At 39.3% G+C, this 57,671-nt stretch carries 50 protein-coding genes, 1 pseudogene and 1 riboswitch (1 of these 52 only partly in view); of the genes and pseudogenes, 33 read left to right on the top strand and 18 right to left on the bottom strand.

Features of this window, described 5'->3' with window-relative positions:
* The 3 genes from modC to OOA_RS10055 all read left to right on the top strand — a co-directional run.
* Window positions 1–330, top strand: partial view of a molybdenum ABC transporter ATP-binding protein ModC gene (modC, locus tag OOA_RS10065; protein ID WP_008912047.1) — the 3' portion only. The gene continues 738 nt to the left of window position 1, outside the view; 330 of the gene's 1,068 nt are visible here — the last part of the coding sequence; its start codon lies beyond the left edge, outside the window; it ends in the stop codon at window positions 328–330.
* Between the two features lie 1,198 nt (window positions 331–1,528).
* On the top strand, window positions 1,529–2,353 hold the full coding sequence (locus OOA_RS10060) for a hypothetical protein (protein ID WP_008912046.1): 825 nt from the start codon (window positions 1,529–1,531) through the stop codon (window positions 2,351–2,353).
* 140 nt (window positions 2,354–2,493) lie between these two features.
* Window positions 2,494–3,213 (top strand): Lnb N-terminal periplasmic domain-containing protein, encoded by a 720-nt coding sequence (locus OOA_RS10055; RefSeq protein ID WP_008912045.1) that lies wholly within the window; start codon window positions 2,494–2,496, stop codon window positions 3,211–3,213.
* A 147-nt stretch (window positions 3,214–3,360) separates the two neighbouring features.
* Here OOA_RS10055 and OOA_RS10050 read toward each other — a convergent pair whose 3' ends face one another.
* On the bottom strand, window positions 3,361–4,179 hold the full coding sequence (locus OOA_RS10050; RefSeq protein ID WP_008912044.1) for a pyridoxal phosphatase: 819 nt from the start codon (window positions 4,177–4,179) through the stop codon (window positions 3,361–3,363).
* A gap of 543 nt (window positions 4,180–4,722) precedes the next feature.
* Here OOA_RS10050 and pgl point away from each other — a divergent pair.
* Window positions 4,723–5,709: a 6-phosphogluconolactonase gene (pgl, locus tag OOA_RS10045; RefSeq protein WP_008912043.1), complete on the top strand. Its 987-nt coding sequence runs from the start codon at window positions 4,723–4,725 to the stop codon at window positions 5,707–5,709.
* Window positions 5,710–5,779: 70 nt separating this feature from the next.
* On the opposite strand, the gene bioA is transcribed toward pgl, so the two are convergent.
* Window positions 5,780–7,051, bottom strand: coding sequence for an adenosylmethionine--8-amino-7-oxononanoate transaminase (gene bioA / locus OOA_RS10040; protein WP_008912042.1), 1,272 nt, complete (start codon window positions 7,049–7,051; stop codon window positions 5,780–5,782).
* A gap of 92 nt (window positions 7,052–7,143) precedes the next feature.
* Between bioA and bioB the strand changes: the two genes are divergently transcribed.
* The 6 genes from bioB (at window position 7,144) to OOA_RS10005 (ending at window position 14,051) form a co-directional block, all read left to right on the top strand.
* The gene (gene bioB, locus OOA_RS10035; RefSeq protein ID WP_008912041.1) at window positions 7,144–8,181 is read left to right on the top strand and encodes a biotin synthase BioB; all 1,038 of its coding nucleotides are present in this window, start codon (window positions 7,144–7,146) and stop codon (window positions 8,179–8,181) included.
* A complete protein-coding gene (bioF, locus tag OOA_RS10030) occupies window positions 8,181–9,335 on the top strand; it encodes an 8-amino-7-oxononanoate synthase (RefSeq protein WP_008912040.1) in 1,155 nt (384 codons plus the stop codon). The genes bioB and bioF overlap by 1 nt, the downstream gene beginning before the upstream one ends.
* Entirely contained in the window at window positions 9,316–10,101 is a 786-nt protein-coding gene (gene bioC / locus OOA_RS10025) for a malonyl-ACP O-methyltransferase BioC (RefSeq protein ID WP_008912039.1), read from the top strand. Before bioF ends, bioC begins: the two co-directional genes overlap by 20 nt.
* On the top strand, window positions 10,094–10,768 hold the full coding sequence (gene bioD, locus OOA_RS10020) for a dethiobiotin synthase (protein WP_008912038.1): 675 nt from the start codon (window positions 10,094–10,096) through the stop codon (window positions 10,766–10,768). The genes bioC and bioD overlap by 8 nt, the downstream gene beginning before the upstream one ends.
* 711 nt (window positions 10,769–11,479) lie before the next feature.
* Window positions 11,480–13,498 (top strand): excinuclease ABC subunit UvrB, encoded by a 2,019-nt coding sequence (gene uvrB, locus OOA_RS10010; protein ID WP_008912037.1) that lies wholly within the window; start codon window positions 11,480–11,482, stop codon window positions 13,496–13,498.
* 112 nt (window positions 13,499–13,610) lie between these two features.
* Window positions 13,611–14,051: an NUDIX hydrolase gene (locus tag OOA_RS10005; protein ID WP_008912036.1), complete on the top strand. Its 441-nt coding sequence runs from the start codon at window positions 13,611–13,613 to the stop codon at window positions 14,049–14,051.
* A 134-nt stretch (window positions 14,052–14,185) separates the two neighbouring features.
* Here the strand turns inward: OOA_RS10005 and yvcK are convergent, their stop codons facing one another.
* Window positions 14,186–15,094 carry a uridine diphosphate-N-acetylglucosamine-binding protein YvcK gene (gene yvcK / locus OOA_RS10000; RefSeq protein ID WP_008912035.1) on the bottom strand — a complete coding sequence of 303 codons (909 nt, stop codon included), beginning with the start codon at window positions 15,092–15,094 and terminating at the stop codon, window positions 14,186–14,188.
* 335 nt (window positions 15,095–15,429) lie between these two features.
* On the opposite strand from yvcK, the gene OOA_RS09995 reads away from it, so the two are divergent.
* The 6 genes from OOA_RS09995 (at window position 15,430) to OOA_RS09970 (ending at window position 19,749) form a co-directional block, all read left to right on the top strand.
* The gene (locus OOA_RS09995) at window positions 15,430–16,158 is read left to right on the top strand and encodes a hypothetical protein (RefSeq protein WP_008912034.1); all 729 of its coding nucleotides are present in this window, start codon (window positions 15,430–15,432) and stop codon (window positions 16,156–16,158) included.
* Window positions 16,159–16,481: 323 nt separating this feature from the next.
* Window positions 16,482–16,621, top strand: a riboswitch (molybdenum cofactor riboswitch).
* Window positions 16,611–17,591 carry a GTP 3',8-cyclase MoaA gene (gene moaA, locus OOA_RS09990; RefSeq protein WP_008912033.1) on the top strand — a complete coding sequence of 327 codons (981 nt, stop codon included), beginning with the start codon at window positions 16,611–16,613 and terminating at the stop codon, window positions 17,589–17,591. Its footprint overlaps the riboswitch before it by 11 nt.
* A gap of 27 nt (window positions 17,592–17,618) precedes the next feature.
* Window positions 17,619–18,098: a cyclic pyranopterin monophosphate synthase MoaC gene (moaC, locus tag OOA_RS09985; protein WP_008912032.1), complete on the top strand. Its 480-nt coding sequence runs from the start codon at window positions 17,619–17,621 to the stop codon at window positions 18,096–18,098.
* Window positions 18,095–18,340: a molybdopterin synthase sulfur carrier subunit gene (gene moaD / locus OOA_RS09980; protein ID WP_008912031.1), complete on the top strand. Its 246-nt coding sequence runs from the start codon at window positions 18,095–18,097 to the stop codon at window positions 18,338–18,340. Before moaC ends, moaD begins: the two co-directional genes overlap by 4 nt.
* A gap of 2 nt (window positions 18,341–18,342) precedes the next feature.
* On the top strand, window positions 18,343–18,795 hold the full coding sequence (moaE, locus tag OOA_RS09975) for a molybdopterin synthase catalytic subunit MoaE (RefSeq protein WP_008912030.1): 453 nt from the start codon (window positions 18,343–18,345) through the stop codon (window positions 18,793–18,795).
* A 246-nt stretch (window positions 18,796–19,041) separates the two neighbouring features.
* Window positions 19,042–19,749: a Bax inhibitor-1/YccA family protein gene (locus OOA_RS09970; RefSeq protein WP_008912029.1), complete on the top strand. Its 708-nt coding sequence runs from the start codon at window positions 19,042–19,044 to the stop codon at window positions 19,747–19,749.
* A gap of 131 nt (window positions 19,750–19,880) precedes the next feature.
* Here OOA_RS09970 and OOA_RS09965 read toward each other — a convergent pair whose 3' ends face one another.
* From OOA_RS09965 to OOA_RS09945, 5 genes are all read right to left on the bottom strand, one after another.
* Window positions 19,881–20,987, bottom strand: a complete 1,107-nt coding sequence (locus tag OOA_RS09965) for an ABC transporter permease (protein WP_008912028.1) — start codon at window positions 20,985–20,987, stop codon at window positions 19,881–19,883.
* 12 nt (window positions 20,988–20,999) lie between these two features.
* Window positions 21,000–22,139, bottom strand: coding sequence for an ABC transporter permease (locus OOA_RS09960; RefSeq protein ID WP_008912027.1), 1,140 nt, complete (start codon window positions 22,137–22,139; stop codon window positions 21,000–21,002).
* The gene (locus tag OOA_RS09955; RefSeq protein ID WP_008912026.1) at window positions 22,136–23,878 is read right to left on the bottom strand and encodes an ATP-binding cassette domain-containing protein; all 1,743 of its coding nucleotides are present in this window, start codon (window positions 23,876–23,878) and stop codon (window positions 22,136–22,138) included. Before OOA_RS09955 ends, OOA_RS09960 begins: the two co-directional genes overlap by 4 nt.
* 9 nt (window positions 23,879–23,887) lie before the next feature.
* A complete protein-coding gene (gene hlyD, locus OOA_RS09950; RefSeq protein WP_008912025.1) occupies window positions 23,888–24,883 on the bottom strand; it encodes a secretion protein HlyD in 996 nt (331 codons plus the stop codon).
* An 81-nt stretch (window positions 24,884–24,964) separates the two neighbouring features.
* The gene (locus OOA_RS09945) at window positions 24,965–25,651 is read right to left on the bottom strand and encodes a CerR family C-terminal domain-containing protein (protein ID WP_008912024.1); all 687 of its coding nucleotides are present in this window, start codon (window positions 25,649–25,651) and stop codon (window positions 24,965–24,967) included.
* A 312-nt stretch (window positions 25,652–25,963) separates the two neighbouring features.
* Here OOA_RS09945 and rhlE point away from each other — a divergent pair, with 312 nt between their 5' ends.
* The 3 genes from rhlE to OOA_RS09930 all read left to right on the top strand — a co-directional run bounded on the left by rhlE (window position 25,964) and on the right by OOA_RS09930 (window position 28,712).
* Window positions 25,964–27,319 carry an ATP-dependent RNA helicase RhlE gene (rhlE, locus tag OOA_RS09940; protein ID WP_008912023.1) on the top strand — a complete coding sequence of 452 codons (1,356 nt, stop codon included), beginning with the start codon at window positions 25,964–25,966 and terminating at the stop codon, window positions 27,317–27,319.
* Window positions 27,319–28,269, top strand: coding sequence for a tRNA dihydrouridine(16) synthase DusC (dusC, locus tag OOA_RS09935; RefSeq protein ID WP_008912022.1), 951 nt, complete (start codon window positions 27,319–27,321; stop codon window positions 28,267–28,269). The genes rhlE and dusC overlap by 1 nt, the downstream gene beginning before the upstream one ends.
* A gap of 194 nt (window positions 28,270–28,463) precedes the next feature.
* Entirely contained in the window at window positions 28,464–28,712 is a 249-nt protein-coding gene (locus tag OOA_RS09930) for a GlsB/YeaQ/YmgE family stress response membrane protein (protein ID WP_008912021.1), read from the top strand.
* Between the two features lie 113 nt (window positions 28,713–28,825).
* Here OOA_RS09930 and sseA read toward each other — a convergent pair whose 3' ends face one another.
* A complete protein-coding gene (gene sseA / locus OOA_RS09925; protein ID WP_008912020.1) occupies window positions 28,826–29,665 on the bottom strand; it encodes a 3-mercaptopyruvate sulfurtransferase in 840 nt (279 codons plus the stop codon).
* Between the two features lie 26 nt (window positions 29,666–29,691).
* Window positions 29,692–29,853 (bottom strand): hypothetical protein, encoded by a 162-nt coding sequence (locus tag OOA_RS20720; RefSeq protein WP_008912019.1) that lies wholly within the window; start codon window positions 29,851–29,853, stop codon window positions 29,692–29,694.
* A gap of 243 nt (window positions 29,854–30,096) precedes the next feature.
* On the opposite strand from OOA_RS20720, the gene dinG reads away from it, so the two are divergent.
* A complete protein-coding gene (dinG, locus tag OOA_RS09920) occupies window positions 30,097–32,226 on the top strand; it encodes an ATP-dependent DNA helicase DinG (RefSeq protein ID WP_008912018.1) in 2,130 nt (709 codons plus the stop codon).
* Window positions 32,227–32,317: 91 nt separating this feature from the next.
* Window positions 32,318–32,647 (top strand): DHCW motif cupin fold protein, encoded by a 330-nt coding sequence (locus OOA_RS09915; RefSeq protein WP_008912017.1) that lies wholly within the window; start codon window positions 32,318–32,320, stop codon window positions 32,645–32,647.
* Window positions 32,648–32,792: 145 nt separating this feature from the next.
* On the opposite strand, the gene dps is transcribed toward OOA_RS09915, so the two are convergent.
* Window positions 32,793–33,296, bottom strand: coding sequence for a DNA starvation/stationary phase protection protein Dps (gene dps / locus OOA_RS09910; protein WP_008912016.1), 504 nt, complete (start codon window positions 33,294–33,296; stop codon window positions 32,793–32,795).
* A 418-nt stretch (window positions 33,297–33,714) separates the two neighbouring features.
* Window positions 33,715–34,602, bottom strand: a complete 888-nt coding sequence (gene rhtA, locus OOA_RS09905) for a threonine/homoserine exporter RhtA (RefSeq protein ID WP_008912015.1) — start codon at window positions 34,600–34,602, stop codon at window positions 33,715–33,717.
* 367 nt (window positions 34,603–34,969) lie between these two features.
* Here rhtA and OOA_RS09900 point away from each other — a divergent pair, with 367 nt between their 5' ends.
* The 4 genes and pseudogenes from OOA_RS09900 to OOA_RS09885 all read left to right on the top strand — a co-directional run bounded on the left by OOA_RS09900 (window position 34,970) and on the right by OOA_RS09885 (window position 38,870).
* Complete coding sequence (locus OOA_RS09900) at window positions 34,970–35,545, top strand: LOG family protein (protein ID WP_040690931.1); 576 nt, start codon at window positions 34,970–34,972, stop codon at window positions 35,543–35,545.
* Window positions 35,546–35,691: 146 nt separating this feature from the next.
* A complete protein-coding gene (locus OOA_RS20625) occupies window positions 35,692–35,880 on the top strand; it encodes a hypothetical protein (protein WP_008912013.1) in 189 nt (62 codons plus the stop codon).
* 80 nt (window positions 35,881–35,960) lie between these two features.
* Window positions 35,961–37,091, top strand: a pseudogene (locus tag OOA_RS09890) (RNA-guided endonuclease InsQ/TnpB family protein).
* A 180-nt stretch (window positions 37,092–37,271) separates the two neighbouring features.
* A complete protein-coding gene (locus OOA_RS09885) occupies window positions 37,272–38,870 on the top strand; it encodes an ABC-F family ATPase (RefSeq protein WP_008912012.1) in 1,599 nt (532 codons plus the stop codon).
* Between the two features lie 193 nt (window positions 38,871–39,063).
* On the opposite strand, the gene OOA_RS09880 is transcribed toward OOA_RS09885, so the two are convergent.
* The 3 genes from OOA_RS09880 to moeA all read right to left on the bottom strand — a co-directional run bounded on the left by OOA_RS09880 (window position 39,064) and on the right by moeA (window position 41,577).
* The gene (locus tag OOA_RS09880) at window positions 39,064–39,399 is read right to left on the bottom strand and encodes a zinc ribbon domain-containing protein YjdM (protein WP_008912011.1); all 336 of its coding nucleotides are present in this window, start codon (window positions 39,397–39,399) and stop codon (window positions 39,064–39,066) included.
* A 178-nt stretch (window positions 39,400–39,577) separates the two neighbouring features.
* Window positions 39,578–40,336: a molybdopterin-synthase adenylyltransferase MoeB gene (moeB, locus tag OOA_RS09875; protein ID WP_008912010.1), complete on the bottom strand. Its 759-nt coding sequence runs from the start codon at window positions 40,334–40,336 to the stop codon at window positions 39,578–39,580.
* Window positions 40,336–41,577, bottom strand: a complete 1,242-nt coding sequence (moeA, locus tag OOA_RS09870; RefSeq protein WP_040690928.1) for a molybdopterin molybdotransferase MoeA — start codon at window positions 41,575–41,577, stop codon at window positions 40,336–40,338. The genes moeB and moeA overlap by 1 nt, the downstream gene beginning before the upstream one ends.
* A gap of 243 nt (window positions 41,578–41,820) precedes the next feature.
* Here moeA and OOA_RS09865 point away from each other — a divergent pair, with 243 nt between their 5' ends.
* The 3 genes from OOA_RS09865 (at window position 41,821) to yeiB (ending at window position 45,035) form a co-directional block, all read left to right on the top strand.
* On the top strand, window positions 41,821–42,990 hold the full coding sequence (locus OOA_RS09865; protein ID WP_008912008.1) for a YbfB/YjiJ family MFS transporter: 1,170 nt from the start codon (window positions 41,821–41,823) through the stop codon (window positions 42,988–42,990).
* Window positions 42,991–43,202: 212 nt separating this feature from the next.
* Entirely contained in the window at window positions 43,203–43,862 is a 660-nt protein-coding gene (folE, locus tag OOA_RS09860) for a GTP cyclohydrolase I FolE (protein WP_008912007.1), read from the top strand.
* Window positions 43,863–43,868: 6 nt separating this feature from the next.
* Entirely contained in the window at window positions 43,869–45,035 is a 1,167-nt protein-coding gene (gene yeiB, locus OOA_RS09855) for a DUF418 domain-containing protein YeiB (protein WP_008912006.1), read from the top strand.
* A 35-nt stretch (window positions 45,036–45,070) separates the two neighbouring features.
* Here yeiB and sanA read toward each other — a convergent pair whose 3' ends face one another.
* Entirely contained in the window at window positions 45,071–45,778 is a 708-nt protein-coding gene (gene sanA, locus OOA_RS09850) for an outer membrane permeability protein SanA (RefSeq protein WP_008912005.1), read from the bottom strand.
* Between the two features lie 892 nt (window positions 45,779–46,670).
* On the opposite strand from sanA, the gene OOA_RS09845 reads away from it, so the two are divergent.
* From OOA_RS09845 to OOA_RS09825, 5 genes are all read left to right on the top strand, one after another.
* The gene (locus OOA_RS09845; RefSeq protein WP_051040838.1) at window positions 46,671–49,916 is read left to right on the top strand and encodes an autotransporter domain-containing protein; all 3,246 of its coding nucleotides are present in this window, start codon (window positions 46,671–46,673) and stop codon (window positions 49,914–49,916) included.
* Between the two features lie 374 nt (window positions 49,917–50,290).
* Entirely contained in the window at window positions 50,291–50,983 is a 693-nt protein-coding gene (locus OOA_RS09840) for a carbohydrate-binding family 9-like protein (protein WP_008912003.1), read from the top strand.
* Window positions 50,984–51,171: 188 nt separating this feature from the next.
* Entirely contained in the window at window positions 51,172–52,089 is a 918-nt protein-coding gene (murQ, locus tag OOA_RS09835) for an N-acetylmuramic acid 6-phosphate etherase (RefSeq protein WP_008912002.1), read from the top strand.
* An 82-nt stretch (window positions 52,090–52,171) separates the two neighbouring features.
* Window positions 52,172–53,536, top strand: coding sequence for a PTS transporter subunit EIIC (locus OOA_RS09830; protein ID WP_008912001.1), 1,365 nt, complete (start codon window positions 52,172–52,174; stop codon window positions 53,534–53,536).
* Between the two features lie 15 nt (window positions 53,537–53,551).
* Window positions 53,552–54,400 carry a MurR/RpiR family transcriptional regulator gene (locus OOA_RS09825; protein WP_008912000.1) on the top strand — a complete coding sequence of 283 codons (849 nt, stop codon included), beginning with the start codon at window positions 53,552–53,554 and terminating at the stop codon, window positions 54,398–54,400.
* 125 nt (window positions 54,401–54,525) lie between these two features.
* Here OOA_RS09825 and OOA_RS09820 read toward each other — a convergent pair whose 3' ends face one another.
* Both OOA_RS09820 and OOA_RS09815 read right to left on the bottom strand, forming a co-directional pair.
* On the bottom strand, window positions 54,526–55,401 hold the full coding sequence (locus OOA_RS09820) for a rhomboid family intramembrane serine protease (protein WP_008911999.1): 876 nt from the start codon (window positions 55,399–55,401) through the stop codon (window positions 54,526–54,528).
* A gap of 338 nt (window positions 55,402–55,739) precedes the next feature.
* Window positions 55,740–57,437, bottom strand: coding sequence for an NAD-dependent malic enzyme (locus OOA_RS09815; RefSeq protein ID WP_008911998.1), 1,698 nt, complete (start codon window positions 57,435–57,437; stop codon window positions 55,740–55,742).
* Window positions 57,438–57,671 lie beyond the last annotated feature (234 nt).

The raw sequence follows: 57,671 nt of genomic DNA, 5'->3' as shown, positions 1-57,671 counted from the left end.
GAAATGACAGCTGTTATCGTCGGTGGGCAAAAACTGTGGATCCCACACGTTGATGCTGAAAAAGATAGTGAGCTACGTCTGCGTATTGATGCTTCCGATGTTTCTTTGGTGTTGGAAAAACCACAAACTAGTAGTATTCGCAATATTCTCTCTGCTGAAGTGGTCGAATGGGTGGAAGATGGTGAACAAGTTGATGTGAAGCTCGATTTAGGTGATCAACACTACTTGTGGGCTCGTATTACACGTTGGGCGCGTGATGAATTAGCTATTCGTAAAGGTCGAAAAGTCTATGCGCAGGTTAAGAGTGTTTCGTTGAGTCGGCAGCTGTAGTTATCCTTTTATCATTCATACATCACGCTGTGGTGTTGCTGGCAGCGTTATGTATGCCACCTAGCCACAACGCAAATTATTTGGGATAGCTTTTGTATTAACAATAGAAAATTCGAGAATAATTTATCTGTGTGACATGTCACGAAATATAGCTAATAATTTGTTATTTATAAAGTTTTTAAGAGTTAATTGTAAGCTGAATTATTTTACATAGTTGTTGTGTTAGTGATAGAAAATCCAAGAATAATTTATCAATGTGACATGTCACGAAATTCATCTAACAAATTGATATTTAGTAGTTTTTTAAGAATTAGTTGTAAGTTGAATTATTTTGCACAGATGCTATATTCGTTGAATCTATAATACAATAACTCAATGATTTTATTATTTATAATATATCATCTATAATAAATTTATCCGATATTATCTTTTACAATAACTATCGGGAAATGAATTTTATTATTCATTTAAATAATAATGACAGATTAATACGCTTAATATAAGATTGAAAAATAGTTTAATTCACTGTTTGAAAATTAATTAAAAAATAATCTTGAGAATAGATTTGTCCACATCTGATTTATTTATTGAATAAACTTATCTTATTGTCTATTCTTTGTGAAAGAATTCACATTCAAAATTGCCTCTTTAAAATAACACTTTGATTATTAATACGTTAGCTATTTATAAATTTATACTATGCTAAAAAATTCAAAAAGTAGAACTAGTTTGTTAGCCATGACTTAATGAAAAAATAATTATGTAATAAATGTTATTGGTTATATTTAAAATAATTTATGGGTAATCGTTAATAATCAGAAGTAAAAACAATCAAAAAAAGAATATTTATTGTAATTAACTTTTCTTGGTTGGCGGATTAATTTCGTCGATCCTATCTAATTTAGATTACATTAAGTGCATTTATTTAGGATATAGTGCTTATGATTTATATAATGATTATGCTTTATGGAAGAGAGAGAGCAAGAAATTTTTTTGGGCTGTTTTATGCACTTCATTACTGGGTTTTCTTATAGGAGCCTACTATTTCCTGTTGCCATTTTTTACCAATCCTAACCAACATACTCTTATTTTATGCATTCCCATTTTATTAGAATCAATTCGATCTTTTGTTTGCGCTTTCTATAGCCAAGGCGCAACGCGGCGTTTACGAATCAGTAGGGGGTTAGTACTGCTCTTAATGATTTATATTATCATATTTGCAGAAATTCACCCATGGAATGCGATTTTATCTGGTTTTATCACCGGTTTATATTTGATGTTTAGCTCTGTTTGGAAAATGTCAAATAGCTTTATATTGAGATTTAAAAATTGGGGAAAAATATTTATTATTTCTGCAGTTGAATTTTGCATAGGAATTTGGAATTTTATTCCTTGGTCTTTTGACTATTCATCGCGCCAAATATATTGGGATGTAGGCACGCTTATTGTTATCTATTCCTTTAATTTGTCAGTGGTTTATTATTTTGTAATCAATAGTGAAACAAAAGAAGAAAAAGAAGAGAGACTTAAAGAAAATAAAATAGATAAAGAAGAAATTCGCCATGTAGGTACTGTACATGTATGGACAACGACTGGGAAGCTCCCATTATTTTATAATATCGTAGAGCGTTATATCATATCCAGAAACGCATCTGGAGTTATTAGTACTGGGCATGTCTCTTTTGAATTAGATGATATTTACATTAGTCACTATCCTGAAAATGATATCGACAGAGATGCCACTCAATTTATGAGTATTTTGAAATCTACAAATGAAAATGATGCATCCGGTATTTTTCAACCAAACTATGAGTATGAAGTGGGGATATCATCACCTTCAGTATTTAAAATTAGTATTGAAGGGGTTAGTAAAGAGAAACTCGATGCTTTTTGGTCTGAGTATCGAAAAAACACCACTTATAATTTAACGAATAGGAACTGTTCTACTGTTGTTTCGCTTGCTATCACAAAAAGCACTGAAGGGTATTTTTACGAGAAAAAAGGCGGATTAGCTCTTTTTTAAAGCTGTTATTTAGCCCTGAATTATGGGTAATGGCTCAACTAAGAAAACATGCTGCTATCATGACTTGGACTCCGGGTATTGTTTTAGATTATACCCGTGCTATGTCATTTGTATTAAAGTTATAATGTTGAGGCATGTGTATGAATCAAAATAATTTCTGGGTGGATGAATATAGTCATAAACCTTACGTTAAATTTAATGAAACTCATTCGGAAGTTAAAATTTTTAATTTTAGAACATTTAGTTCTGTTAATGAAAATCACTATATTTGGGATGAAAGGGAATATAAGTTATCAGATTTAATCAGTGTAGATTTAGCCCAATCACATTGGTCAGGAGACATGATAGCTCATGTATTTTTAAGTTTTGGTTTCGCTAATGGTCAATATATTTCTATTTCAATTGAAACTAGGCGAAGAAAAGAACAAAAATATTCGATGTGGAAAGGTTTTTTTTATAATTATGATATAATTTATATTGTTGCTGATGAAATTGATTTGATCGGAACAAGAGTAAATATTAGAAATGAAGATGTCTATCTATTTCCTTTGAATTTAGATAAAGACTTGATTGAGTTACTTTTTGTAAACTATCTTGGAAGCGTTAATGAAATTAATAAACATGATACGAAATATCATACTTTATGGAATAATTGTACGACAAATATCTTTAAAATAGCGAAAAAAACCTATCCTAATTTAAAATTCGATTGGAAAATTATGGTTAGTGGATATGCTTTTAAATATTGTTTTCAACAGGGTTTTATTGATCAAAAATATATTTCAAATAAAATCAAATTGCCTATTATTGATATTAATGATCAGCTGTTTTCTGTGAAAATAAGAGAACAATTAAATTAAATTTTTTTAATGAATTAGACATAACTTAAACATCATCTTAGTCGATTTTATTACGGTGAGTAGAATCTAAAAAACCATCACTTAATATTCCTCTGTAAAATGGAACTTAAGTGATGGTTTGAACAATTTTCAGGTCAATTGTTCATATTACAAAACGTATTTACGGATCACTTCAGCAATGCCCGGTTGAGTGTTATCACGGGTAACCAATTTAGCTTGTTGTTTGATTTCATCAACAGCGTTACCCATTGCAACACCCAGCCCTGCGGTTGTCAGCATGCTGAGGTCATTAAAGTTATCACCAAAAGCAATTACATCATTCATGGTCATACCTTGTGATTCAACCCATTGTTTCAGCCGATGACCTTTGCTATTACCTTTACGACCGACATCAACCTGATCAACCCACGACCATTCACACTCCAAACCAAAGTCGTTTTCAATACCTTGAATGACATCTTTGAGTTCATCCAAATTTTCTGAACTGACAGCAAATTTCCAGATTGATTTATAATCGTGCATCACATCTGCATAATTTTCGACAAACTGAATATTAGGGCGCTGCGCTTCAGGCAACGTCTGCGCCCAATTAAGCGTTCTTTTGATGCCTTCTGTTGGCGCGTTATACAGCATAGCATCGTCGACATACATCAGATGCTGAATATCGGTGCCATGTAACCTTTCAATCATCTGTGTTGCAGATTCTAATGTCATTGGATCTGAGGCAAGGACTTTTTTTCCTAAATAGTCATAAAGGTAAGTCCCATTGCAGCAAATAGCTGGTGTATCAAGGTTCAACTCTTGATAGAACGGGTGAATGGCGACATGGTGACGGCCTGTGACTATCAGGACTTGAACACCTTGACGGCGAGCTTCATTTAACGCAGCTATAGATTCAGGCAGAATTTTCTTTTGAGGATCAAGCAGTGTTCCATCAAGATCGAGCGCAATAACGCGGTATGACATAAACGACTCCACGTGATTTTAGGTTATATTTTAGCTGGCTGATTACAACTAAATCAGTTAACTAAAATTGGATTAAGCTAGGGGCTGTTGGTCTTTTAAGGTCAATTTTCGTTCGAATTAAAGGCCGTTACTTAAGGTAAAAAGAGGCAAGATAGGATCAAAGAAATGCAATATCTTTGAATTGAACCTGTAGGGCCGCTTTTATTTAGCACAATATAATATAGGTTTTAATTAACCCAATTTGCATTCAAGTTTTATTGCAAAACAAGCATGAAACATCAACAGCTCCTGAGCATGCTTGGTTATCATATCCGATAATAGTAACTAACTGAACCGTTTTAGTGCTGTTTATCCTGCATACCTTAAGTGACAAGTATGTTTAATGTGTTTATTTACTGAGCTTCAATTTACCAATTGAATGACTCGGGATAGGTACTACACCGTAGTATTTGGGGGAGATATTACCCACCGCTAGTTAGTATATCTTGAGCGAATGCGCCATAATAGTAACGACATATTTTTATCATGAATTAAGGAGTCAGGATGAATCAGGTTGTTTATATCGCAAGCCCCGAAAGCCAGCAAATCCATGTTTGGTCGATGAATGAAGTCGGTGAGCTGACTTTGTTGCAGACTGTGATGACACCAGGGCAAGTACAGCCAATGGTATTAAGTCATGATAAAAAACATCTTTATATTGGTGTTCGACCGAATTTTCGGGTTGTGACTTATCTGATTGAGGATGCTGGAACACTTCGTTTGCAAGCAGAAACGTCTATTCCAGGTACACCAGTACATTTATCTCTCGATAACACAGGTAAATATTTATTTGTTCCATCTTATCATCAACATAATTTGGCAGTGTTGCCGATTAATCGCGATGGTGTACCACAAACCGCGATTCAAGTCGTGGAAGGACTGCGTAACCCACACTCTTCGCATGTTGATGCAGATAATCAACAGCTCTGGGTACCTTGTTTAGGTGAAGACCATATCCGCCTATTTAATCTGCATGCAGATGGGCATTTGACTGAGGCCTCAGCGGATCAAATTAGTTCAGCGAAAGGGGCCGGTCCTCGCCACCTTGCATTTCATCCGCAAGAAAAAGTCATTTATTGCCTTAATGAATTGGATTCAACGATTAACGTTTATCATAAATTTACACGTTATCGCCAAATGCAGCATATTAATGTGTACCCAAAAGGTAGTGAAAGCCAACGTTGGGCTGCGGATATTCATATCACACCGGATGGTCGCCATCTTTATGCCAGTGAGCGTTCAGATAGCTATATTAGTCATTTTTTAGTTTCAGATGATGGTTGTGAACTAACCCTCGCAGGCACTTACCCAACAGAAGGGCAACCTCGTGGTTTCAATATTGATGCAACAGGGCGATTTTTAATTTCTAGCGGCCAAAAGTCTGACAGTATTTCAGTTTCTGAAATCGACCCAATTACCGGTAAGCTGACTCAAGTGGGTCGTTACCCTGTAGGTAAAGGCCCAATGTGGGTAACGGTACTTACACGTTAAGCTTCAATCTATGACAAGGGACGATTGCTATTCAACAGTCCCTTGTTCTCCCCAATGACTGAGGCGATATTCACTCCTCAATCACTTTTCTTATTGCTCCTGTCACCTTACTCAATTGCTCTGGTGAGATAATATAAGGTGGCATTACATAAATCAGACGTCCAAAAGGTCGCACCCAAACGCCTTGAGCGACAAATTTCTTTTGTAGCTCAGCTGTGTTGACAGGCTCGCACATTTCAACCACACCAATCGCGCCTAATATTCGAACATCTTTCACTCTGGAATGCGAAGATAAAGGCGTGAGTTCTTCGATGAGTTGTTGCTCAATTTTAGCCACAGTTTGTTGCCAAGGGCTTTCTCGTAATAGTTTTAAGCTTGCATCAGCAACTGCACAGGCTAAGGGATTCCCCATAAATGTTGGTCCATGCATAAAGCATCCCGCTTCGCCATTACTGATAGTATCGGCGACATGGCGTGTCGTTATTGTTGCAGAAAGCGTCATATAGCCACCCGTGAGAGCTTTTCCTAAGCACATAATATCGGGAGAAATATTGGCATGATCGCAGGCAAAGAGCTTCCCAGTACGGCCAAACCCAGTGGCAATTTCATCGGCTATTAGCAATATGCCATAGCGATCACATAGCTCACGTACACCTTTTAAATACTTAGGGTGATAAAAGCGCATTCCACCTGCACCTTGTACAATGGGTTCAAGGATGATAGCTGCTATTTCTTGTTGTTTTTCGTCCACTTCACGCGTAATAGCGGCTAAATCACGACTATCCCATTCTTCATGAAATCCACATTGGGGGGCATCGACAAAAATATGCGGTGGTAAGTAACCTTTGTAGAGCCCATGCATCGAATTTTCAGGGTCACAAACTGCCATTGCGCCAAAGGTATCACCATGATAACCGTGACGTAAGGTTAAAATGCGTTGGCGCTTCTCTCCTCGAGCCTGCCAATATTGCAGCGCCATTTTCAGAGAAACTTCAACAGCAACTGAGCCGGAGTCGGCTAAAAAAACACACTCAAGTGGTTCAGGGGTGATTTCGACCAATTGACGACAGAGCTTAATGGCTGCTGGATGAGTTATTCCACCAAACATCACATGAGACATTTTTTGCAATTGAGCTGTCACTGCTTGATTCAAAATAGGATGATTATAACCGTGAATGGCAGCCCACCATGAAGACATACCATCAACCAGTACTTTGCCGTCAGCCATGATGAGCTCAACGCCTTTGGCTTCAACCACAGGATAGGTTGGGATCGGTTGGCTCATTGAAGTATAGGGATGCCAAATATGTTTGGTATCAAAAGCAAGATCAGAACTATTCATGAGATTCACTGTCAACTTATTTTATTTAATTTGGTTGACATGATAACCACAATATTTAAACTGACAACTCATTTTTCAGATGGAGAGCAGTTGTGAGTGAATTAAAAAAATGGACAACTAAACAAGCTAATGATTTGTTTTCAATGCCTTTCTTTGAGCTTTTATTTCAAGCCCAACAAATTCATCGCCAGCATTTTGACCCACAGCAAATGCAAGTCAGTACTTTGCTTTCTATCAAAACAGGCGCTTGTCCTGAAGATTGTAAATATTGTTCGCAAAGTGCTCGTTACAAAACCGGATTAGAAACCGAACGTTTAATGGAAGTACAACAAGTTCTGTCATCAGCCAAAAAAGCCAAACAAGCGGGATCAACTCGTTTTTGTATGGGAGCAGCATGGCGCAATCCGCGAGAACGCGATATGCCGTATCTCGAAATGATGGTCAAGGAAGTCAAATCCCTTGGAATGGAAACCTGTATGACCTTGGGAATGCTTGATAACAATCAGGCTCAGCGTCTTGCTGAAGCAGGGCTTGATTACTACAACCATAACCTTGATACCTCGCCTGAATATTACGGTAACATTATTACCACGAGAACTTATCAAGACCGTTTAGATACATTAGGCAACGTACGAGAAGCTGGCATTAAAGTGTGCTCAGGCGGAATTTTAGGTTTAGGTGAGAAAGTCAGTGATCGTGCAGCTATGTTAGTTCAGCTAGCTAACCTGCCTAAGCCTCCAGAAAGTGTGCCTATCAACATGCTGATGAAAGTTGAGGGGACACCAATGGCCGATAATGAAGATGTCGATGCATTTGATTTTATCCGGACTATCGCGGTCGCGCGTATCATGATGCCAACATCTTATGTCAGGCTATCGGCTGGACGTGATCACATGAATGAACAAACCCAAGCACTTTGTTTTATGGCTGGAGCAAACTCGGTGTTTTATGGCTGTAAACTTCTCACTGCATCGAATCCGGATGAAAATACCGATATCGCTTTATTTAGAAAATTGAATATTAACCCTGAACGTATTGAAGTCGCTGATGATGATAATCAACAGGCAGTACAATTAGCAGAAACAATCTTAACTGCTGATAACCAACATTTTTATAATGCGGCAATTTGATGAGTTGGCAAGCTTTTATTCAATCACAATTGTCACTGCGTAAGCGAGACTTTGCTTGGCGTAAGCGAACATGTATTGATTTTAGTACTGGTCGTGAATTACACGTCAGTGGGGAAAAATATCTGAATTTTTCAGGTAATGATTATCTGGGATTAAGCCATCATCCAAAAGTTGTTGAGGCTTGGCAGCAAGGTGCTGCGCTATATGGTGTGGGAAGTGGTGGCTCAGGGCATGTCACTGGTTTTACTCAAGCTCATTATGATCTCGAAAATAATTTATCTGAATGGTTAGATTACCCAAGAGCGCTATTGTTTATTTCTGGTTTTGCGGCTAATCAAGCGGTGATAACAGCATTGATGGGGCAAGGCGATCGTATTTTAGCCGACAAACTGAGCCATGCTTCTATTCTTGAAGCGTCAATGCTATCAAGTGCCAACTTACGCCGTTTTACTCACAATAGTTCATTAGCATTACAAAAATTATTCACCAACCCGTCTGAAGGTAAAACTCTAGTAGTCACAGAAGGCGTCTTCAGTATGGATGGAGATAGTGCGCCACTAGATGATTTACACAAACTAGCTCAAGAAAATCATGCGTGGCTTATGGTGGATGATGCTCACGGAATTGGAGTAAAAGGACGAGAAGGGCGCGGGAGTTGTGATGTTTATGGTGTTAAACCGGAATTGTTGATTGTTACCTTCGGTAAGGCTTTTGGTTTAAGTGGTGCAGCTGTGTTATGTGATGAACAAACTGCTGACTATTTTATTCAAGCTGCTCGTCATTTGATTTATAGCACATCAATGCCACCAGCTCAGGCCGTCGCTTTATCCGCCGCACTAAAACAGGTCAGGCAGGCTGATGCCGCAAGAGCACAACTCAATCAAAATATCGCTTATTTTAGAAAAAATATTCAGCTTAATGAAATGCGGCTCGCACCTTCAGAGACCGCAATCCAGCCTTTAATCGTTGGTGATAATGATAAAAGCCTACAGCTAGCTGCTTTTTTACGCCAAAACCGATTGTGGGGGCAAGCTATTCGGCCGCCAACAGTACCACCGGGTAGTGCGCGCCTGAGGATCACGTTAAGTGCTGCGCATGATCAGCAAGATATCGACAGATTGTTGGAGGTGATACATGGTTTTGCCACTAAGTGATGAAAAACAAAAAATCGCGTTAGCATTTGGCCGAGCAGCAAAGCGTTATGATGCGATAGCACATTATCAGCAAAATAGTGGGCATCAATTGCTCAATTTATTAACGTCCACACTGAGTAATAGCCATAATTTACACGCAAAAAAAGTTATGGATGCCGGTTGTGGAACAGGTTTTTTTAGTCAGGTGATGAGCGAGTCGGGTGCAGATGTGATGGCATTGGATTTAGCTTCTGGCATGTTAGAAGTCGCGCGAAGTAAAGGTGCCGCAGCTGGTTATATTTGTGCAGATATGGAGTCTTTACCTTTTGATAATAAAGTTTTTGATATCGTATTTTCTAATTTAGCTCTCCAGTGGTGCGGTAATTTGAAGGATGCATTATCCGAATTGTATCGCGTGACGAAATTGGGGGGAGTCATTGCTTTTACGACGTTGGCACAAGGGTCGTTGAGTGAGCTATCACTCGCATGGACCGCACTTGATGAACAATCACATGTAAATAACTTTCTCAGCTACCAAGAAATAGCTGAAAGCTGCCAAACATGGCGACACCAACTGATGTTACAGCCAGATAAACTCTATTATCCTGACCTAACCAGCTTACTTAATTCACTCAAAGGAATTGGAGCCACACATTTAACTGCTGGAAGAAAAGGTGGATTGATGACTAGACAAAAGCTAAATCAGCTTGCTTCCGCCTATCCTATGTCAAATGATGGACTCGTGTTAACTTATCAAACAGTATTTGGAATAATTTATCGTGACTAAAACCTATTTTGTAACAGGTACAGACACCGAAGTTGGTAAAACAGTTGCAAGTTGTGCTTTATTACAAGCAGCTAACCAGCAAGGGTTCAAAACTGCGGGCTATAAGCCTGTTGCTTCAGGAAGCGAGATAACATCCGAAGGGTTACGTAACAGTGACGCACTTTTTTTACAAGCGAATAGTCATTTATCGCTAAGTTATGAGGAAGTGAACCCTATCGTTTTTGGGGCGCCAACATCACCACATATTATCAGTGAAAAAATGGAACAACCGATTGATTTTTCTGTCATGAATGATGGCTTAAAACAATTGCAATCGAAGGCTCAATGGGTACTGGTTGAAGGTGCGGGTGGTTGGTATACACCGTTATCAGAACAGAAAAATTATGCAGATTGGGTCATTGAACAGCAGCTACCTGTTATCATGGTCGTTGGTATCAAGCTTGGTTGTATCAATCATGCTTTATTAACCGCAGAATCTATCAAACACTCAGGATTGACTCTTGTTGGTTGGATTGCCAATGAGATTGAACCTGCTGGAGCCTACCAAGTCGAATATTTTGCTACTCTTAATCGGTTGATCAGCTCTCCTTGTCTTGGAACGATACCATACCAAAATCTGCAATTGATGACCGATCTTGGTCAATATATCAATTTATCTGCACTTTAAATTTTTATTATTGCCATGTGCCAAATAATAGAAAATTTCAAATTAACTCGTAATTGACTAAATCAGGGCGCTGAGCTTGCACTTTATGTGGATAACACAGGCCAATCAATTTGAGTAATTTTCATCATTGATTAAGGATCTGATAGGGTTGTTTCGAGGTGATCATTTCTTGAGCGAAAAATGGTTTTTTGATCGTGAATTGCCTGTTTTTGTCAATATCGATCCGATGAAACAGAGTAAAATTTCTTTTATTGATAAATTCAGTGTAAAAATATTTTCACGAAATTTTCATTTTAATGTCATTTGTCGGGTGAATATTATTTTATAAGGATAACGGGAAAGCATGATGCTAAAGGGATGGCAGAGTTATCCACCATTTCTGTGGATAACCTTGTGAATTAGATCTATAAAAGTAATGGCATCCAAGGTCACAAGCGGCTTTGCCTTTATTTGATGTGATTTCGGACTTATAAATAATAATCATAAAATACAATTAGTTAAATAAAATCAAGCTAAGCAAATTTATTTGTGATAAGGCTGATAATTGCGTCAGCATAAAATATATAAATAGCTTAAGGTCAAGAGAAATTTTGGGGATAACCTTGCCATAATGATAATAAAGTCAGTGATGGATATTTTTTAAACTCAATACTTGAAGCTGGTTTTTTATCCAGTATCATAGATGGGTTGATCCGTTAAGAGGCATGGGTAATGAGTAAAGCATTTAAATTGTATTCTGATTTTAAAGCAGCAGGGGACCAACCTGAGGCAATTCGTCGACTTTCTGAGGGATTGGAAGATGGTTTAGCTCATCAAACCCTATTAGGTGTAACTGGTTCAGGTAAAACCTTCACTATCGCCAATGTTATCGCAAAAGAAAATCGCCCTACCATGTTAATGGCACATAATAAAACCTTAGCTGCACAACTTTATAGTGAGATGAAAGCCTTCTTCCCAGATAATGCGGTTGAATATTTTGTTTCCTATTATGATTATTATCAGCCTGAAGCCTACGTGCCAAGCTCAGATACCTTTATCGAAAAAGACGCTTCCGTTAACGAACATATAGAGCAAATGCGTTTATCTGCGACAAAGGCATTGCTTGAGCGACGAGATGTGATTGTCGTGGCATCAGTCTCTGCAATCTACGGTCTTGGTGACCCCGATAGCTATTTGAAGATGATGCTGCATTTGAGCGATGGCATGATTATCGATCAACGCTCAATTTTACGCCGTCTTGCGGATTTACAATATAGCCGAAATGACCAAGCTTTTACCCGAGGCACCTTTCGAGTTCGCGGTGAGGTGATTGATATTTTCCCCGCTGAGTCGGATGAGTATGCGTTGCGTGTCGAATTATTTGACGAAGAGGTTGAGCGGTTATCACTGTTTGATCCATTAACAGGGCAAATTCAGCATCGAATCCCTCGCTTTACTGTTTACCCTAAAACGCACTACGTCACACCAAGAGAGCGTATTTTAGAAGCAATGGAACAAATTAAAGTCGAGTTAGTCGATAGGCGCAAAGTGTTACTCGAAAATCATAAACTCCTTGAAGAGCAACGTATTTCTCAACGGACACAATTTGACCTTGAAATGATGAATGAGCTAGGTTATTGCTCTGGCATCGAAAACTACTCGCGCTACCTATCTGGGCGTGCGCCAGGGGAGCCACCACCAACATTATTTGATTATCTCCCTGCGGATGGTTTGCTGGTGGTTGATGAGTCTCACGTGACTATCCCACAAATTGGTGCGATGTATAAAGGTGACCGTTCACGCAAAGAAACACTAGTTGAATATGGCTTTCGTTTACCTTCGGCGTTGGACAATAGACCAATGCGTTTTGAAGAATTTGAAGCATTGGCACCTCAAACAATTTATGTTTCTGCTACACCGGGCAATTATGAGATAGAAAAGTCAGGCACTGAAGTGATTGAGCAAGTCGTTCGGCCTACTGGGCTACTTGATCCGATTATTGAAGTGCGTCCAGTTGCGACACAGGTCGATGATTTAATTTCTGAAATCCGTATTCGAGTATCGAAAAATGAGCGAGTGCTTGTCACGACACTGACGAAACGTATGTCTGAAGACTTAACCGAATATCTTGAAGAGCATGGTCAAAAAGTCCGTTATCTTCACTCTGACATTGAGACAGTCGAACGTGTTGAAATTATTCGTGATTTGCGCTTGGGCGTGTTTGATGTGCTAGTTGGGATCAACTTGCTCAGGGAAGGTCTTGATATGCCAGAGGTTTCATTGGTGGCAATTTTAGATGCAGATAAAGAAGGTTTCTTACGTTCTGAGCGCTCATTGATACAAACAATAGGGCGAGCAGCGCGTAACCTTAATGGTAAAGCGATCCTTTATGGCGACCGAATTACTAAGTCGATGGACAAAGCGATTCGCGAGACTGAGCGCCGTCGTGCTAAGCAAATAGAGTTTAATGAAGAGCACGGTATCGTGCCACAAGGCTTGAACAAAAAAGTTGGGGATATCTTACAGATTGGTCATAAAGTCGGTGGCAAAGGTAAAGGGAAAAGCAAAGATAACGGGAAAACAGATCAGCGTGATGACATTAAGTTACTCTCAACCAAAGAGTTGGAGCACCGTATATCACAGCTTGAAGCACAAATGTACAAACATGCGCAAGACTTGGAGTTTGAAGCAGCCGCTAATGTGAGGGATCAGCTTCAAGAGCTTAGAGATCTCTTTATCGCGAATTCTTAGCGGAATTATAAAAAGCACAACAACGCAGTATTTGGCGGTCGCCTTTCTAAACAAAGGGATGTTAGTGATAACCAGATTGTTTTAACTGTAATGCTTAAGATAGGAAATAGAGATGCGTGTTCGCTGCTCTGCTCGTTTGTTGGTCATTAATCCCGATAATCGAGTACTGTTATTTCAGTTTGTCCATAGTAATGATGCTCTTGCAGGTAAGTTATACTGGGCTACTCCAGGAGGAGGAGTGGAAGTGGGAGAGTCATTTGAGGAAGCTGCTATCAGAGAACTCCGCGAAGAAACGGGTATTCTGAGGGATAATGTTGGGCGATGTGTTGCAGAAAAAACGTTCGAAATGATCCTTCCTTGTGGGGAAACAGTTCTGGCAAAAGAGCGTTTTTATAGAGTGAAATTCGCTGAAGACGATATCAATACTGACGGATGGACTGAGAATGAAAAATCAGTTATTGCTGGGCATCATTGGTGGGGGCTTAATGAACTTATTGAAACGGTAGAGACAGTCTACCCTGCAAACATTCAAGAAATACTCGCTGATTATTAAGACATTTATCTCAGAAGCCTGAATCAGGCTTCTGAGGATTTGTTCATAACAATATCAGCTGCTTAGCAAAATTAAAATTTTTTCATCGATACCACTTTGCGGTTTGCTTACTGGTATTTTAAATTATTTTAAGTCTAAAATAAGCGTACGGTTTCTTCGATAGCTTGCAGCAATAATTTGCGGTCATGTCGATAAGGAACATCATCAGCCTCTAAAACTCGCTGTGTGACTAAACGCTCATGGCAGATTGGCTTTATATTGGTTCTTGGGCCAACAATCACGGCATCAATTTTTTTACAACCAATATGTTCTTCCATCATGGCTAATTTTTCTTGCAGGCTTAGGCTTGCTGCCGAAGTACTGAGCTCTTTTCCAAGGTTTCCAATATAAATCATCGGCGCTTTACAATCACGCAAAGCCTCTGTGATCTCATTGAGTAATAAAAGTGGCATAAGGCTAGTAAAGAAACTACCAGGACCAATTAAAATCAAGTCTGCTTGATGAATGGCATCGATGGCTTCTACAGTCGCTTTTACTGCTGGATAGAGATGCAACTCTTTTGGTAGTTCAGCTAATGCATCGACATTCACTTCGCCATAAATTTCGTTACCCATCTCATCAATTGCCATCAAATCAACTGGATATTCTGACATTGGGATCAGTTGAGCATCAACTTTCAACATATTGCGTATTAAATTAATGGCTTCAAGCGGGCGTACGCTGAGGTGATCTAATGATTTTAACATTAGATTGCCTAAATTATGGCCGGAGAGTTCACCGTTACCACTAAAGCGGTATTCAAACATAGCCGATGCAATAGAAGGCTCAGTAATTAATTGGTTGAGACAATTACGCATATCTCCCCATGCAATACCGCCTTCAGCTCGACGAATTCGACCTGTAGAACCACCGTTATCGGTTGTTGTGACGATCCCAGTTAATCGCGAGCCTAAAGATGAGAGAGAAGACATTACACGACCAAGCCCATGCCCGCCCCCAAGAGCGACAACATGTCTGAAATCAGTCAGACTACTATTCGGCATAGTGTTCCTATATTAGTTATTTTTAGAGCCGCGCGTATTATACAGAGTTTTAATAAATTATACCCGTAATCCTTTATACCCGTCATACTTCAAGCTGTATTGTTGTTGCCTGCACTCCGCTTCCCGAGTCACTTATTATGGGTTATCTTCGTTTATCGATAAAATATAACGCAATAAAAATCATTTATTTTATAAATTCGTTTTATGTTATACAGAAAAGATAAGGGGGATAGGTAAGCACTATTCTAGGATTGCTCTTAATTAAAAGGAAAATAGAGTGTGATTAACTGTTCAGATTGAAAAAATTATTATTTTAGGGAAGTTCAGGTCGAGAAATGCAAATATTAAAAGGATTAATGCTCTTAAGCCTTGGGTTGCTCATGAATGGCTGCACTGCACATGTTTGGAAGGATTCTCCGGTTGTAAGCAAAGATTATCAATATAAAGTTCAAGCAGAAGATACGATTGTTTCGGCCTTTGAATTCAAAAATTTCAAATTAAAACTTGATGAAAAAGTTTCAAATAAAACACTAAAAATTCCTGAGAATGGTGTAGGTTTTGTTGGTGATACATATCTTTATTTTATTGCTGAGGGAGCTGATGATTTACTTATACTCAATAAGTTGAACAAACAAATTATTTTAGAAACTCGCAACAGAGACAAACAAACCATTCAACTTAAAATATATGAATCAACAACACCAGGTGTGACGGCAATATTAAGTGACGTACTGACTACAAGAACTGTACCAGGCACACAATTCACGGATGAAGAAAAACAATTATTAATCAATTCTGGCTTTAAATTATCACCAGATCCTGTTCGCAAAGATTGGTATAAAGTCACTGTTATTGGTGGCGTGTTAATGGCGAAAAATAGTATTGACTACCAATTTGATAAAAATGAAAAAATGACACATCCCTATAAAGTTGAGCTTCTATTACCAGAACAAGTCTCATCGTTTAATGGCTTGAACTTAATTAGTAATATATTGGCAACTCCATTTACGCTAGTTGGTGATGCGGTTATATTACCAATTATCGCAGTTTCAGATGTGAACTAACGTTCATTTGTTGCAAATTTAACTCCTTTTACTTTGCTCCCCTTATACTTTTAATTATATCAAGGGGGCAAAATACGATTTATTTTTGATTAGGCTTAGAGATAAAAGCAATTCGAATTAATTTGGCTATAATTAAGGAAAAACATATAAATTATATTTAGTTAACAACTGAGTAACTTAATGCTAAGTCGTTGTATAATATATTATATATCGAAATTCAAATTCGCTTTTTGCTTTTTTTTACGCTAAAATCCTTACAGAAATTAAGTGAACAGAATAGGCAAATTCAATTCCATTTAAGTGTATTTTATCTATTAACTTGTTCATTAATAAAACTCCTAGCCTTTGTGTCTAAGTTCGAATCGACGAATATGATGCCTAGGCCGTGGTCTTGAACCACCAGGGTGCGAGATAGAAATATCTGCATCTCCCGTATTTGGAAAGGTGTCATTATGCAGCAGCTTGTCGATCAATTTGCTCGAAAATTTTACTATCTTCGTCTATCTATCACAGACGTTTGCAACTTCCGTTGTACATACTGCCTTCCTGATGGTTACAAACCTAGTGGTCGCCATGAATTCCTTTCGCTTAGTGAAATTAAACGAGTAAGTCGTGCTTTCGCTGAATTAGGAACTGAAAAAGTGCGTATCACGGGTGGTGAACCGACCATGAGAAAAGACTTTACTGATATCATTGCCGCGATTAATGAAAACCAATCGATAAAAAAAATCGCTGTAACCACGAATGGCTATCGAATGGCACGTGATGTACAAGAATGGAAAAATGCCGGGCTAAATGCCATTAATGTCAGTTTAGATAGCTTAGATCCCCGTCAATTTGCAGCTATCACAGGCCAAGATAAATTCTACCAAGTGATGAAGGGCATTGATGCCGCTTTTGATGCAGGTTTTGAAAAAGTTAAAGTCAATGCGGTGTTAATGAAAAACGTCAACGACATTGCACTTAAATCTTTTTTAAATTGGATTAAATATCGTCCTATCCAACTACGTTTCATTGAACTAATGGAAACAGGAGAGGGAAGCGATCTTTTTCAGCGTTACCATATTTCGGGTGAAACCATCCGTGACCGCCTTATTGAAGACGGTTGGTATAGGCAACCTAGCTCCCGCAGTGATGGCCCAGCGCAAGTCTTTAGTCATCCTGATTATCAGGGTGAAATCGGTCTTATAATGCCTTATGAGAAAGATTTCTGCCAAAGCTGTAATCGCTTGCGCATCTCTTCTTTAGGAAATCTTCATTTGTGCTTATTCGGTGAGAATGGTATTCCACTTCGTGATTTATTAGGCGCAGATAATCAAAATGAAGCTCTAAAGGCACGGATCCAAAGTGGATTGCAATATAAGCGTGAAACCCATTTCTTGCATATGGGCGACAGTGGCATAACCCCGAATTTATCCGTTATTGGCGGCTAACAAATTTTTGATTTTTCAGGAGAGAACATGTCCCAACTGACTCACATAAATGCGTCGGGTGAAGCTCACATGGTTGATGTTTCTGCTAAAGCGGAAACGGTTCGTGAAGCAAGAGCCGAAGCGTTTGTCTCAATGAATAAAGAAACCTTAGCGATGATAGTTGATGGAAGCCACCATAAAGGTGATGTATTTGCAACTGCGCGTATTGCTGGCATTCAAGCAGCAAAAAGTACATGGCAGTTAATCCCACTATGCCATCCATTATTATTAACAAAAGTGGAAGTTACACTTCAAGCATTACCAGAACATAACCAAGTGCGCATCGAATCTTGTTGCCGTTTAACGGGAAAAACTGGAGTTGAGATGGAAGCGTTAACCGCGGCTTCAGTTGCTGCTTTAACCATTTATGATATGTGTAAAGCGGTTCAAAAAGATATGGTAATTGGACCTGTTCGCTTGTTAGAAAAAACGGGTGGTAAGTCGGGACATTTTAAGGTGAATGCATGATTACTGTACTTTTTTTTGCACAAGTGCGTGAGCTTGTTGGCACAGATCGTCTTGAGTTATCTGAGCATTATCCAAATGTTGAATCATTGCGTCAATCATTGGCACAACGAGGTGATCGTTGGGAATTAGCATTGGAAGATGGCAAGTTACTGACAGCGGTAAACCAATCTTTTGTCCCAACAACGCATCCTTTAACGGATGGTGATGAAATCGCTTTCTTTCCGCCTGTCACTGGGGGATGAGTATGGAAAATACCCATATTGCAGTCCAAACAGAAAATTTTAGTGTTGGTGAACAATACCAATGGTTAGCACAGTGTGACAGTGATGGTGCTGTTGTTACTTTCACTGGAAAAGTCAGAAATCATAATTTAGGTGATAGCGTCGCGGCATTAACACTTGAACATTACCCAGGAATGACAGAAAAAGCGTTAGTTAATATCGTGACAGATGCACGTAGTCGCTGGGAATTACAAAGAGTGAGTGTTATTCATCGGGTGGGAACATTGCGGCCGGGTGATGAAATTGTCTTTGTCGGCGTGACAAGCTCTCATCGAAATGCTGCCTTTCAAGCCGCTGAATTTATAATGGATTATTTGAAGACCAAAGCCCCTTTTTGGAAGAAAGAAACGTTACCTGATAATGAACGTTGGGTTGAAGCGAAAGAGAGTGATAACGATTCAGCGAACCGTTGGTAATCAATTGATTTGTAACCATAATAATTATTGATGCTATGTTCTTACAATAATTTAGATGGTTGTTCAGGAAGTAGAATAATCTATTTACAACGCGAGTGTAGCTACCCGAAGTATGATGCAATGAAGTGACGGTTACCTATTTGTTGGATGGTAATGTCAATAAATTGTGATAAACTTTGAATGAATTTGTCCGGCTACGGCGCATTGCTGTGGTCGATTCCTACTAATGTATTAAGGGTAACCATCATGGATCGATTCGATCAACGTAATGATTCTCTTGTCCAGCGCAGTAATGCCAGCATTCAGACATTTATGTCTCAGGTGTATGGCTGGATGACAGTAGGCCTGTTACTAACCGCATTTGTTGCTTGGTACACGCTAGATCTTTTAATGAGCGGTAAAATATTTCTGACCCAAGGCGTTGTTATTGGCTTAGTGGTTGTTCAGTTTGGTTTAGTGCTAGGCTTGTCATTCCTGCTACCTAAAATGAGTGCAATGGTTGCAACGGGTATGTTTATGCTCTACTCGATGCTAACTGGTGTGACACTTTCAGTGATCCTTGCAATGTATACGCAAGAATCTGTAGTCGGTACCTTTATCATCACTGCGGTGATGTTTGGTGCACTTAGTTTCTATGGCTACACCACCAAACGCAGCTTAACAGGAATGGGTAACTTCCTGTTTATGGCACTGATTGGTATCATCGTTGCGTCTTTAGTCAACATTTGGCTACAAAGTTCAGCAATGTATTGGGTTATCACTTATGCTGGAGTGCTCATTTTTGCAGGTCTAACCGCGTATGACACTCAGAAATTAAAAGAAATGGGTGCACAGATTGATGTTGATGATAAAGAAAATATGCGCAAGTTTGTTATTTTAGGTGCATTGAATCTTTATCTGGACTTTATCAACCTGTTCCTTATGTTGCTGCGTATTTTCGGCGATCGCCGTTAATTAGCTAACATACTTGTGGCCTTTAGCGCCTATCAAGCAAAAAGTGATTAAGAATATAAACCCTTGTCATGTGCAAACAGACAAGGGTTTTTTATTGCCAGTTGTATTCAAACTTGGATCTATCAATTCCATTAGGCGATTTTCTTGCGAAATAGATAATAAGCAAAAGAACTGGTTATGACCGCTATCACCAATAAAGGCCACAAGCTATGCCAGACAACACTAAAATCAGCATCCTTCAGGTAAATTTGCTTGGTTATCTCAGTAAAGTGGCGGATAGGGTTGATCCATGTAATATCTTGCAACCAGACAGGCATATTCTCAACTGCCGATATATAGCCTGACAGTAATACCGCAGGCATCATAAATACGAATACACCAATAAATGCTTGTTGTTGCGTGGTACACATCGCGGATATCAATAGGCCAAACCCAACAAGTGATAATCCATAAAATAGCATGGTGGCATAAAACAGAAGTAGAGAGCCAGCGAAAGGTATTTGATAACAGAAAATACCAATAATCAATACTAGTGTGGCCTGTGCTATCGCAATCACTAGTGCAGGGATCGCTTTGCCCACAAAGATTTGCCATGTGGTTAAGGGGGAAACGAGAAGCTGATCTAAAGTACCTTGCTCACTCTCTCTGGCAATCGAAAGCGAGGTGACAATCAGTACACCAATGGTGGTGATGAGCGCCACTAATGATGGCACGATAAACCATTTATAGTCTAAATTGGGGTTGTACCAATTGCGGACAATCAATTCACTGTTATTGGGTAATGGCTTTCCTGCTGTTAATTCCTTCTGATATTGCGTCACTATTTGTTCGATATAATTCGCTGCGATTTGTGCACTATTAGAATTACGACCATCGAGCAATAGCGCCATATGAGCAGTATGTTGACTATCGATATTACCACTAAAATTCTGCCCAAAACGTACCACTAGCAAGCTTTTACGATTATCCAAAGTCTCACGAATTTCGTGTTCATTTTTAAGTAGTAACACATGAGAGAAAGCTTCAGCTTTGGCTAATCGTTGTGTCAGCTCAATTGAATGCTTTCCTCCATCTTGATCAAAAATAGCGATAGTGGTGTTAGTCACTTCTAAAGTGGCAGCCAGCGGAAATAAAATCATCTGAAAAATAACAGGCATGATCAAAATAATCCGTGTTTGCTTTTCCTGTAATAATGACTGTAACTCTTTCATGATTAAGGTATATAGGCGGTAAAACATATTCGATCCTTATCAATCAAGACGGCGGCGTGTTTTCCAAGCCGCTAGGCCAATAAACAGAATTGCTGAAGCTATTAACAATAAAAAATCGATTAGTAGCACAAGATAGATATCACCAGCCAAAAATAATGTTTGCAAACTGCTAACAAAATATCGAGCAGGAATAAAATAGGTCACTGCTTGAATAAATATTGGCATGCTGGATATTTCAAAGATAAAGCCTGAAAGCATAATAGCGGGTAAGAAAGCAACATTGAGGGCTACCATAGCTGCATTAAATTGATTGCGTGTAATCGTTGAGATTAATAGCCCCATTCCTAATGCCGTCGCGAGATAGAGGCTGCTTATCAAAAATAAAACTATGAGTGAGCCACGATAAGGAACCTTTAAAATAAACGTGGTGACAATCATGCATAGGAGCATCACAAAGGAACCAAGTACTTGATAAGGTAATAATTTAGATAGTAATAATTCTGTGCGGGTAATTTGAGTGGAAAGAAGGGCTTCCATTGTGCCTCGTTCCCATTCACGAGCGACGACAAGTGATGTCAAAATTGCGCCAACAACTGTCATGATGATGCTAATTGCACCTGGAATAATAAAATGCTGGCTAATTGCAGCTTCATTAAACCAGTAACGCATATTTAGCTCAATCAAAGGTTCGGTTGAGTAACCTTTATTTTCTCCTTGCTGGATTAACCACGTATACCAAATACCTTTGGTGTAGGCTTGCACAAAATTCGCCGTATTGGGTTCACTACCATCAGTAATAATCTGGATGGCGGCGTGACCATCAGGACGTAATAATTGTGCAGAAAAATCAACCGGAATAACAACAATGCCACGAATTTCACCCGCTTGCATCTTATCAATCAATTGTTGTCGATTATCACTGACAGTGGCATCGATAAAAGGTGAACCGGTAAAAGTATCGACTAGCTCACGTGCCTCATGGCTCTGTTGATCCATCAGTACTCCAACACGTAGTTGGCTGGAGTCCAAATTTATTCCATACCCAAAAATAAATAGCAGCATTAATGGGATCACAACTGCAATCAGCGCGCTACTTGGGTCACGAACAATTTGCTTGCTCTCTTTTAAGCATAAGGCTTTTAGTCTACGCCAAGAAAAATGGGAGGTTGTTGCGGTCATTGCTCCCCCTGTTGCTTATCATAGCCGAGTATTAATTCAATAAAGGAATCTTCCATTGACGGATTTGGGTTTTTCTCTGTGGCTACCTGCTGTTTCAGTGAATCTGGGGTACCAGCAGCAATGATTTTGCCGTGATAGACCAAACCAATCCGATCGCAATATTCAGCTTCATCCATAAAGTGAGTTGTGACCATTACAGTCACACCTCTGTCCACCATTCCATTAATATGAAGCCAAAATTCACGACGAGTTAGTGGGTCAACCCCTGAAGTTGGTTCATCAAGAAACAGAATATCAGGTTCATGCATCAGCGAGCAGGCGAGAGCGAGGCGTTGTTTAAATCCGAGTGGTAATGAGTCAGTTATTTGATTGATAATTGGCGTAAAATTAAATGCACCAACCATTTCACTGATTTTTGTGGCTTGATGCTTGCCGTGAAGGCCATAGATCCCTGAGAAGAACTTGAGATTTTGTCCGACTTTTAAATTGCCATATAGTGAAAATTTTTGTGCCATATAACCAAGATGCTGGCGAGCTTTATCTGAGCTGGTTTTTAAATCCATGCCTAATACTAATGCTTGCCCATCAGTGGGTTTCATCAATCCACACATCATTTTAAATGTAGTTGATTTTCCTGCACCATTCGGGCCCAGCAAGCCAAAAATTTCACCGCGTTTTACTTGAAAATTAACAGTATCTGTTGCTGAAAAATCCCCAAATTTTTTTGTAAGGTTGCGTGCTTCAATAACAGTTTCATTCGGATTGGCAGGAATTTGCGGCATAATTGCCGCTAACTCAGATCGATGAGAAGGCCCACCTCCCAGCAAATCAATAAAGGCATCTTCAAAACGTGGCTCAGCGTCAATCAGTTTTGCATCCGTCAGCTTTAAGCCTTGGAGAAGTGACTCTTGAGAGGCATTAGGTTTCAAAATTAAACGCAGGTATCTGCCTTGGATCACGCCATCGGTAGTTTCTGGGAGAACAAGAGCATCTTGCAAAAGAGCACGTTTATTTGCGGCAGGAACCTCTAATAAGAAGGATCTTCCTGACATTTTTTGAGTGAGCGATTGTGGCTCACCTGAGTAGAGAAGTTTACCTTGATTCAGTAACAGAACCTCTTTACATTGCTCGGCTTCGTCAAGATAAGAGGTACTCCAAAGAATCAGCATTCCTTCATCCGCTAAGGTATGAACCATTTGCCAAAGCTCACGTCGAGCAATAGGGTCAACACCAACACCAGGCTCATCAAGTAACAGTACTTTGGGTTTACCGATAAGAGTGCATGCTAAGCCGAGTTTTTGTTTCATTCCTCCAGACAATTTACCTGCAAGCCTGCCGGTAAAATTAGTGAGGTCAGTAAAGGTGAGGAGTTGCTGATTGGTTTGTTGACGCTCTTTCCCGACCACACCACGTAAGTCGGCATATAAATTAAGATTTTCTTGTACAGTCAAATCTTCATATAAGCCAAATTTCTGAGGCATATAGCCTAGGTTAGCATGAACTTGTACGCTGTCTTTGATTGGGTCAAGACCCATCAAGCGAATAGTGCCTGAGTCCGGTTTTAATAAACCAGCAAGCATTCTCATAAGTGTCGTTTTACCTGCACCATCAGGGCCAACTAAACCCGTTACTGAACCACCACGGATCTCTGTGGTTAAGCGCTCGACAGCGGGAGAGTCTAGCCCTAAAAACGTTTTTTCAACACCATCAAGGTGAATACGGTAATCAAGTTGGCTCATCATCGAGCCTTATTGCTCAGTTTGAGCAAAACGAATGGTTACTGGCATTCCTTGGCGTAAAGCATCGTCAGGATCATTGACAATGATCCTTAATCGGTACACGAGGTCGGTACGTAATTCGGGGGGTTGCACTGTTTTCGGTGTAAATTCAGCCGTAGGTGAAACAAAGCCAATTGTTCCATGATAAGGTTTTTCAGGCTGGCTATCGGTAAACAGTAAAACGTTGCTATCGGGAACCGCCATGCCTAAATTAGGCTCACTGATATAAGCGCGAACCCAAATAGGATTATTTAATGTCACACTAAAAACCGTGTTTCCAACACCAATAACAGTACCCGGCTCGATAGCTCGTGTTAGAACCGTGCCATCAGAAGGTGCAGTGAGTCGTGTATCTTTCAAATCCAATTCTGCTTGTGCAACAGCAGCTTCAGCTTGTAGCCACTCACCACGTGCAGCAGCTATTTCTTCTTGGCGGAAACCACTTTGATACTGGTTTAATTTATCTTGTGCAGCTTTTAGCGCAGCGAATGCCTGATTTCGGTTTGTTTTCGCATTTTCTAATTCGTTGGCTGAGATAACATGGGATGCAACTAATCCTTGCTGACGTTTATAAAAGCTTTCAGCATATTGCCAAGCGGCTTGTTTTTGGGCAACTTCAGCTTCAACTTGTGCAATTTCTTGTGTGCGATAGCCTTTTTGTTTCATTGCTAATTGGGCTTTTGCGCTATCTCTTACACCTTTTGCTTTATTCAGCGCATTGATATAAGGGGCATCATCAAGCTGACCTAATGTTTGCCCTGTTATAACGCTCGCACCTTCATCGACATCCAAAGATGCGAGCTTGCCAGCTACGCGAAAACTAAGATTTACAGTTCGAACATCAACATTGCCATACAGTGTTAATACTTTATCTTGCTGAGATTGGTACCAATAATAACCACTTGCTACTATACCGAGTACGATGACAATAAGAATAAAAAACACGGAAGGACGTTTAAAGTTCATAACTAACCTATTCGAGTAAATAAAGATGGCTTGAAAATGACAGAACGATAATCAATAACTCTTTCTTATTGATTAATCATATCACTTTTCTGCATCTTTGCGACGCCGTAACCCCTCTAATAAAATGTTGGTATGCTCTATAAGTACTTGGTTAATGATTTTATGTTCATCTTCATTGATGTGTTTCCAGCCCGTTTGTCGCAGCAAAGTCTCTCTTGCAATACGAAACGATAGGGTTTCCCCTAAGATCGCATGCGTTTGAATCAATGTTGTTAAATTATTTGGATCGGAGCCAATATAGATAGCAATTAGACGATTTAATTTTGTATAGATAGGGCCTAGAGCCTGTTCATGGATGATAGAGTAGGCTTCTGTTGGATTGAGCTGTTCTCGGGCAAGTATGCGTGAAAAACTGATGTTCTTTTTTTCTAGTTGGAAATAGTTATAAGCTATTAATGTACTTTGTAAGAGTTTGATTGCTTCATTTGGTGAGGGAGAGGTTAGACCAAGATAGGCATCTATTTTCTTTAGGATCTCACAAAAATCTTCTTTGATTGTATCTGCAATTAATTGGGCTACTGCTAAATATAACCCCTCTTTTGAACCGAAATAGTATGAAATAGCGGCAATATTCTGACCTGAAACTTGAGCAATTTTTCGAGTTGTTGCTCCGTCCAGACCTAATTCACCATAGACATCAGCAGCGGCGATTAGCAGCTGCACTTTGGCGTTTTCTCCTCTATGAGTGGATGGTGTGCTTGTTATCATGCTAGTTCCTTAACAGTCAAAATTATGAATCACCTTAACAGTCAAAATTAAATATCACCTTAACTATATCTAAACGGCTTTTAGTATAAACAGGTGACATAAAGCGACATCTTCTCGTGCTAACTAGTTATATATACTAGTTTAAGATAATTTTATATTAATTTATTTACTTAGCTAAATTAATATATTTATTAGACACAAATAATGTTAGAATTTTGGGAATAGCACGGCAGTTTGCACCTTTCCTTTATATAACCCTTCCCCTCGAACTGCCTCTGATGATTCAGAGTGGTGAAGCCCGGAGTAATAAATTTGACTAGTTTTTCAGACCTCGCATTAAACGAGGAAATCTTGCTTGCCATCAATGAATTAGGCTATGAAACTCCTACACCTATTCAACAGCAAGCTATCCCAGCAGTCCTTGCGGGTAATGACCTTTTAGCGAGTGCACAAACAGGAACAGGCAAAACTGCCGGTTTTACCTTACCTATTTTACAAAAACTGATTTCTACCCCGCGTGTTGGAAAAGATCGCAAACCAATTAGAGCATTAATCTTAACGCCAACACGTGAGTTGGCTGCTCAAGTTGCTGAAAATGTAAAAGAATATAGTATTCATTCAAGAATTCGCTCATGCGTAGTATTCGGTGGTGTAAGTATCAACCCACAGATGATGAAGCTACGTGGTGGTGTTGATATTTTGATTGCAACTCCTGGGCGTTTACTCGATCTCGCTCATCAAAACGCAGTGGATTTATCTCAAGTTGAAATTTTCGTGCTTGATGAAGCTGACCGTATGTTAGATATGGGATTCATCCATGATATTCGTCGCGTAATCAATAAATTACCGAAAAAACGCCAAAATTTACTCTTTTCTGCGACGTTTTCAGATGAAATTAAGCAGTTAGCTAATAAATTACTGACCAATCCGGTTGCAATTGAGGTTGCTCCAAGGAACTCCGCTTCTGAGCAAGTCACTCAATTTGTTCACCATGTGGATAAAAAACGTAAAGCCGAGCTGCTATCTCACATGATTGGTCGTGAAAACTGGCAACAAGTTCTGGTGTTTACACGTACTAAGCATGGTGCAAATCGTCTCGCTGAACAGCTAAATAAAGATGGTGTTAAAGCGGCTGCAATCCATGGTAATAAAAGTCAAGGTGCACGTACTCGTGCGCTAGCGGACTTTAAATCTGGTGATATTCGTGTCTTAGTTGCAACAGATATTGCAGCTCGAGGCCTCGATATTGAACAACTTCCGTATGTTATTAACTTTGAATTACCAAATATTTCGGAAGATTATGTCCACCGTATTGGTCGTACAGGACGAGCAGAAGCAACAGGTATGGCCATTTCTTTAGTTTGTATCGATGAAATTAAATTACTGAAAGATATCGAAAAACTATTGAAAAAGACGATCACGCCAATGGCAATAGAGGGATATGAACCAGATCCATCTATCAAAGCCGAACCTATTCAAAAAGGTCCTCAGCGTAATAATGATAGACGTGGCGGAGATAAGCGTACTGCGCGTACTTCTAACGATAGAGCTCCTGCAAAGCCACGCCGTGAACGAGGAGCAGCTCCAAAAGGTAAGCCTTCAGCAACGTCAGGTTCACCTTGGAAAAGCGCACAAAATAAAACTCGATCGAGTCATGGTGAAGGTTAATGCGTGTTGTTCTTGCTCCCATGGAAGGGGTTCTTGATTCGTTAGTACGCTCTTTGTTAAGTGAGGTCAATAATTATGACCTGTGCATTACTGAGTTTGTACGCGTTGTAGATACTCTATTACCCGCTAAAACCTTTTATCGCCTTTGCCCTGAATTACGACACGGTAGTTGTACTCCATCAGGGACGTTAGTTCGGGTGCAATTATTAGGGCAGCATCCTCAATGGTTGGCTGAAAATGCAGATAGAGCAGTTTCACTGGGTTCTTGGGGAGTTGATCTTAATTGTGGTTGCCCCTCGAAAACAGTGAATGGTCATGGTGGCGGAGCAACATTATTAAAACAACCCGAACTTATTTATCGTGCGGCGAAAGCTATGCGTGAAGCGATTCCTAAAGAATTACCAGTTTCAGTAAAAATAAGATTAGGGTGGGATGATAGTCAGTTTTGCCATGAAATTGCAGATGCTGTAGAGCAAGCTGGGGCGACTGAGCTTACAGTGCATGGACGTACTAAAGAAGATGGCTATAAAGCTGAAAAAATAAATTGGCAGGCGATTGGAGATATCCGTCGCCGACTATCGATTCCCGTTATTGCTAATGGTGAAATTTGGGATTATGAAAGTGCCCAACGCTGTATGGCGATCACCGGATGCGATTCCATCATGATCGGGAGGGGGGCCTTGAATACGCCTAATCTTAGTCATGTAGTGAAAAATAATCAGCCTAAAATGCCTTGGGAGCAAGTTGGTCTAGTATTACTAAAATACACTGAACTTGAAAAACAAGGTGATACAGGACACTACCATGCAGCACGCATTAAACAATGGTTAAGTTATCTGCGTAAAGAATATACACAAGCTGATGAACTATTTTCACATGTGAGAGCATTAAAAAATGCGAGTCAAATTGCCGACATGATAGAAAAAGAAATCGAAAAAAGGATTGATTGATTCTTTTTTAATCAAGTAGACCCTTTTGGATTTGCAAAAATAGACTATTAGATCTTTAATTAAATGGCTATGTCATTTTTTAGTGACGATAAATTGAAGTTAAGCTATATGTCATAATACGGCAAACAAATAGAATTATACTCTATTTTGTCATATTCAATTTTGCCATACTCAACTTTGTATAGGGGTCTATGATGGGTGTTATTTCTTGGATTATCTTTGGTCTCATTGCGGGAATTTTGGCTAAATGGATCATGCCAGGAACCTACCAAATTGGTTTTGTCATGACAATCATATTAGGGATTGTTGGGGCAGTCGTTGGCGGATACATCAGTACTTTCTTCGGCAAAGGTAAGGTAGATGGTTTCAACTTCGGCAGTTTTGTCGTTGCAGTGATCGGGGCAATAGTGGTGCTATTTTTGGCCGGAGTATTCGCTAAGTAGCAGAGTATAAAGTACCTTGATACATCATAATAAACCACAGTAATGCTGTGGTTTATTATTTCTATAAATGAATTAGCGATAGTAAGGGAATTACTCTTTGCACGAATGAAATGTTAAACCTCTATCGGTAATCCATTATCTTGACCCCATTCAGCCCATGAGCCGTCATAAATTCTGACATTGGTATTACCCAATAAAGTGAGTGCCATCAATACGACAGCTGCAGTCATTCCTGAACCACAGGTTGTGACAGAAGGGGCATGAATATCGATGCCTTGTTCAGCAAATATAGCATTGAGTTGTTTTGGTGATTTAAATTGGCCATTTTCTACCAGTAGATCCCAAGGCATATTTTTACTGCCGGGTAGGTGGCCCATTCTTAAACCTGGGCGAGGCTCGGGTGCTTGTGCTAAAAAACGAGCAGCAGCACGCGCATCAATAATCTGAACTTCGCCAGCATTGATGATATCAAGTACTTGAGCTTGATTTAATGCATTTGCATCATGACGCTTAGCGATGAACGTTTGAGCTACTGGAGAAGCTACTTCCCCTGACTCAGTTTTAAATCCTGCCGCTTTCCAAGCATCAATTCCACCCGCAAGAATTTTGACATGCTTGTGACCCATGGTGGTAAATGTCCACCATGCACGCGGTGCTGAAAATAAGTTATTTTGAGCATAAATAATCACTTGAGTATTATTGCTGATCCCCATAGCGCCGACAGCATGGCTAAAAGTCTCTGCATCAGGAAGCATGTGTGGCAGAGGAATATTGGTGTCTGCGATTTCATCTTGATTAAAGAATTGTGCGCTAGGAATATGTTCTTCTAACCAACGTAGTCGACAGTCGTAGGGAGCTGTTGGCGGAGGAGATGAAGCATCAAGTACGATAAGATCATCATCTGACAAATGGTTGTTTAACCATTCGGGGGTCACAAAATAAGCGTCATACATAAGCTACATCATCCTGAGTTTAAAAGTTACTGGGCTTGATTCACTGACGGCAAAACAGAAGGTTGTTCCGGTTGGCTTTGCTCTAAGGGGGTAGTAGAGCGCGTATAAATATTCATGCCAGCTAAAACAGTTCCACCGATGGAGAAAAATGCACATAGCGCAAAAAGTGCGATAACAAGCTTTTTCATTTTTTATAACCTGATTAGAAGAAGTAAACCCAAAGTATAACCCGATGCCTGTTGCAGACAAGTTAAATACTCTTTTTTCTGCTGATGATTTGGCAATTTGCCAACCTGTCCCCAATTTTATGGCATAATGGTTTTTTAAACAGTAGTTTTTGCGAGGGTATCCGTAAATACTGCACTTTTATTTCTGCGTTGTTGGCCTATTTGGTTATTCTACGTTCTCTAAATTAAATATCTGCGAGCCTTATGTCCCTGTCTAACAAAATAAAAGAAAATATAACTCAATGGTATAAAGGGTTATCACTACAAATTGATGGGTTCGTGTCCCGCGCTCCTCAGCGCCAAATGATTGCCGAAGTAGCAAAGAATTTAGCTGATGAGGAAGGTCGCCATTTAGTCATAGAAGCACCCACAGGCGTTGGGAAAACGCTATCTTACCTCATTCCCGGGATTGCAGTTGGCCGCGAAGAAGGTAAAACTTTGGTGGTAAGTACTGCGAACGTCGCACTTCAAGACCAGATATTTAGTAAAGACTTACCATTACTGAGTAAAATTATTCCTGACCTTAAATTTACAGGTGCTTTTGGGCGCGCTCGTTATGTATGCCCACGTAATCTTGAAGCGATATGTGCAGCTGAAGGTGAGCAAATTGATTTAATGCTGCTAGTTGAAGATAAACATGAAGTCGCTAATAGTGAAGAAAGAGCAATTTGCCAACAGTTACGTAATGACTTTCATGGTTTTGTGTGGGATGGCTTAAGAGACCACCATAAACGAGCTTTTAGCGATAATTTATGGCGTAAAGTGAGTACCGATAAAATGAACTGTTTAGGTCGAAACTGCCAATTCTATCAACGCTGCCCATTTTTTATTGCTCGCCGTGAAATTGAAGATGCTGATGTAGTTGTTGCTAACCATGCGTTGGTCATGGCTGCAATGGAAAGTGAATCTGTATTACCTGATCCTAAAAAACTACTTTTAGTGCTGGATGAAGGGCACCACGTGCCTGATGTTGCTAGAGATGCTTTGGAAGTTGAGGGGGAAATTACCCTTGTGCAATTAACTGCGCAAGTTGACAGTTTTATTCATCATGTTGGGCAATATGTTGCACAATTTAGGCCAGCGAAGCCACCTAAATTAGCTAATCCAGAGCGTTTGCAACAGCATGCTGAAAAATTACGTGAAGCTTTTCGTGATTTTTCATTATTAACAAATGCGTTATTACCTGAAACGTCAAAGGATGCAGAATATTTATTCCCCTTAGGGAAGTTACCTGAAGCGATGCAATTATGTTGTCAGGATTTATTCAAACTGACGGATGCACTCAGGGGGCTCGCTGAATCAATTTCAAATGATTTAGCGGAGCAAACAGCTAAGCAGGATATTGTTCGCTTACATCGCTCTATTCTATTAACCAGTAGAGCCATGGGGTATTTTGAAAGTATGGCTAAACTGTGGCGTTTAGCTGCGCTTGACCAAGCCTCTGGAGCACCTGTGTCGAAATGGCTTACGCGTCGTTACGAAAAAAACCAGTCTCGTTTATTTATGCATTGTGCCGGGATCCGAGTGAGTGAGCAGTTACAGCAGCTTTTATGGCGCAATATCCCCCATATTGTTATCACTTCAGCAACACTACGCTCACTTAATAGTTATTCACGTTTTCAAGAGCTGACGGGGTTATCTGAAAAAAGTGATGACCGTTTTATCTCGCTATCTTCCCCTTTTAATCATATTGAGCAGGGTAAGTTGATTATTCCTCAAATGGAAAATGAACCAACCATTGCTAATGAGGCACAACATCTTGCTGAAATGGCCAGTTATTTTCGCAATGAATTAGAAAAAGAGAATCATCGTGGTGTATTAGTTTTATTTAGCAGCCAGCGCGCAATGGATGGTTTTCTTGAGCATTTGAAAGATCTACGTTTACAGTTATTAGTTCAAGGCGATCAACCGCGTTATCGATTGGTGGAAACTCATTGCGAAAGAATTGATAAAGGCTTAGCTAGTGCCTTGATTGGTTTGCAATCCTTTGCTGAAGGGTTAGATTTAAAAGGCGAATACTTGACTCAAGTACATATCCACAAAATAGCCTTTCCACCCGTCAATAATCCAGTCATTATTACGGAAGGTGAGTGGCTAAAATTGTTAAAACGTTATCCATTTGAAGTACAAAGCTTACCAAGCGCATCATTTAATTTGATCCAACAAGCAGGGCGGTTAATCCGTAGCCATCAGTGTTATGGTGAAATCGTCATTTATGATAAACGGCTAATTACCAAAAGTTACGGTAAACGTTTACTCAATGCATTGCCTATTTTTCCGATTGAACGCCCTGAAATGCCAGATATAGAGAAGAGTAAAAAAAAGTCAAAGTAAGGATGTCATATTGTCTTCAATTTAAAGCCTGTTAATGATATTGATGATTATGTAGTGAGGCGTTCTAATAAATCAAAAAACAGGAATAAAAATGAAAATGAATGATATTCCATTTGGGATCACTTGTTGGGGCAATATTGAGCCAGAGATTCATGAAGGTGAGCAGGGGTATGCATTATGGCGCATCGCTAAATTCGGTGATATACGTGTTCGAATGGTTGAATATTCACCAGGCTATCTTGCCGATCATTGGTGTTTAAAAGGGCACATACTACTTTGTTTGGAAGGTGAGTTGCATTCAGAACTGGATGACGGCCGTACTTTCACATTAACGCCAGGTATAAGCTATCAAGTGGCTGATAATGCTGAAGCTCACCGTTCGTCAACATCGACAGGCGCTAAATTGTTTATTGTCGATTAAATAAATCAGTTAACTGTGTGTCCTTTATTTCTAATTTATGCAATTTAATCTAAAGAGTTTCAGGAATGAGCTTAGTATTAATCAATAAAAAGGCCACACAATTGTGTGGCCATTAGGTCAATCAACGTTGACTATTTTATCGACATTACTCAATGTTTGCTTCTAAGAACCATAAGAATTTATCAAGATCGCGTGATGCTGCAGTAAACATATCAGCGGTATCTTCATCTTCAACTTCATCTATCGCCTTACGAATATCGTTAGCGACAACAGCATAGCGGTCTGCTAGTGCTTTTAAGTGATCTTGAACATCATGAATATCAATTGGATAAGCTTCTAACGAAGTAAGTTTATTAACTTGTTGAGTCGTTCCAATTGCGATACCACCAAGCTGAACAGCACGTTCAGCAAATTCATCAAGATGTTCAACCAGCGTCGTACGGAAACCATCTAACATTTCATGTATTGCAATGAAATTACGGCCTCGCATATTCCAGTGTGCTTGTTTGGTCATTAATGAAAGATCAATAAAATTGATAACCATGGAATTAAGCATACTGATAGATTCTAATTTTACGCTATCTTCAACATCATTACGGGTATATAAAAGGTTTGCTTGAGGCGCTTTTACTAATTTAGCTGTACTCATAATTGTTCCCCTTATGATTAATTGTTTAGCAATTTGTTTCTGTTAACTAATATATCGTAATAGACCCTAGTTGTCATAACGTAAAATTCTATTACTTTGATAGGTAAAAGTGATAACGATTTATCAATTAAATAAACAGAACAAAACTTAATTAATAATATAGGGTCGGTGAACTATTATTTCAATGGCATGATATAAACTTTACAAAAATAAAAATAATAAATCATTTCTTTTTATTTTATTAACTTAATTAACAAAATAAATAACAAATTTTTCGTTATTCTCTAAATGATTTAATATATTATTTAACGAACACCATTAAAGACCAGCAACCCGAATCACAATATTATTTATGTTCATCGGGTTTTTATCGAAATAGCTGAGGTGATTACATACAGCTCTGATTATTTGGAATGTACTAAGACACTTCTTCTATTTTTGTTTTAGGTCGAGCGGTTGATGTCGAACCAATTGAGGCACACACAATACACAATAAAGCCAACCATTGCGTTAAGGTCAAATGCTCTTGAAGGAAGATAATACCAATAAATGCTCCCATACAAGGCTCAAGGCTCATTAATGTTCCGAAAGTTCTAGCAGGAAGGCGTGTGAGAGCAATCATTTCTAATGTGTAAGGGATTGCCGTAGAAAGAATAGCAACTGCAAGCGCTATAGGAAGAATTTCTGGATTAAACATAATATCGAATCCAGTTTGCATTAAGCCTATAGGGAAAAATATTACAGCAGAAATAAATGATCCTATAGCCACGGTAGCTGTGCCATAACCAGCTCCGGCACGTTGACCAAAAATAATATAGATACCCCAACAAACTCCAGCACCTAGTGCATATAACGCACCAATAGGGTCAAGGGTATTAATATCGTCACCAATCGGTAATAAAAATAGTAGACCAATAATGACGAATGCTATCCAAAGAAAATCAATAGGCCTACGTGATGAAAACATAGCAACAGCGAGTGGTCCCGTAAATTCAAGAGCAACAGCTATCCCGAGAGGAATTCTTTCTAATGAAAGATAAAACAGATAATTCATTGTGCCTAGAGAAAGACCATATGTTAATAGTGGAACTAATGAATTTCGTCTAAATTTCAATCGCCAAGGTTTAAAAATAATAAATAGAATTATAGCCGCAAGCAATAAACGTAGCCCAGTAACCCCCGGCGCACCGATAACAGGAAATAATGTTTTGGCCAGAGAGGCTCCACTTTGAATGGAAAGCATTGCGAGTAAGAGCAATCCCACAGGTAACAAAGGAAAGGCACTCTTTTTAGTATCGGCAGACATGGATAAGTTAAACCTCAGAAATACGAGTTTATGCCAGCAAAAAGTTTGTTGGCCATGTTTCAAAGACAGATATTTCGCTACAAGAGGGAAATAATACAGTGTTTCGTGTGTCATCACTGACGAATATAACAATAGCCGCGATTATGGCATAAACCGGATCTAGATAATATGCATATTATTAAATATAAAACTGCGGATGAATGATTTTTATTTTTAATATATTTGTCCCTGTAGGGTAAAATAATTAACGTTGTAAACAGGCTTTACCTGTACTGTTAACTAGCATCCGAATATCTACTATCTTGAATTTACCCAGATGAAGAGTATAACTATTATCGTAAAACAGCATGATAACAATGGGATAACAATGAAAAAAATGACAAGTATCGCAGTATATTGCGGATCGAAAATGGGCTCTAATGAAATTTATCAACAACAAGCGATTAGGTTTGCTGAAGAAATGATCAACCGCAATATTACTTTAGTTTATGGTGGTGCTAGCGTCGGTATTATGGGAACGGTTGCAGATACTATTTTATCGCTAGGCGGTAAAGTGATTGGTGTTATTCCGTCACTTCTAGAAAAACGTGAAATTTCCCATAAAAATTTAACTGAATTGCATATAGTTGAAACAATGCATCAGCGTAAAAATAAAATGATTGAATTAGCTGATGGTTTTGTTGCGTTACCAGGAGGATATGGAACTCTTGAAGAATTTAGTGAGGTATTTACATGGAGTCAGATAGGTTTGCACACCAAACCTTGTGGTTTACTTAATATTAATGATTATTGGCAACCACTGATTGATATGACGAATAAAATGGTTGAGGAAGATTTTATGCAGGAAAAATATCGTAATATGGCAATTGTTGAATCTTGTCCTTCAGCATTATTAGATGGTTTCGAAAGCTATACTGCACCATCACTGAAAGGCTATGATTAATTGATCTATCCCAAATAATTTGAGTTGCCTCTTAAAGTGCAACGGGAATGATTTTATGTTCAATGGGGTGTTTATGATTAGACCTGCAAACAAACAAGCAAGATCTTGATGCTATTCTTTCTCTGTACGAAGTTTGATTTGTAGAAATGGCGAATCTTGATAGCGAAAGAATGCAACCCGCAAAGCAAGCAAATGATTTTGTTGAAAATGCGATAGCCGATGATAAGTTTAATGTGTTAGTCGTGGGACTAGAAGGCGTTGTACAAGATTTTTGCATTGCTCAAAACAATCAGCAGCACCTTATCAGTGAGCGCCGTAAAACCCTGTCCTTTTAGGTCGGGGATATAAGGCGTGCAGTTGACTTTAACTGTAAATAATGCCAGTGCTTTACACGGCGCACTATGAGAATATAAGAGTGAAACGCGCATATAAATATCGGTTTTACCCAATACCTGAATAGGCTGAGCTTTTAGCTCAAACGTTCGGCTGTGTACGTTTCGTCTATAACTCAATCCTTCGTTGGCGTACCGACGCTTTCTATGAAAACAAAGAGAAAGTCACATACACTAAAGCGAGCGCAAGACTAATTGTTATGAAAGAAAGCCCTGAATATTCATGGCTGAATGACGTTAGCTCCGAGCCATTGCAACAAGCCTTGCGTCACCAACAATCAGCTTTTGCTAACTTCTTTGCTGGTCGCGCTAAATACCCAACATTCAAAAGCAAGCACCATAGACAATCAGTAACTTTCATGAATACGGCTTTCAAGTACCGTGACGGCAGGCTGTACATGGCTAAAAGCAAAGAGCCGTTAGATATTCGTTGGAGTCGAGAGCTACCATCCACGTCATCAAGCATCACCATATCCAAAGACGCATCCGGACGATATTTCGTGTCCTGCTAGTGTGAATTTGAATCAAAACCACGGCCTATCTCTGCAAAAACGGTAGGCACTGATGTTGGTTTAAAAGATTTGTTCGTCACTGATACTGGATTTAAAACAGGTAATCCCCGCCACACTGCGCAATATGCAAAACGTTTAGCTCTGCTACAGAGGCGATTGAGCAAAAAGAAAAAAGGCTCAAGTAACCGCGCTAAAGCAAAACTAAAAGTCGCAAAACTCCACGCAAAAATTGCCGATTGCCGAATGGATAACTTGCACAAGTTATCCCGCAAACTGATTAACGAGAACCAAGTTGTTTGCGTTGAATCCTTAAAAGTAAAAAACATGATCTGCAACCCTAAATTATCTAAAGCGATAGCAGACGCAAGTTGGGGTGAGTTTGTGCATCAATTACAGTACAAGGCTGAGTGCTCTGGACGTTCTGTAGTTGCCATAGAACAGTTCTTCCCATCTTCAAAGCGCTGTGATTGTTGCGGATACACACTGCCTAAACTGGCGTTAAATAGACGGTCTTGGGTATGCCCTGAGTGCAATACTGATCATGACCGTGACATTAACGCCGCTAAAAATATTAAAGCCGCTGGTCTAGCGGTGTTAGTCCTTGGAGAGTCTGTCATTCCTAAATCGCTTAGCGAGGCGTAGGTTGGACTCTGTGAATTGGGAATTTTACCCCCTTAGGGAGGGGAGCAGTCAATTAGTGACGAGTATATTTTGTAAAGCACATTGGTCGATTAAATCAGCACAAGATCTAAGCGCTCGATTGTGGCATAATGCGCCGCTATTTGGTGGGGCATTCTCGAATCGTTAATTAAAGGCCTAGAAGTGTTACAGACAAACAATATCACTATGCAGTTTGGCAGTAAGCCACTGTTTGAAAATATTTCAGTTAAATTCGGAACAGGGAACCGTTACGGGTTGATCGGTGCTAATGGCGCTGGCAAATCAACGTTTATGAAGATTTTGGGGGGAGACCTTACGCCATCAGCGGGTAATGTGAATACCACAGATCCGAATGAGCGTATTGGTAAACTTCGTCAGGATCAATTTGCTTTTGAAGAATTCAGTGTGCTTGATACTGTGATTATGGGGCATGCTGAGCTATGGAATGTGAAGCAAGAGCGTGACCGTATCTATGCACTTCCTGAAATGAGTGAAGAAGATGGCTACCGTGTTGCTGATCTTGAAGTTGCTTATGGTGAAATGGATGGTTATAGCGCCGAAGCTCGTGCAGGTGAATTACTGTTAGGTGTTGGTATCCCTGTTGAGCAACATTACGGCCCAATGAGTGAAGTTGCTCCTGGCTGGAAATTGCGTGTGCTATTGGCACAAGCGCTATTTTCTAATCCAGATATTCTGTTACTTGATGAACCGACGAACAACCTTGATATTGATACCATTCGTTGGTTAGAGCAGGTTTTGAACGATCGTAACTGCACTATGATCATTATTTCGCATGATAGGCACTTCCTTAATACCGTATGTACGCATGTGGCTGATTTGGACTACCGCGAATTACGTCTGTTCCCTGGTAACTATGATGAGTATATGATTGCGGCAACACAGGTAAGAGAGCGTTTGCTTTCAGATAACGCCAAGAAAAAAGCGCAAATTGCTGAATTACAATCTTTTGTTAGCCGTTTTAGTGCTAACGCCTCAAAATCAAAACAAGCGACTTCTCGTGCACGTCAAATCGATAAAATTCAGCTTGATGAAGTTAAAGCTTCTAGCCGTCAAAACCCATTTATTCGTTTTGAGCAAGAGAAAAAGCTATTCCGTAATGCATTGGAATTAGAAGGCGTTTCCAATGGTTATGAGCAGTCTCTTCTATTTAAAAATCTTAATCTACTACTTGAAGTGGGTGAGAAAATGGCGGTTATCGGTGCTAACGGTATCGGTAAAACCACATTTTTGAAAACACTGGTTGGTGAATTATCACCGAAAAGTGGTACCGTTAAGTGGTCTGAAAATTGCTCTATTGGTTATTATGCGCAAGATCATGCCGACGATTTTGATACCGACCTTAATGTTTTTGACTGGATGAGCCAGTGGAAAAGTGAAGGTGATGATGAACAAGCCGTCCGTGGTATTTTAGGTCGCTTGTTATTTTCTCAGGACGATATCAAGAAAAAAGTATCCGTTTTATCGGGTGGAGAGCAAGGCCGTATGTTGTTTGGTAAGCTGATGATGCAGCAACCGAATATCTTAATTATGGATGAGCCAACTAACCACTTGGATATGGAATCAATTGAATCGTTAAACCTTGCGCTTGAAATGTACGAAGGTACATTAGTGTTCGTTTCTCATGACCGTGAGTTTGTTAGTTCATTAGCAAGCCGTGTTCTAGAAATCAAAGAAGATAAAGTTATTGATTTCAAAGGTACTTATGAAGAGTACCTGACGAGCCAAGGTGTTGAAGGATAAGTTTATCTTTCGATTTAAAAGGTGTTGATGCACTTTTTAATGATTTAAGACCTAGCCTTACGAGCTAGGTCTTTCTATTTTTATTGATTGGATATTTAATGTCGAAGCTACTATTTTAACTAAGTAGTGTTGATAACTTTTGTTACTCGAATTATTAAGTGCAGACAGGTAATTCGAATAATCTAACAATATATTAGTTCTTCTTCACAAACTCAGATTTTAGTTTCATCTGGCCGAAACCATCGATTTTACAATCAATGTTATGATCGCCTTCAACTAAACGAATACCTTTCACGCGAGTGCCGATCTTCAGCATAGATGAGCTGCCTTTTACTTTGAGATCTTTGATCACAGTAACAGTATCACCATCAACTAATAGGTTTCCATTAGCATCTTTTACAATTAATTCATCCGCTTCTTCGGTTGGTTCGGCATCATTCCATTCATGCGCACACTCAGGGCAGACATACATATCGTTATCAGTGTAGGTGTATTCAGACTGACATTTTGGGCAAGGAGGGAATTGCATATTAATACTCTCAGTAACTTATCTATAAAATGAAAAGTGATGATAGCGACACTCGCAAGCCATCACGAAAGGGATAGTATAAGGTTAAAGCGAAAATAATTTAATTTTTAGGAATATTCTTAATCTAATGTTAGCGAAAGGTCATAAGACCTTTCACGGTTATTTATAGAATAGTGGGTTATTGATGTGAGCAGACTTCGCAATTAGCATCTTTGCTAAGTTTGAATTGCTTAAATTCCATAGTCATTGCGTCAAAAAATAACACTTTTCCCATATTTACTGTGCCGTATTGGGCTAACAACTTGATAGTTTCGATGGCTTCTAATGCCCCGATGGTTCCAACTAAAGGGGCCATAACACCAGCTTCAACACATGTCAGGCTATTCTCTCCGAACAAGCGACTTAAGCAGCGATAGCAAGGGGTGTCATCTTGGTAAGTGAAAACTGATAATTGCCCTTCCATACGAATAGCGGCACCAGAGACTAATGGTTTTTTCTGTTGAAAGCATAAGCGGTTAAGCTGTTCGCGAATGGAAACATTATCTGTACAGTCGAGGATCACCTGATGACTACAAATTAATTCGCTGAGTTGTTCATCATTAAGCTGCTTATTAACAGTCTCTATACGAATGTGCGGGTTGATTGCAGTAAGCTGGCTTTTAGCTGAATCAACTTTTGGTTGCCCAATAGTCGCATCGCGATGCAGTGTTTGCCTTTGTAAGTTTGAAAGCGATACGGTATCGAAATCAACTAGGGTTAATAGCCCTACACCTGCTGCGGCTAAATACTGAGTGGCTGCACACCCTAAACCACCAAGACCAATAACCAGCACTTTGCTGGCCTTGAGTTTTTCCTGCCCGTCAAAATCGAATCCACGGAGAATGATTTGACGGTTGTAACGCAGCATTTCTTCATCGGTAAGTTCTTGCACAGTCATTATTCACTTTTCAGCAAGTAATTGAACATTTCAACCTCAACGGTTTCTCCCACAGCTATATTTCCCCTTTCTCGTTCTAAAACAATGAAGCAGTTTGCTAGACTAAATGAACTAAAAACATGGGAACCTTGATGCCCTGTAGTTGCAACTTGTAACTCGCCATTCTCATTAACACTGAGAATTCCACGTTGGAAATCAAGACGGCCTGGGCTTTTCTTCAAGCGAGTTGTTACTGGCACTTTGAATCGAACAGGGGCTTTCCATTGACAATGACCTGAAAGGCGAGCAATCAACGGTTGAACTAGCTGATAAAAGGTTAATGCCGCAGACACTGGGTTTCCGGGTAATCCACAAAACCATGCTGAGTTTAGTTTGCCAAATGCAAAAGGTTTTCCGGGTTTTATCGCTAGTTTCCAAAAGCCAATTTGACCAAGTTCATCAAGAATTTGTTTGGTGTAGTCCGCTTCACCAACAGAAACGCCACCACTACTGATCACTAAATCAGCTTGTTTATCCGCTTCAATAAAGGTTTGTTTGAGTAATTTAAGAGAGTCAGGAATAACACCAAGATCGAGAATTTCACAGTTTAATTTTTCAAGCATCAAACGCACTGTAAATCGGTTGGTATCATAAATTTGCCCTTCATTGAGGGGGGTTCCTACGGCTTGTAACTCATCACCTGTAGAAAATACAGCAACTTTTAGGCGGCGGTAAACCTCTACAGTTGAAACGCCTAATGAGGCAATCAAAGGTAATTGTGCTGTAGACAATAAAGTTCCAGCGGGCAGCACACTACTATTTTGGGCGATATCTTCACCCGCTTTACGGATGTTATCACCTTTCTTAATTGGTTGAGTAAAAACGATGCCATGCTCAGTTTCTTGTGCAATTTCTTGCATAATAACGGTGTCAACGCCTTTTGGGACAGGAGCTCCTGTCATAATACGCACACAACTGCCTTCTGGGAGGTCGCCTTGCATTGGTTGCCCTGCAAATGACTTTCCTGCGATTGGCATTGGTGTTTGTCCATCCCACTGTGCAAAACACAGCCCATAACCATCCATTGCTGAGTTATCAAACGGGGGAACATTTATCGGAGAAATAATGTCAGTAGCAGTAATACGTTGAGCCGATTCAGTCAGCGGAATACTTTCTATGTCCGTCATTACTTGTGTTTGCGAAAGAAGCTTTTCTAATGCTTGCTCAAGAGAAATTAATCCTGCGGTATGACTCATGTCCATGATAACCCTATTATTCAGCTTTGCCATTGAGGCTTGAAGTGTTGTGGTACTTCATATTATGGCAGAGATATTGTGATGGGTGAATGTTTAGAAATTGATTATAGATAGCTTTTGGTCCGATTTTTGATGGGAAAAAACGGAAAAATAATAGCACAAACGAAAATTGTTTTTTTGTTATGCGTGTGTTAAATCAGTGATAATATTTATTATTGCATTTTAAATGAAACAAAAAGAAAGGAATACATGGCATCAAACTGCGAACAAACTCAATCAAGCCGTAGTGCTGCTGCTTTCCATATTGCTTTCAGTGGGTTTCTTTCGTTGATTGTTGTGATGGGAATAGGGCGATTTACGCTTACACCTCAAGTTCCACTGATGCTAGAAGAGCATCAATTAACACTGTCGACGGCAAGTGTAGTTGCTGCATTTAATTATTTTGGTTATTTATTAGGTTCATTTGATGCCATGAGGGCTCGTCGTTATGTTGAATGGCGAATGTTGTTGGGAGTATGGGGGGCTGTTACTATTACATTGCTTTCCGCTCTTCTCGATGGACCTATTTTGCACAGTATTGCTCGTTTTTTTATTGGTTGGGCGAGCGGTATGGCTCTTGTTCTTATTGTCGCTTGGGCAAATGAAAGTTTGGCAAGGTTAAATCGCCCGGCTTTAAGCGTTGCTGTATTTGCAGGCACTGGATTTGGGATATTTATTAGCGGTATATTCGCAGTCGGTATCCAAGATTTGCAGTTATCTGCGAGCCAAGGTTGGCTTATTTATGGCGTAATTGCATTAATTTTGAGCTTATATATTAACCGTTATCTACCTCGATTAGGACAATGGCATCGTCCAATAGGAGAGGTTGAAAAATTTCATCTTACACCAGCAATTAAACGACTTGTGTGGAGTTATGGCCTAGCTGGGTTTGGCTACATTCTACCGGCAACTTTTTTATCGCAAATGGCAACACAACGTTTTCCAAATAGCTTATTTGCTCAGTTTATTTGGCCTGTTTTTGGTATATCAGCTGTAGTGGGTATCCTTTTGGCGATGTTGCTACGTCATTTATCGACAACACAAAATCGTTTAGCGTTCACATTATGGTTGCAAGCTATTGGGATATTGATTGCTGAAATTGTATCGGGTATTTCTGGGTTGGTGATTGGTGCGATATTAATTGGCGGCGGTTTTATGTGTGCAGTACAGCTTTCTATGCAGCTGGGACGCGAGCTTGCTCCTAATCATAATCGATTTATGGCAGGTTTACTGACAACCATTTATGCTATAGGGCAGCTAGCTGGCCCTGTACTTTCCTTTATTTCTACTAGTTTTACAGGGAAACTTGATCCTGCGTTATATACAGCATTTATCGCATTATCTATTTCTGGTTTATTGGTATATCGTCGTTCTTGTTAAGCAGCAGAGTAGAAATAGGTTAATAATCAACTTTAAATGATGGTATATCTGGTTAGAGTATAAAGAGGTATGGTGAAAAAATTCATATTAGTGGATGCAAATATTTCATATGATGCACTAATGTAACGCTGGATTATCTGGACATGCTGTTTTAGAGTACGGCGCACACCTGCATTTTAATAAAAATCGTTATACAGTTTGTGGAGAATCTAATGTCATCTCTGAGTAAAGAAGCCGAGTTGGTTCATGCTGCTTTGGAAGCTAGAGGGCTCGAAACCCCGTTGCGTATCCAACCAAAATCAGGCGAAGAGCGTAAGCAACTGATTGAAGGGCATATGACAGAGATCATGAAGCTATTGAATCTGGACTTAACTGACGATAGTTTGGCTGATACGCCAAAACGCATCGCTAAAATGTATGTCGATGAAATTTTTTCAGGTCTAAATTACGCTAACTTCCCAAAAATCACAGTCATTGAAAATAAAATGAATGTTGATGAAATGGTCACTGTTCGTGATATTACGTTGACGAGTACTTGTGAACACCATTTTGTGACTATTGATGGCAAAGCAACTGTTGCTTATATCCCTAAAGATAAGGTGATTGGTTTGTCGAAGATTAACCGTATCGTGCAATTTTTCTCACAACGTCCTCAAGTGCAAGAACGGCTTACTCAGCAGATCCTTGTTGCGCTGCAAACTTTATTGGGTACGAATAATGTCGCGGTATCGATTGATGCAGTGCATTACTGTGTGAAAGCACGCGGCATTCGAGATGCAACGAGTGCAACAACAACAACCTCGTTAGGTGGGTTATTTAAGTCTAGCCAAAATACACGCCAAGAATTTTTGCGTGCAGTCCGCCATCAGTAATTGGTTATGTTAGTCACACCAACGCCCGTTCCTAAAGGGCGTATTGATAGGCTTGATGCAACTCGTGGCATAGCAATCTTAGGTATTCTATTGATGAATATTTTTGGTTTTGCCTTGCCGCAAATCGCCTATATGAATCCGTCATATTCTTCGGCAGTTAGCCAATCCGATATTATTGTTTGGGTGATGTTTAATCTATTTGCTCAAGGTAAATTCTTAGCTATTTTTTCTATTTTGTTTGGTGCCACTTTAGCGTTATTACATCGCAAAGGTCAGCGATGGAATATGTGCCGCTTAGTGATTTTAGCTCTTTTGGGGCTTATTCATGGGGTGGGGTTTTGGGATGGTGATATTCTGTTAGCCTACTCTTTGGCTGGGTTAGTGGCTCTATTGCTATTTAATCAGAATAATAATACTAGATTACTTCAGATAGCCTGTTCTATTTATATTATTGGATTGTTTATTCTATTTTTGTTGGGAAGTCAGATTGATCCAACAGATTTTTGGATTGTTTCCGACCAGCAAGCTTTATCGGAATTATTGCAAAAAACTTCTGGTGGTAGTGTGAGCTTGATATATCGAGCTCAATCCGTTCTGAGTATGATTGAGATGCTATTTATTCAGTATGGGTGGCAATTACTTGGTTTGATGATTGCTGGGTTTTTACTATTAAATAACGGTTGGTTAAAAGGTCAATTTAGTCAACATCATTATCGAAAAATAGCAGCGTTATTAATTGTGCCTGCATTGTTAATTCAAATACTTTCACTTTATGTTCAAAGTCAATTTGGTTGGAGTTATTTTACTACATCAATAGTTGGCTATATTATTAATGAACTAATGATACCACTGCAATCTTTTGGTTATATTGCTTTAATTTATGGCTTTTGGGGAATATTTAAGCACAGTTTGATAGCAAAAATGCTGAAATGTACTGGACGGATGGCTTTGAGTAATTATTTACTTCAAACGCTGATCTGTACGACAATTTTTTATCATCTTGGTTATTTTAACCACTTTTCTCGGCCTGAATTGCTAATTTTTATTGTGCCGATATGGAGTGTTAATTTAATTTTTTCTTATTGTTGGCTGCGCTTTTTTAACCAAGGTCCTATTGAGTGGGGATGGCGAAAACTCACTGAAGGATTGTATGGGGCGGTACAAAAAAGTTGATAAGTCATTCAAGCAGCCTTTAGGCTGCTTGAAGATTAAATTTTATAAACAGTTAATTCATCTGGTGAGACGGCTGGGTAACCTTTAATACCTTCGGGCATTTTAATCGGTGCTGGAATTGACTCTTGCTCACCTAAAAATTTAGGTTCACGGTTTAAAATATACAAGTCAGCTAAAGCACCAAGTCGAGCAAACACCTCACGAATCCTCACCTTAAACATCGCTTTTGGAGTTGGCACAGCTAAGCATTGTGCATCAATTCCCTTGTGTTTCGCGATAAATAAGGCTCTCTCACAATGAAAACGTTGAGTGATGATAGTAAAATTGTCGGTATCAAACACTTTACGCGTACGCACGATAGAATCCAGGGTCCGAAATCCCGCAAAATCGAGAACAATTTTTGATGCTGGAACACCTGCCTTTATCAGGTCTTTTCGCATAGTGATCGGTTCATTGTAACTATGATCACCATTATCACCACTGAGGAGTAAGTATTTTACTTTTCCGCTGTGATACGCATCTGCTGCACCTTGAATTCTCGAACTGTAATATAGGTTAATCGCACCTGTTGTATAATATTTTGATGTGCCTAATACCATTCCAACATCGCGAGCTGGTAGCTCTTCAATGTTTTCATAAATAGAGGGGGCAGTGTCCCAAGCAATCCAACGATCAAGTAAAATAATAGTTGCTAAAGCTATCCCTAAGATAATGATCAGACCATAAAGCAGACGTTTCCTCATTGTCCTAGCCTTTAATATTAATAGTCGTAACGGTAAGGCTACTTGACTTAAATAGGTGAAGCAAGTCGAGCAACGTAAAGTCCTGTCAATAGACTCAGCCGTGTTCGAGTTGACTCAATGCGAATGTTGATTTTTGTATCACAAGAACAAGTTCTAGCAGGGGGTGAGAAGTATGACGATAACGAGAGTATAAATACAACCAATCAATTGATTTTTTAGTCTGTGACGAGCTCTACACAAGCCACCATACTATCTATAAATTCGTTATTGTCAGTGCGAATTTTATTTTGGAGATATTTTATCTGGCTATATATTTAGTTTGAATATATCAAAAAATTTACCAAATGCTATTTGATGAATTGATCGATTTTTTAGAAAATATTGGCATTAGACTCATAATATATAGTTTATCGCTAGCGTTATATTAATGCTTTTTGTTACTAAATACATTTCATGAAATTAATTTCAATTATCTTTTGGGTTATGTTTGTTATTTGAACATATATTGAAAATGTTATATTTTAAATATAAATGAATTATTTTAAAATACATTAGGTGTTAATTGGTTTAGTGTTTTTAATCTTGAAAGTTATTTTTAGGTAGATTGATAATTGATGTTGGTTGAAGGTTTTTTATTTGATGGTTACTATTATCCCTTGTGTTTAAAATGATTTTATTTTCATTTTTTTAAAGCCAATATAGATAAGTGAAAAGCTATGTTGATAATGATGGTTGGGGTTTGATTTATTGATAATAATTGTTAATTTTTATCGTGATGATTTTAGTTTATATTAAAGTGTATATAAAAGTGACTGTGATGTTTAAATTTAATTCATGATTTAAATAATTAAAATTAAATGGATAATAAGAAATATAAAAAAGGAAGTTAATCGTGAGGCGGATACCATTCAATAAAATAACACTGATTATTTCAGGGATCATGATCACCACATCAGTATATGCTGATTCAATTGAATTCGAAAAACGAGCCACTCTTGCGAGTTGGCATACGCCCGAATTTAATCACCAATGGGGACTGGCGAGTATTCATGCCGATAGTGCTTATGCTGCTGGATATACGGGAAAAGGTATCAAAATGGGTATTTTTGATATGCCTGCCTATGCTAAACACTCTGAATTTTATGGGGAAAATAAATTAATACATTTAATTACATCGGGAGTTCGCTCGGGAAATTATTTGAATTTATTGGGAGAGAAGAGTGATGAACACTTTTATTTCGATGGTACGTTACATTTTAAAGATACCGATGGACAGCTTGTATCTCATGGTACATTTGTGACAGGAATAGCGGCAGCTAATCGTGATGGAAAAGGGATACATGGTGTCGCATTTGATTCACAAATTTTTAGTGCAGATATTAATGATGGCGGTGATTTTAAGGGAGATCTGCGAGGAATTGATGAACATATAACCCAAGCTGGGTGGCAAGCATTTATTGGTAGTGGTGTGAGAGTGATTAATAATAGTTGGACTGTTGATCTCGCTGATAACTTTAATGGCTTATTTGATGACGATAGTAGTAGTAAACCTTATTTTTCCTTATCTGATGCAAAAGTTCAATTTGAACAACTCAATGATTTATTGCGGATCTCTAAAGGTGGGGCATTTCAAGGCGGAATCGATGCGGGGAATAATGGTATTCTCAATATTATTGGTCTAGGGAATGATGGTAATAAAAGTTCAACTTCGATCTTGGGAGGATTGGGGTATTTTATGCCAGAGGTAGCACCTTATTGGTTAACGGTAGGTAGCGTACAAAACAAAGAAAATTATATTTCTGAGTTAGAAATAAATTATGTATGGGAACAATTATTTTCGCTTTATCAGGGAAAAAATCCTTCAGAAAATAGTGATGACCATTTTACTCAATGGATTAATGAACTTCACGAAAATAATCCCTCAATATTTGTTAATTTAAAAAAGAAATTTAATCAACAATTAGATCGGTCGCAAATATCTGATGTATTACTCAGTCAATTTTCAACGCCTTGTGGCTATACCGCGAGTTATTGTGTTGTCGCGCCGGGTAGTAATTTGTACAGCACAGGCGTAATAGGCAGTGAACATAATAAGTTGGTGGCTGGCTATCAATCGGGAAGTGGTACATCGTATGCCGCTCCTCATGTGACTGGCGCTGCGGCATTATTGATGCAACGTTTTCCTTATCTGTCAGGTGTGGAAATTTCTACGATACTCAAAACAACAGCAACAGATTTAGGTGATGTAGGGGTTGATAGTAGTTATGGATGGGGTTTAATTAACCTAGAAAAAGCTATCAATGGCCCTGCAATGTTTGTGACTAAAGATGATATCCCTGCTGAATTTCGTATTCCCGATCTTGAAAGGATAGAAGCAATACAATTTGTGGCTGATATTCCTGGCATTGGAGCGATTTTAGATAAGGGAACAGTAAGGGAACGAATTTGCAACGATAGACATTGTGATTCAGATACCTACAGTAATGATATTTCCGGTCATGGTGGATTACTCAAAAAAGGTGCAGGTTCCCTTATTCTTAGCGGAAATAACAGTTATACCGGATTGACATCGATTAATCAGGGAACATTACACATCGATGGCTCAATTGTATCTGACGTTATTGTTAATAAAGCGGGTGTACTCGGTGGTGCGGGTAAATTGGCTTCATTTGTGGTGAATGATGGGGGAACCATTACAGCAAATAGCGCTACAGGCACATTGCAGGTAACAAACAATGCGACTTTTGAATCTGGTTCGCGTTACATAGTCGATATTATCCTGAGAGATAAAAAAGCCATGCCGCTTCATATTGGGGGGGATGTGGCATTAAACGGGGGGGAGGTCGAGATTGAGTTACAGAACCAGCAAAACCTCTTGGCACAAAACAAAGTGAGTGGTTTTGCAGGACAACAATTGACTATTTTAACCGCAGAAAATGATATCAAAGGACAGTTTAATCATGTCGTATCCCATTATCCCTTTTTAACTGGCGGTTTATCACACCAAAGAAACAAGGTACTACTCGCTATCCAACGTAATCAGTACTCTTTTGATGAGGCCGCTCATACGTTAAATGAACGTAATGTTGCGTATGCTATAGAAGCGTTATCTGTGAGTTCCCCTATTTATGAGAGTCTATTGTTATCGAATAGTCAGCAGCAAGCTCGTCAGGCACTCCAACAGCTTTCTGGACAAATTCATGCGGATATCGCTTCTGTGCAGATAAATTCTAGCCGTTATTTACGAAATGCGATTTATGAACGATTAAAACAAGCCCAAGATAGAACCATGTTATCCAACTTGAAAGCAGATCAGGTGGGTAATTGGGGGCAATTATTACAGTCAGCAGGTAATACATCAGGCTATGGCGATATCGAAGGTTTTGATGATTATACACAAGGCGTCTTGTTAGGAACTGATCGTGAGTTGATGGGGAATACACGCTTTGGCATTGCCGGTGGTTATACTCGAGCTAAATTACATGGTCGAATCAATGGCTCAGCTCAGAGTAACAACTATCATTTTGCTATTTATGGTGAAAAGACAGTTGATGCATTAGATCTTCATGCTGGTGGTGCTTATATGTGGGGTCATGTTAATACATCACGATCAGTAGCGTATGGCAGTCAATCAGATAAAAACCAAGCTAAATATCAAACTGGGACAACCCAATTATTTGGTGGAGCAGCTTATAATCTTAAGCATCAATGGGTAGATTTGACGCCTTTTGCTAACTTAGCTTGGGTGAATTATCAAAACAATGGTTTTAGTGAAAGTGGTGGTGCCGCAGCATTGAATGGCAAAAAACAACATCTTAATGCTATTTTTTCTGAAATAGGATTCGGGGCGGGAAAACAATGGCCAATAACTAAAAATATTAGCTTAGAACTCAATAGCCAGTTGAGTTGGCAACATCAGCTTAATAATAATTCACGCGACAGTGTACTCAGTTTTCAACATAGCGATAGTGCTTTTAATGTGAATAGTGTTCCGGCATCACGCAATGGCATGATCCTAAAAACCAGTATGGCAATGGAAATAAATAGCCAACTTTCTATTTTGGTGGGATATAACGGGTTACTGTCTGACCACTATCAAGATAACAGTGTTAATGGCCATATGGCTTGGCATTTTTAGATGTTATTCCCCCTATGCGATTATTAAATCAAATAGGGGAATAATCGGATTACAGTGAAAATGTTATCCGTAAGCATATTCTCTGTTTTCAATATCAGGTAGTAATTCGGCTTCTGTGTGAATAATAATTTTTCCCTGCTTTTAGTTGATTGCCCAAAAGTTTTATCAATGTGTTCTTTATGACCATGGCTTTTTATGAAAAGTAAAAACAGGCTTTACTAAATGATAGTTTTGTCTAGCACGACTTGCACCTTTTGAAATTTTAATTCTATATTTGTTATATATTATGAAATTTAATTTCTTAATGAATAATAAAAATTCAGCTATATCTATATGGGTAGAGTAAAGAATAAAATCAACCAAGCGAGGAATGCATGAAATTAACAACATTTTTAGCCGCAGGTGTCATGTTAGTTAACGCGAGTGTAATGGCAAAAGAGTATCAAATTAATCATACTCAGCAGATTAAATCGCTCAACGATGCCCAAAAATCGGCTGTTTGGGAACAGGCAGAAGTCTTGACCGACTTTACCTACCCGTGGGAAAAAGAGACACCACCAAAAACAGATTTTCGTGCATTATGGAGTGACGATGCACTTTATTTTCGTTTTATCGCCGACGATAAAGATATTCAATTAGGCAATAACCCCGACAAAGATCAAGCCGTCTTAGATTCAGACCGAGTAGAGCTGTTTTTCGCTACGAGCCCAGAGTTGAAGCCTTATTACACGGCTGAAATGGATCCAAAAGGGCGTACATTTGATGCACAAGCCAATTTTTATCGTGAAGTTGACCCCAGCTGGAACTGGCAGACATTAAAAACACTTGGGCAAGTCACACCAGAGGGTTATGTACTGACAGGTAAAATTGATCTTGATGAGTTTACTAACCTCAATCTATGGCAGGATAGCGATAAAAAGACACTGCTGTGTGCCATTTTACGTGGTGAATTTAGTGAAGGGTCACCAAAGCAAGTGCGCAAATGGATCAGTTGGATCAAACCTGACTCTGTTAAACCTGATTTTCATATTCCTTCTGCCTTTGGTCACTGCAAATTAGTGAAGTGAATTCCATTTGGTAGAAATTCATTACTTGAGTTTTTTATTTCACTGTTATTAAACATTTCATCGTATCGCTGATGTGAAGAGGCTCACACACTTTAATGTGAATCTGGAACTTTTTATTATTTTGTTTGAAATTTATTTTCATAAAATATAGCTTACTGTGAAATATTATTTCATTTTGAGGTGTTTTAATGTCAGTAGCCGAAAATACGCTCAGCGATTGTTTGCAAAATGAGTTGAATCAAGACACGTTGCAGTTTTCACGTTTAGATACACTGTCAATGTTAACTGTTATTAATCAATCTGATAGCACAGTGGCAGGTGCTTTGCAGCAAGTGCTACCTGAAATTGCCAATGTAGTTAATAGAGTTGCGGAGCGTTTAAAACTAGGTGGACGCTTATTTTATGTGGGGGCAGGAACCAGTGGTCGGCTCGCGGTTCTCGACAGCGCTGAATGTCCACCGACCTTTGGTACTGCTCCTGAAATGGTGCAATCGATAATTGCTGGTGGCCAAGCAGCCATGCTAAAAGCAGTTGAAAATATTGAAGACTCGAGAGATGCATCAATTGATGAATTGAAACAACGTGGAGTCTGTGAAAAAGACGTGGTGATCGGCATTGCCGCGAGTGGTCGTACACCCTTCACGCTAGCCGCTATCGAGTATGGTAACCAAATCGGTGCGTTGACTGTCGCTATTACGACTCGTGGTCATGGTTTATTGAGCGAGGTGGCCCAGTATGCGATTTCACCGGATGTTGGCGCAGAAGTGTTATCAGGCTCAACAAGAATGAAAAGTGGTACAGCACAAAAAATGATTTTAGGCATGTTAAGTACCTGTGTGATGGGGCGTTTAGGCCGTATCCATACCAACTTAATGATCGATGTTATCGCTAGCAATATTAAGCTACTGCGTAGAGCTGAGCGCATAGTTGGGGAGGTTTGCTGTATTGATATGCAAGCTGCTGCTGATTTATTAAAGCAGGTAGATTACCACCCACGACGGGCAATTTTGATGTATGAACTTAATATTAATGCACAACAAGCAACTGATATTGTTAACAACAATCCCAATGCAACACTAGATTCAATGCTAATTAATCACCGTTAATAATCAGATAGCGTTATGCGTAATAGGAAGTCGCACTGAATACCATAAACAGTCATTACTCAGTTAACGCCGGGGAAATCGTATGGCGAATAAAATAGAGCATCTTGAAGTACTTGCTACAGAAATAGAAAAGTATATGGGCGGCTTTGATAACGTAGAAACGTTAACACACTGCATGACACGTATTCGATTAATTTTAAAAGATAATAGTAAGTTTAATACCGAGGCGCTTAAACAGGTTGAAGGAGTTAAAGGAGTTGTTTTTAATGGTGAACAACAGCAAATTATTGTGGGAATGGGCACTGCGGCAAAATTGTTCTCAGTGATGAACAAACGAATGCAAGGTCTTAGTGTATCTAGCGAAAGTGATACTCAATTGAAACTTCTGAAAAAAGGCTTTTCTATTCGCCGTATGTTAAATACATTGGCGGCAATTTTTGTTCCAACCATTCCAGCTTTGATTGGTTGTGGTCTCATTATGGGCCTTATCAATATTGTTCGTTTAGTTGCACCGGGTGTGGTTGAGCAATTTCCAGAGTTTTTTAAATTATTAAAACTGATTGGTAGTGCAGTCTTTACTTATCTTTCAATTATGATTGGGGTAAATACAGCAAAAGAATTAGGTGCCTCAACCTCTATCGGGGCAGTAATGGCCGGATTACTGGCAATGCCTGGGCTTGCGGATATCACTTTATTTGGTGAAAAGCTGCAACCTAATAGTGGCGGGATCTTTGCTGTGCTGATGGTAGTCGTGTTCTCTTCTAAATTTGAAGTGTGGTTTAGAAGCATTATTAGAGAGAGTTTAGATCTTATCGTCACACCGTTTGTCACTATTTTAGTTTCCGCGATGGTCGCCTTAATTGTTTTCCAACCAGCAGGCCATTATTTGAATCAAATATTGGCTCAAGGGGTTTCAGTTGCTTTACTCTCGAGCGGTGGTGGAGCTGTGGCAACGGGAGGAATACTTGGCGGTAGCTTCTTATTCTTACTATTAACTGGTTTACATCAAGGGTTGATCCCGATCCATGCGGAAATTTTGCAAACTTTTGGTCTTAATTATTTGTTTCCAATACTAGCGATGGGTGGAATGGGGCAGGTTGGTTCATGTTTCTGGGTTTTTCTCAAAACGAAAAACCAGCGCCTGAAAAAAACCTTAATCGGTGCTCTACCTGTCGGTATTTTTGGAGTAGGTGAACCCTTATTGTTTGGCGTGTCATTACCGTTAGGCAAACCTTTCATTGCTGGCTGTATTGGAGGAGCTGCGGGTGGTGCACTGATGGCATTCTTTCATGTGGGTATCATAATTCCATTCGGTACAGCGGGTTTATCGTTAATTCCTCTTGTTGGTGATGGGCAGATCCTTGATTTTCTGATTGCGGTCGCGGGTGCATGGATTGTCGGTTTCATTACCAGTATGATAATAGGCTTTAACGACCCAGAAAAATAACGAGAAGGAATAGCCATGTCGACACTGACGGTAAAGCTAGAAAGCTTATTGACACGAGGCAAAGGAACTGAGCAGCGTATAGCTAGTTTCTTGCTAGACTGTCGTGATAGCCTTGTGTCTATGAATGCGGCAGAACTTGCACAGGCCGCAGGCGTTAGTAGTGCTTCAGTGATCCGTTTTGCTCGCCAGATGGGTTATCGTGGCTACCCTGAGTTTAAAGTCGATTATTTATCTGATGAAAAGCAGCTTAAAGCAGAAAGCTTATATGGCAATCTGAGTCGTAACGATGATACGGCTCAGATCATCGCTAAATCAGGCCAGATGTTTATTTCAACGATTGAAAAGTCCCTAGAATTGTTGGAACCTGCGATAGTTGATGCAGTAGCGCAAAAGATAGTTGACGCTACACGTATTGTTTTATTCGGAATCGGTTCTTCTGCAATTGTAGCAAATGATATCTTTCATAAGCTTACCCGTGTGAATAAACATGCGTTATTTAGCACGGACTTGCATGCGCAGCTTAGTTATTCTGCAAATTTGACCAAAGATGACTTTGTAATTGCAGTTACTGCGCGAGGCAATACAGCAGATATTAATAGCATGCTGAAGTTAGCACATGAAAGCGGTTGTACAACAGTAGCTTTAACCCGCTTTGGGCAAGATGAAGCGAGTCGCTTAGCTGATTTTACATTGCCTTATTTTTACGATGAACAACATAGTCAGCTAGGGATAATCACACCACAAATCTTACAGATGGTGATATTCGATACCTTATTTTTTAAATACTTAACACTAGCAAATAATAAGGCAGACATTGCCTTAGAAAAAGGCCGACAAGCCGTTATGCGAGATAAACCACAATGACTTCAGCTGAATTAATAGAGCGACAAGCGCTATATTTTAATAGCGAAGCATTCACTGAATTGCGTGGTGATAGTATAACCATAATCCTCTTGAAGTAAGCCAAGGGGAACGCTGAATATTCAGTATTATCCATGTTGCGCCGCAACTTCTTTATTGATCTCTTGATAAATAAATTCACGCTCATGTAGCAGGTTTTCATCTGTTGAAAATGAGAAGCTATGAATAAATAAAATGAGTAAACCTATAGCCACCACGGTGACGCAAATATGAGCAAAAAATTTTAGATTACGAGGTTTTTCTGGCATCAATACATAACCAATACTGACTAAAGCACCAATAATAGCACCGCCAATATGAGCAGCATTATCGACGCCTGACTGCAAACCATTAATGAGCGTTAACGCTATCATTGCAATAATATTGTAGAGCTGGCGTTTTTGCTTTTCGCGTATTGCTGGAAGAATAGTGGGGGAATTAATCGCTTTAAGTAAATAGATTACAGATGCGGCCGCTAGTCCCATGATTGCACCCGACGCGCCAACTCCAATCGTGATGTAAATGGTACTATCCATTTGCCAAACATTATTTGATGAATTTGCGGCATTAAGCGTTTCATAATATTGCCAATAAGCACTAAATAGTGCGGCTCCTATCCCCGAAATGATGTAAATGGCTAATAACCTAAATTTCCCATAAGCACGTTCACATTCAATCCCAATCACAAATAGTGCCAAGCAATTGAACCCCAAATGAACACTATTTGAATGGAGTACCATACTGATAGGATAACGCCACCAATCTCCTGTTAATGACAATTGATAAACATTCGCACCAAATAGCAGCAAGTTATCTTCACGTGATTCGAGTGGTGAAGCAAAGCTAAGCTGATACAAATAAATACCAATATTAAGCAAAACAAGAATTAATGTGAGTGCTATTGCTCGCAATGAAAATTTGAAAGCTTTGTGTGGCTTTAGTGTGTCATTGTCGTGGTCTGCCATATCAATGCCTTATCGGGAAATTATCAAAAAAGTACTGCGATATACTAACAGATATTTGAGAAGTGAAATAATAAGGCCTATATATTCGTGATGCTTCAATTCGTAGAGTGATTGACTACACTTAGGGAGTTCGGCTGTTTATCTATGCATCGAACAATCTATCCTTGCTACTTATAAAATCGAATTATTCAGAATATAAAGAGGGAATTACTATAGATGCACTTTATGGAAGGGATGGTTGATTGAATATCAATCGAGAGAGAAATAACCGCCAATAAACGTACAATATTTATCAGCGGTTTAAGAGCACACAATAGATGCCCTGATAATTTAAGCAATTAGAACGAAGTACGTTTATAGATACGGTATTCTGGGTTCCAGAAGTTACGCTCGATAGCTTCATCAAGTGCACCATCAGATGTTACAGAAGCAACCCCCTGAACTTGAGCTTCTTTCGCAACTTGCTTAGCAATAAAACGTGAAACTTGTTGAATGTCTGATAGCAGTGGTAATAGTGGGCCTTCACCATCTTTTGCAAGTGGAGAGCATTCAGCCAATGCACGGCTTGCGGCCATTAACATTGGTTCAGTAACACGTTTTGCACCAGAGGCAATAACACCAAGACCAATACCAGGGAAGATATAAGAGTTATTACACTGAGCTATTGGGAATATTTGATCTTTGTAAGAGACAGGTGGGAATGGACTACCCGTTGCCACAAGTGCTTTACCATCAGTCCAGTTAATAATATCTTCTGGGCGTGCTTCTACACGTGATGTTGGATTAGACAGCGGCAGTACAATAGGGCGTTCACAGTGCTTATGCATCTCTTTGATGATTTCTTCTGTGAATAAGCCAGCCTGACCTGACACACCGATTAGTACAGTTGGTTTAGCATTACGAACGACATCTAGCAGAGAAATTGAATCGCTGTTCACATCCCAATCAGCTAAATTATGGCTGTTTTGCGTTAGTTTGCTCTGGAAATCGAGTAAGTTTGGTAGTTTGTCTGTTAACAAACCAAAACGGTCAACCATGAAAATGCGCGAACGTGCTTGTTCATCACTCAATCCTTCTGATTTCATTTGAGCAATGATTTGTTCTGCAATACCGCAACCAGCAGAACCAGCACCTAAGAAGGTAACACGTTGGTCGCTAAGTTTGCTGCCAGCAGCATGACTTGCAGCAATTAAGCTACCTAGGGTGACCGATGCTGTACCTTGAATATCATCATTAAAGCAGCATAACTGATCACGGTAACGGTTCAGTAATGGCATTGCATTTTTTTGCGCAAAATCTTCAAATTGCAGCAAGACATTTGGCCAGCGACGTTTGACCGCTTGAATGAATTCATCGAGGAATTGGTCGTATTCTTCACCGGTGATACGAGGGTGACGCCAACCCATATAAAGAGGGTCATTCAGGCGTTGTGGATTATTAGTACCCACATCAATAACAACAGGAAGAGTATAGGCTGGGCTGATACCACCACACGCGGTATATAGGGACAGTTTCCCGATAGGGATACCCATACCACCAATACCTTGGTCACCAAGACCTAAGATACGTTCGCCATCGGTGACAACGATCACTTTTACATTCTGTTTAGTTGCATTCTGTAGCATATCATCAATATATTCGCGATTAGGATAAGAGATGAATAAGCCACGTGCACGGCGATAAATATCTGAGAAATGTTCACAAGCTTCACCGACTGTTGGTGTATATATTAATGGCATCACTTCTGTGAGATGTTCATCAATCAGGCGGTAGAAAAGGGTTTCGTTGGTATCTTGAATATTTCTTAAATAAATATGTTTATCGATATCGGTTTTGAAGTCGATCAGCTGGCGATATGCGCGCTCAACTTGTTCTTCAATAGTTTCAACTTGTTCTGGCAATAATCCATATAGGTTAAAGTTAGTACGTTCTTCTTCGCTAAACGCACTGCCTTTATTTAATAAAGGAAATTCGAGCAGAATAGGGCCTGCATAGGGTATGTAGAGAGGGCGTTTTGTTTCGTGTTCATGTTCCATGAAATATCACTCTTCAGACGATTAAAAACAACAGTCGGCATAGATCCTAAGGTAAACAGAAAATATGTACAGAGATTATTGATACAAAAAATTAAAATATTTGTTAAATAATATTATTTTTATGATAAACAATAAAATAGAATGTTTAAAATAAATGAAGAAAACTTAACCATTCACGTTATACGGCTCGGATTGCATTGATATTGTTTAGATTTCATTGTTGGAACAGCACCT

The organism is Providencia burhodogranariea DSM 19968, from assembly GCF_000314855.2.
GTDB lineage: Bacteria > Pseudomonadota > Gammaproteobacteria > Enterobacterales > Enterobacteriaceae > Providencia > Providencia burhodogranariea.
The sequence above is the reverse complement of the archived record's forward strand: the minus strand, read 5'-3'. Positions and strand labels throughout refer to the sequence as shown.

Bases quoted from the DNA above. Each gene is read 5' to 3' on its own strand.
- OOA_RS10060 (WP_008912046.1), top strand. From the start codon at position 1,529: ATGATTTATATTATCATATTTGCAGAAATTCACCCATGGAATGCGATT.
- OOA_RS10055 (WP_008912045.1), top strand. From the start codon at position 2,494: ATGAATCAAAATAATTTCTGGGTGGATGAATATAGTCATAAACCTTAC.
- OOA_RS10050 (WP_008912044.1), bottom strand. From the start codon at position 4,179: ATGTCATACCGCGTTATTGCGCTCGATCTTGATGGAACACTGCTTGAT.
- pgl (WP_008912043.1), top strand. From the start codon at position 4,723: ATGAATCAGGTTGTTTATATCGCAAGCCCCGAAAGCCAGCAAATCCAT.
- bioA (WP_008912042.1), bottom strand. From the start codon at position 7,051: ATGAATAGTTCTGATCTTGCTTTTGATACCAAACATATTTGGCATCCC.
- bioF (WP_008912040.1), top strand. From the start codon at position 8,181: ATGAGTTGGCAAGCTTTTATTCAATCACAATTGTCACTGCGTAAGCGA.
- bioC (WP_008912039.1), top strand. From the start codon at position 9,316: ATGGTTTTGCCACTAAGTGATGAAAAACAAAAAATCGCGTTAGCATTT.
- uvrB (WP_008912037.1), top strand. From the start codon at position 11,480: ATGAGTAAAGCATTTAAATTGTATTCTGATTTTAAAGCAGCAGGGGAC.
- OOA_RS10005 (WP_008912036.1), top strand. From the start codon at position 13,611: ATGCGTGTTCGCTGCTCTGCTCGTTTGTTGGTCATTAATCCCGATAAT.
- yvcK (WP_008912035.1), bottom strand. From the start codon at position 15,094: ATGCCGAATAGTAGTCTGACTGATTTCAGACATGTTGTCGCTCTTGGG.
- OOA_RS09995 (WP_008912034.1), top strand. From the start codon at position 15,430: ATGCAAATATTAAAAGGATTAATGCTCTTAAGCCTTGGGTTGCTCATG.
- moaA (WP_008912033.1), top strand. From the start codon at position 16,611: ATGCAGCAGCTTGTCGATCAATTTGCTCGAAAATTTTACTATCTTCGT.
- moaC (WP_008912032.1), top strand. From the start codon at position 17,619: ATGTCCCAACTGACTCACATAAATGCGTCGGGTGAAGCTCACATGGTT.
- moaD (WP_008912031.1), top strand. From the start codon at position 18,095: ATGATTACTGTACTTTTTTTTGCACAAGTGCGTGAGCTTGTTGGCACA.
- moaE (WP_008912030.1), top strand. From the start codon at position 18,343: ATGGAAAATACCCATATTGCAGTCCAAACAGAAAATTTTAGTGTTGGT.
- OOA_RS09970 (WP_008912029.1), top strand. From the start codon at position 19,042: ATGGATCGATTCGATCAACGTAATGATTCTCTTGTCCAGCGCAGTAAT.
- OOA_RS09965 (WP_008912028.1), bottom strand. From the start codon at position 20,987: ATGTTTTACCGCCTATATACCTTAATCATGAAAGAGTTACAGTCATTA.
- OOA_RS09960 (WP_008912027.1), bottom strand. From the start codon at position 22,139: ATGACCGCAACAACCTCCCATTTTTCTTGGCGTAGACTAAAAGCCTTA.
- OOA_RS09955 (WP_008912026.1), bottom strand. From the start codon at position 23,878: ATGAGCCAACTTGATTACCGTATTCACCTTGATGGTGTTGAAAAAACG.
- hlyD (WP_008912025.1), bottom strand. From the start codon at position 24,883: ATGAACTTTAAACGTCCTTCCGTGTTTTTTATTCTTATTGTCATCGTA.
- OOA_RS09945 (WP_008912024.1), bottom strand. From the start codon at position 25,651: ATGATAACAAGCACACCATCCACTCATAGAGGAGAAAACGCCAAAGTG.
- dusC (WP_008912022.1), top strand. From the start codon at position 27,319: ATGCGTGTTGTTCTTGCTCCCATGGAAGGGGTTCTTGATTCGTTAGTA.
- OOA_RS09930 (WP_008912021.1), top strand. From the start codon at position 28,464: ATGGGTGTTATTTCTTGGATTATCTTTGGTCTCATTGCGGGAATTTTG.
- sseA (WP_008912020.1), bottom strand. From the start codon at position 29,665: ATGTATGACGCTTATTTTGTGACCCCCGAATGGTTAAACAACCATTTG.
- OOA_RS20720 (WP_008912019.1), bottom strand. From the start codon at position 29,853: ATGAAAAAGCTTGTTATCGCACTTTTTGCGCTATGTGCATTTTTCTCC.
- dinG (WP_008912018.1), top strand. From the start codon at position 30,097: ATGTCCCTGTCTAACAAAATAAAAGAAAATATAACTCAATGGTATAAA.
- OOA_RS09915 (WP_008912017.1), top strand. From the start codon at position 32,318: ATGAAAATGAATGATATTCCATTTGGGATCACTTGTTGGGGCAATATT.
- dps (WP_008912016.1), bottom strand. From the start codon at position 33,296: ATGAGTACAGCTAAATTAGTAAAAGCGCCTCAAGCAAACCTTTTATAT.
- rhtA (WP_008912015.1), bottom strand. From the start codon at position 34,602: ATGTCTGCCGATACTAAAAAGAGTGCCTTTCCTTTGTTACCTGTGGGA.
- OOA_RS09900 (WP_040690931.1), top strand. From the start codon at position 34,970: ATGAAAAAAATGACAAGTATCGCAGTATATTGCGGATCGAAAATGGGC.
- OOA_RS20625 (WP_008912013.1), top strand. From the start codon at position 35,692: ATGGCGAATCTTGATAGCGAAAGAATGCAACCCGCAAAGCAAGCAAAT.
- OOA_RS09880 (WP_008912011.1), bottom strand. From the start codon at position 39,399: ATGCAATTCCCTCCTTGCCCAAAATGTCAGTCTGAATACACCTACACT.
- moeB (WP_008912010.1), bottom strand. From the start codon at position 40,336: ATGACTGTGCAAGAACTTACCGATGAAGAAATGCTGCGTTACAACCGT.
- moeA (WP_040690928.1), bottom strand. From the start codon at position 41,577: ATGGACATGAGTCATACCGCAGGATTAATTTCTCTTGAGCAAGCATTA.
- OOA_RS09865 (WP_008912008.1), top strand. From the start codon at position 41,821: ATGGCATCAAACTGCGAACAAACTCAATCAAGCCGTAGTGCTGCTGCT.
- folE (WP_008912007.1), top strand. From the start codon at position 43,203: ATGTCATCTCTGAGTAAAGAAGCCGAGTTGGTTCATGCTGCTTTGGAA.
- yeiB (WP_008912006.1), top strand. From the start codon at position 43,869: ATGTTAGTCACACCAACGCCCGTTCCTAAAGGGCGTATTGATAGGCTT.
- sanA (WP_008912005.1), bottom strand. From the start codon at position 45,778: ATGAGGAAACGTCTGCTTTATGGTCTGATCATTATCTTAGGGATAGCT.
- OOA_RS09840 (WP_008912003.1), top strand. From the start codon at position 50,291: ATGAAATTAACAACATTTTTAGCCGCAGGTGTCATGTTAGTTAACGCG.
- murQ (WP_008912002.1), top strand. From the start codon at position 51,172: ATGTCAGTAGCCGAAAATACGCTCAGCGATTGTTTGCAAAATGAGTTG.
- OOA_RS09830 (WP_008912001.1), top strand. From the start codon at position 52,172: ATGGCGAATAAAATAGAGCATCTTGAAGTACTTGCTACAGAAATAGAA.
- OOA_RS09825 (WP_008912000.1), top strand. From the start codon at position 53,552: ATGTCGACACTGACGGTAAAGCTAGAAAGCTTATTGACACGAGGCAAA.
- OOA_RS09820 (WP_008911999.1), bottom strand. From the start codon at position 55,401: ATGGCAGACCACGACAATGACACACTAAAGCCACACAAAGCTTTCAAA.
- OOA_RS09815 (WP_008911998.1), bottom strand. From the start codon at position 57,437: ATGGAACATGAACACGAAACAAAACGCCCTCTCTACATACCCTATGCA.